The following is a 57,671-nucleotide window of genomic DNA, read 5'->3' as shown; positions in this document are numbered from 1 at the left end:
TGGCCAAGCTACCGTGCCTTTGCTCATAGCAAAGGGAACGAAAGCGGACGCTCTCGATGGCGTCCGTTTTCGCAGTTAACCGGGTAGGACACGGCCTAACCCGAGGAAAGAGCGCCCCATAGGGACGCTCATCAGTTTTAGCCACCAAAATGGGGAGGTTATCTATAATATATTCCGTCCAATTTCGCGGGAATACTCATATCCATCATCCCCCATAAACTCTTCAAACTCGATATTATCATTCGCTCCATCAACCAAATCCCCCTTGCTATATTCGCCATACCCACAGAACCCACACACTGATTCACTGAAATAGTGCATAACATCACAGTCAAATTGACGGCTCAACGCTCTTAGGCACTTTCCCATGACCTATGCCAAGTCACTCAAACTCAATTGCAATCATACCAATATCATTACACAATTAAAATCAATCTAAAATGATACTAATTTAATATTAAAACGATATTAATAAATTAATGATCAACCCGTGAGATAAAAGATAAGGTACGTGCACAGTAATGATTGACAATAGATAGTTAATCACTATCATCTTAATATTACTTTAATATTAAAAGGACTAACTATGATACTTACGGTTGGTAATACAAAAGGTGGGGTTGGAAAGTCCACTCTGGCAGTGAACATTGCAATAACCAGAGCTCTGCAAGGTAGGGATGTATGGCTTGTCGATGGTGATAAGCAAGGCTCATCCCAAACAGCTATTTATATACGGTCAGAGGCAGGCATTGAGCCAGGGATCGCTTGTTCGTTCTACCCAGATGGTCCCGTACTCCGGTCACAGGTACTTCAGCAAAGAGATAAATTCGATGACATCATTATTGAATGTGGAGGCCGTGATTCGACAGCTTTGCGGGCTGCGTTAACCTTAACGGATGTCCTTTTGGTTCCATTCATTCCTGGTAGCTTTGAAGTATGGGCAATGGAACATGTATCTGAGCTCATCAAAGAAGCACGTAGTGTGAGAGATAACTTGGTAACGTACTCCATCCTAAATAAAGCGGATACGAACCCTCGGACAAAAGACAATATTGAAGTAGTAGACGCGATTCGTGAATTTAGCGAAGTACAACTCATAGAAAATTATATCTACCAACGTAAAGCCTACGCCAATGCTGCAGGGTCTGGTCGCTGTGTAAAAGAGCTAAAACTTAGGAAAGCTGAAAAAGTAGCTATCGATGAATTAGATAAAATCATTTCAATCTTATTTAACGATTAATTTAATATTAAAAAACAATCAGGTTAATATCATATGGCTATTACAAAACCCCCTAAAAAGAAAACTGACATTGATAACATTGCAGCAGATGCATTCATCAGTGGAGCACCAGATGCCCAGGCAACAAAACCTAAAGGTGTGAAAAAAGGGAAAAAGCAGCAAATAACCCTGACGATATCCCCAGAACTATTAGAAAAAATTGATGAGAAAGCAGCCGAGATAGGGCAGTCACGAGCCGGTTACATCAATATGGCTTGCCATAATGCCGTTGATCACGGGATACAGATTAAAGGAAACAAAAGCGAGTTATAATCATTGTTAAACAACATTCATACACTATCATTTTAATATTAAAACAATATTAATTAACCATCAAAAACAGACTGTATTACATGGTTCGTCTGGACTTCCCAGACCAATCCCAAATGATTATTACAAATATAGTGATATCATATTTGTATATACTTATTTAGTGAAAATATGATGAAACTCTACAAACGCCGTACCCTTATTGAGCTGGATGAAGTATATATCCAGCAGCTCGATGACCTGAAAGGTATCCGTAATCTATCACGTAACCACCTGATAAAAATGGCCGTCGAAAATTTCTTACTGGATAACGGGCGTTTAAACCGTCGTGCCGCATTTGGTGCCTGGAAATCCTACCCAAACTTGCAACTTAAGGTGGGTGAATAATGGCCGTTATTGATACATGCGTACTGTTTGCCTATCTTCAGGGAGAGGGGAGGGCAAAGGTTTCTATTGAAGGAGCGTCTAACGCCAGCATCAGTGCAGCCAGCCGGTATATTATTTTCCGGGAAGCGCAGAAACTGCCCCCTCTAATCCGTCAAGAAACACAACGATTTATCAATAGCTTCAGTTGTATTGCTATCGATGACAGAGTCGCGGCTCTGGCCAGCGAACTACAATCTCGTTATAGCACGGTACTGAGTGATATCGGTGCGCTGGTCATCGCTTCTGCTCGTTCTCAACACGATGTACTCATTACACTCAATAACTCACTGGAGATACTGGGGAGTGATATTCTGGTATTGACGGATACCGCCCCGAAATAATCCGGTGGAATGGCCCAACTTGCCAATTCTATGGTTAGAATAGGCTATCAATTGCGACTTACGTAACCTAATGAATAATAATACAGAAGATACCACGACTGAACTTTCCCACCTGGCATTCTGTGCCCTCGTTGCGCTTCATCTGGCTTATAAAGAAGGAAAAGTCAGCGCACCAACTGCAGAGAACCTTTTTTTGGTTCGCTGGCTGTCCCTGGCACAGAAACAAAAGCGGTTTTCGAAACGCGTCGCACTGGATATCAAATGGTTACTGGATAAAGGTCGTCAGCAAGGTTTGACGAGTAAGCTGAAACAACACCTGGAATACTTGTGGCGCTCCTGCACCGGCGCTTTGGATAAGCAATCTGATTTGTTTCGACTGACATATGCCACGGAATGCCTGAAAGAAAAAGGGTGGGATAACGCCGTGATGAACAGCAGGGAATGGAAATCAGAAGAAATTGATGATCTTCCTCCAGGAACGTCTGGGTTTTATGTTGAAAAAGAGAAATTAAACGCGGGTTTCTCCGTGGGCGGGAAACAACTGCAGGCAGTACCGTTTCGGGTATCCGGTAACCTGAATGAATTTACTGAGGTATTGGGTCAGTATGCCCTGAGCATTAATGTTAAGACTTCGACCCCCACATATACACAAGTTGAACTCATCCCAACACCTGAGTTAGGAGACTGCGGGGAATAGAATTCGTTAAATTATCCCTCTTTTAGGTAGACCTTTTTCGTGTTGAGGATTAGATGGTTTCGGCAAATCGAGGTTGTTTCACTTCATTTTTAACCAACGAGGTCTCTGCAGTTTGCTGTTTACGAATTGCCTTCGTTTCATGGTAGTGCTGGGCACTTGCAGTTTCGATAAAGTGTTAAATATTGTGCAAAAGTAGACCAAGGGATCGGGGAATTATGGTGTAAAAGTGCACCACCCTGATTATTGATAAACTCTTCGTTTTTACGGAGATTTCCTTGGATGCTGTACATGGAAACCATACTTAAAGTCAGAAGGCGTTCTCTTAAACAGAGGCTCTCTCAGAGAGCCATACCGGTAAAATTCTGACAAGGTTGATGTAGAACGGTCTAGCGGGCGCACTTGCACAGCTACGCCCGAATCCTTACGTCTAGCCATTACTATAGCTCCAATGGCTCACACTAAATGATGACCTATCAACTATGGAATTATACGTTGTAATTGTCGGGAATGGAGTTGGTATAAATCAACATCTCACTGATTATCCGAAAGATTATGTATACGTTCCATTTACTTCCAACAACCGGCACAATCATCCCATCCTTGGCCAGTCTGATCGTTGGTCAGTAGGCAATCAATTACCATACAGTTACGAATATCCGCTATCATTTTAATTTCACTGAATAAATATTCTATCTGCTCTTTCAGTTGCTCATCATTTTCGGCAATCATCGGCAACCGGTATTCATTGCCACCTAAAGTTTGACCGTCAAATTCAGCTTCGATAAACCAGTCTATCAACTCCCGGGTTTTTTTCTTCCCACGGGTAAATTTACTGCCATTCTCTATCGACACAAACAGCGTCATGGAAAGTTGGGCAGGAGAGTCCACTATGTGCGGTAAAGTTCTTGCCTCGTTCTGGCTTACCGCATACTTGATGGCACTACTGATGGTACTCCGACTACAACCAATGGTTTTTTGAACCAGGCTCCAGGAACTGCCACTCAACAACAATCGATTGATGGCGTCGTAACGCGCCTTGTTAATCTGGCGACCCCGGTATTTCCCTGCCGCTTTAGCTTTGATGATCCCCTGTTGCTGGCGTTCCCGACGTTGTTCATAATCACGACGAGCAATCGCTGCCAGCATATCGAGTAGCATGTCATTGATGGCCGCAAACATCCGGTTATCAAATTCATTAGACTTGGGAGAAAGATGCTGCCAGGTGGTAGGGACATTGACAGCCACAACCCAGACACCACGTTGACGAATAATCGCTTTCAGTTTTTCCCACTCGTCCCCTTTGAGACGGGAAAGGCGATCAACATCCTCGATCAAAAGCACATCATCAGGCCGACTGTCGTTGAGCAGACGGAAAAGCTCAGGGCGTTCCAGACGAGCACCTGATTCATTCTCAGCATAATAGTTGCAGATGACAACATTATGCTCATGAGCAAAACGATCAAGCATATCGCGAGCGCGTTGCGCATCCTGTTCACTGGTGGAGGCACGCAGGTAGGCACGAATAAACATGGGCATGGTACTGTTTAGGTCCTTTAGTGATACCGGTCTGATTAGAGTTATTACTATAGGCTTATACAGTACCGGATTATACTAGTTCGGTATAGGGATACTTATACAGCACCAAAACCTCCCTTACCGCCGTCGCTCTATCGAAGTAATATCGACACAACAGAACTAGGCTGCTTTGTTCACGTACTAAGATTATTCCCCCGTACCGTTAGCTATCGCGGTTAATGCCTTGGGTATAGAGAATGGTCGGATCTCCTTGTTGGAGAAATGTACCCGGTAACACAGATACTGGGCATAGCTTCTATTTTCACGCAGTTCATAATCCACGCTGAACGCCGTGATGTTCCTGCCGTTCAGCGCCCAAGTCGGATACAACTCACAGTAACGCGTAAAGAGTTCGGTTAATTCATTAAACAACTCACCCTCAGTCAGCACTCCCATCCCCTTCACGTCCTGCCGTTGATCCTGAAAATATTTGGTCGCCTTGCCCAGTGTAGCGAAAGGGCGGCCGGCAATAGACAGCGGTTTTGCAGTACCCATCGATGTATATCCCTGTATCGGTTGTGCCTGTCGGGTATTTTACCGTAATGCAGCACCGTGCAGTCGGCAGAATTGGTCTTTTATTGAATATCGTCCATTTCGAGCCATGAATACGTGACAACGTCACCTTATTAGTTTGTTTATTTGTTAGTTTGTTATTTTCTTTTCGGGGTATATAATAAATGCACACTTCATCATCACGGCAGGGATATATATGCGACCAGCAACCTATGAACCACAACAGATCATCGAGGCAGGGCAGGTACTACAGGCTGAAGGGCGTAACATCACCGGGTTTGCGCTACGTAACAAGGTGGGCGGCGGCAATCCGGGACGCTTGAAGCAGATATGGGATGAGTACCTATCTTCGCAGACCGAAGTCACCGCCGAGCCGGTCGCTGAGTTGCCCGTCGAGGTTGCCGAGGAAGTGAAAGCCGTGTCGTCGGCACTGGCAGAACGTATCAGCCAGCTCGCCACCGAACTGAACGATAAAGCGGTTCGGGCAGCAGAACGCCGGGTGTCCGAGATCACCCGCGCTGCGGGTGAACAGACGGCGCAAGCCGAGCGAGAGCTGGCCGACGCTGCGCAGACCGTGGATGATTTGGAAGAACGGCTCGATGAACTGCGCGGAGAGTACACCACCACGCTGGCTGAACGGGACGAGGGTAGGGAGAAAGTGCAGGCGCAGGCCATAGAGCTGGCGCAGTTGCGCGAACGGCTAACCGCCGCCGAACAACAGCGCTCGGAGACGGAAAAAGCGGCGATGCTCGCCGCCGAACAACATAGCCAGCAGTTGGCAGACCTGCAAAAACGGCTGGCTAACGCCGAAAAGAAACTGACCGATAGTATCGCGCACCATGCGGCCGCGCTACACGAGGCCAAAACTCAGCACGCCGCCGAAACTAACGAACTGAAAACACAACATGCCCGGATCGAGGCAGAACTGCAAAAACGTCTCGATGTTGTCGACAAAGCTGCTTCACTGACCGAAGAACAACACCAGCGAGAAGTGCAAGGGTTGAAAGAGCGGTTAAATCTCGCGGAACAGTCGGCTACCGGTGCCGCCGAAAAAGCGGAAACCACCATTACGGCTATCACCGCCAAACATGGCATGGAACTGAAAACCCGGCAGGATGCACTGGATAAAGCACTCAGGGATGCGACAGAGGCGCGGGAAACCAAAGCGGCGCTGGCCGGGGAGATCAAGGCACTGAAAGAGCAGAACGGCCAGTTGGCTACCCTGCTGGCCGGAAACTCGGGATTGTAAGCCGGAAGCCGCCAAAATTTTGTGGCATCGATAATTAGCCTGAAGGGTCGCGGATAAGCACAGTCAGGCCAAACTAAGCCATCTACCAGAGCAAGCGGATCATCTACAGATGGTTCAACCGCAAGGGTGGGCACTGTCCCATGACATGGGAAAAGCTGGGTCTGATTCTGAAAATGCTGGGCTATCCATCGTTATGGAAAACCCGTTCAATGTTCCAGTCTGGCTGAATATGTGTGGGGACACTGATCTGTCGGGAGCCGGATGCGGTAGTTCCGCACGTCCGGTTCTGAGGAGGAGCCCCGACCGGGTAACCGGCGGGTCTACTCACCTCGGAACCCCAACTGATGTGCTTTCCTTTTGTTGAAAAACCTGAAAGGGTAATCGTGGGTTCTGATAAACTTCAACCATCTGACCAAGCTGATCTGGATTTAAATTAATCATCCAAAAGGAATGTAAGTAAATGGAAGACACCCAATCATCAAATGACGTATTAGCTAAGTACTTTGATGCTTTCTTACAAAAAACCAGCGGAACTTTACGAGAAAGTGTGAGAGATATTGAAACTGGCGCGATGAGATCTTTAGCGTTGATGTCACCATCTATCACACTTGGGTATACCAATCCACAATATGCGTCTCTCATGTCAGCATATAGTGATATGATTCGCGCAGAAGATCTGCGGATGATTTACTCCCTTAAGTCTATAATAGTAAAACCTACTGTAATTTATGAAATGACCTTGACTATAGTGACCTTCTTGTTTGCAACAATGCCTGAGCGAACTAAAAAAGATTTTACAGAAAGGCGCTCTGAGCTTGAAAAAAAAATTACCGATACAATTGCAAAGCAAGCTGTAAAGGCAGCAGCAAAGATTGCTCTAATTGAAGTTATTTCAAGATTGATAGCTTTAGAGGTGTCAGGCTCGCCAGATGTTATTTTAATGTCAAGAAAATTAGTGGCGAGAATGTTAACTATGTTTCAAATATATAGTTACTTTGATAAAGCTGCCGTGGCAGCCAGGCAGTTAAGGCGTGAGAATAAAATCATTTATAATATGTTGTATTCACAACAAGTCGAAATGCTTTACTTCATCATTGAAAAAAAGATAGACCCCTTAATAAAAGTAAGCCTCTCAAATGACCATACAAACGCTGATGCATTAATGTATGCTTTAGCAAACATATTCTATAAGAGGTGAGTCTTATGTTTAAATCTCTCGGCTCGGTTGCATTGGATATCTTAAGCTATATATTGGCGTTTATTTTCTCTGGTTTATCTATCCTAGTGGCTACACTCTTCCCTGAAAAGTTTGTCCTCTTCATTGCTGTTGTCGGGATTTTGTTTTCATTCTATATTAGCGATGTCTTGATAGACAAAGTAAGATGATTTTTATCGTTATTCAATTGCTTGCGTGAGTGCAAGCAATTGAATATGTAATATATATTCTAATAAACTCGATCATTCCAAATGCTATAACCAGATGTACCAGCTACTCTATGTTCCCATGTAATAGATTCATATTTCAAGGAAATTTGCTCATATGGCATTATCGCAGAACTATTAATTACATGTGGGTAAGTTGAACTCACATTCGCAATGGTTGCATTCGTTAGCTTAACCTCATAAAAAACTTCCATTACACCGGATTGATTAAGCCAGTAAACTTCAAAAATAGCGGTAAGCCTTTCATTATTGGATATTGCAACCCCGATTAATGGTGACGATTTATCTACAGGTTTTATGAATTCTATGGGATGGTGATTGCAATGTTGTTCACGTGACATACTATGGTTTAATGAAAGTACTTGGATTTCGTCCAAATGATTTTTCTGATACTTATTACCAATAGAATCGATACTGTTGCAACCAGCAGATATTACCCCTTGTTGCTCTCCGACTAAATTTAAAAAAATATTAAAACTCACAGTAATCTCCTTTTTGTGAATGCACTATCAATTCGATTACTATCCTATAGTGGTGTAATCTACATTGATGTCCCGTTATATCTGGCTATATCTCGGATATTGTTCCTGTTTTACAACTTCAGATACCGATTTTCTGCTAATGATTACATAAGTCTGTAGCTGACACACCGAATAAAAACAGGTCTACTGAGTATCAGGTCCCTTAGATGTACGCAGTGCATAGAAAGCGGCTCACTATTATCCCATATATTTCCAATACTCAACCGCTGAAGCCCGGCAACGCCGGTACGGATCATAAGAGATCCTGATAACCTTCAGCTCTGCTAAGCCATACAGATTTATTGGCGATACAAAAGTTTCACTTACCCTCCTGACACGGTGAACGGTCAGTGTGGCGTTTGCGACGCGCTGAGCGTGATTTCCGTGGCGTTAGTGGACGCGAATGCGGACGCTTACGAGGGTAAGGTCACGTTACTAGATTGCCTGGCTTTAGCCAGGAGCTACTCATATCCCTTTTCTGAGCGGCGCTGACGTTAGTCAGTTGCAAGAGAAGTCATTTATTTTTTAATCCACTGTAAAGCTGGACTGAATAAGTATCTTTTTTATGAAAAAAAACTTCTAACCGTAAGGTTAGGAATGTTTTGCGCCTTAATAAGGTTTCGTTTCCAGATAACTCAATCTGTTCGTTTGCGGATAAATGTGGGTAACTAACAGAGTATGGCCACTTTGTGATATTTGAGAGGAAAATGAGAAATAGACCAACTACCGACGGGTTATTCTTTATACATTTATGGCACAGGAGAAAACACGGAAACCGCCAGCGGCGGTAAGGGACTTATCTGTGGGGCCTAACGGTTAGTGGTAGGGGTCTGGCGGTTCGTGAGCCAGACCGATGTCTAATTGATGCAAACGTTGCCACACTAGCTTCTCAAAGCGTTCGGGCGTCATATGGTACAGTTCATCGTAAGACAATGTGCGTTGTAGGAAATGACTCATTTCATACACGCGATCATTAAGCTCTAACTTTCCAAGTCTGTTGGCGCGTTTTTGTCTGATAGCTTCACCTCTGCGACGAACCAGCGTTGCATGTCGCATACGGTCATACCAGCGCTTACGCGCTGTTTTCACAGAAATATCTTCTCCTGGTTGCAGGATGCCTTCAAGCTCGGCCTGTAAGCGTTCTTCCTGCTCCGCATAGAGTTTATCAAGGTTTACCCCTATCAACTTCCAGGCCTGCTCGGTCAAAATGATATGCTTTGGAAAAAATTTCTTATTGTAGGCATCCCACTGGACACCTTCTGGTAATGCGATAAGACCAAATTTATTGAGCTCTTGTAGTAACCGACAAATCCGGGTCACTGTCACAGCCGTTGTAGGTATGACGTTACCATTCTCATCTTTAGGGCTGAGTTCCGCAGCCAAACGGCTTTCGTTCATCGTGACGATATGTGTTGCTCTATCCGCACAGCTCACGAGTAATACAAACAGTGCATCAAGCAGTTGCTCCCGGACGACTCGGAAATCACGTTGGCGACCAACAGCTTTACGCGCCCAAACAAAATAGGGGTGTCGTGATATTCGAATCCGAAGAGATACTTTTCCGGTATGTTTATCTTTTTTTGTTAACCGGCGATAGGCATGGCCCAGTTCACCCGCCAACGGTTTGTAATGCTCTGGGCGGCTAAAGAATGGGTTAGGGCATTTACACGCAGTCGAATGTTCGCCTCTTCGGCGCTTAGTCGTTTTTGAAGGTGTTTCAGTTTTAGGTTCATCAATCCACTGCCAATAGGTGTCATCAGTCGCGGCACGCTCTAGCGCATCGAGATTGATATTTTCCCAGGAAGGATCAATTGATAGGTTTTCTGAATGTTTCTTAGTCACACCCGCCAGCACTTATGGCGGACAGGTATTGTGTTCTGAATTGCATGAGTTATAATCTCTACAGGCCAGCGCCTGCTTTGTGACCCCCTGATATCTGAACCTTCCGCCAAGTTGATACAGATTTCGGGGGGTTTTTGCATTCAAGGCCCACTGTTCTGGTACCTTTTCCCTTGAGCATTTAAGGATATGCCCATCCAACGCTACCATGCCGCCTAAAGCCACATAGCCTCTTATTCCTCTGCGCTCAGCCTCTTACAAGCCAATGACTTCAGCACAAATCTCTGCAAATATTACCTGTTTTTTCTCTGCTTGCAACCAATGGATCCCTGTCTAACGATCACCATCACACCTCAGACAAAAAATATTCTTATAAATCATAGAGGAGAACGATGACTCCGAAGGATCGCGCCTAAGTCCCTTCTGCTATTCTCAAAATACCCACTTTTTAAAAATATCCAAACAGGCATGCCAGCGTTGACATCTTTCGTTGCTACGGATAGCCTAGACTCACTACAGCAAAATCTGTAGTCGGGTGTGACAACTCGATACTCTAAGTGGCGTACATAGCACGCGACAGCGTGTTTTTTTGTGCGTAGACCTGATAGTCATCAATGGTGACTCAGGCGGGGCAGCCTTAGGGCTGGCCGGTACCCACTTAGGCCGGTTTGTCACCCTCGTCTGAGCCACCACCAAAGGGTGTGACAACTCCCGTGGGGCTAAAAACCTACTATGTGGAGTATTAACTATGCTCGTCAATATCTGCTTAAAAACCTCTCAATTCGATACATACACATTCCAGACATTCATCCTTCGCAAGATATATCGTCATCAACAATACCCCCCTACATTCTTTCATATAACAAGGGGTATATCATGTTGAATTTAGACGTATTCTGGAAACTTCGCCTTATGTTTCCTGAGCTGACCGAGTCACAATTTCAAGTGTTGATGTTCTATGCTTTTGGTTCAGATAATGAAAGTATTGCGGACATATTAGGTTGCTCAGTAGTAGCAATTAAAAAAACACTACAGAGAATCAAACAAGATCTATGTATTGATAAACTGGATACAGCTAGGATAATTTATCATTCAAGAATACAAACAGCGATGATGGCACCTGATGATTTCCCAAAAAAATATTACGAAGCCATGAATAAAAAACAATAATCACATTGGTTGTTTTTTAAACGAAAATGTAGGGTATTAGTCAAGTGGAGGATGTTAGTTGAATTTAACTTAAATTCTTTAAAACTAAAAAACGATATTTTTTAACAAAATGTCTCCTTCAGGTACCTATTTTTTCACCAAAAACCATGCGATGATCTCTTTCATCACTGTTATTTAAATAATTATTTCTTTTCTCCGCCAAGAGAAGAAATAAAGTAATAATATTAGATCTTCGTCATGACTGTGGTTTGCAATACTCGGGTATAAAACCAGTGCAGCGTTGATAACAGGTCGCAGTCCTGACGGAGATCTTTTTTCACCTTTGTATTGATTCCGGAAGCGGGATCATTTTTTGGAAGTGCGCCCATCATTCTGATGATTTTTCTGACTTATATCTATTTGACAAGGAAGACAAAAATCATGCTTAACTGGTATCTGGCTTGTCATCAACCGGGAAAGGAAACACTGTATAAAGCTCAACTGGAGCTGTCACGTTTGCATATTGATAGCTTCTGTCCGTTGATCCGCTTATCCCGACCACGACCCGACAGACCCAGCGGCAGATTGATTATTGAACCTCTTTTTTCTGGTTATATTTTTATTCAGTTTGATCCGGACATCACACATACAACCAAATTGACAGCATTATCGAGTGTCAGTCATTTCGTCAAATTTGGTTGTGATATAAGACCAATACCAAAGACAGTAATAGAATCCTTAATGCTACTCCCTCTCTGCCCGACAGAGAGGGATATAATAGCAGGTAGGTTTAAAGAAAAAATAGTGGCCATCACCAGGGTCAACAATAAACATGAGCGCACAGTAATGTTTCTCGCATTAATGGAAGCTCTTAACACACCATTACGTCAATCTGCTTAGTGTAGATATTATTTCTCTTAACTATCTATTTCATTTATATCAATAATCTTTCATTCCCCCTCTCTTCGCCGACAGCAATGTCGGTTTTCTCTATAAAAGGCCCCCTATGTCAGACATCACTGATTTATCGCGCACAACTATTAGTATCGCCGGCAGTCGCAGATTAATAATTGATAAACTAACTATCGACCTCAGCATTAAAACAGGTGTTCCACTGAGCAAAGCTGAAATTATTAATGCTGTTATTGACCGGATTAGTGACATACAGCATGAGAATCTTGTTGAGCGAATTATTCTGAATAGATTCCCTGCGGGTCGGGGGCCGCTAGCTTTTCGTAAACACAGTAAACCGTAACATACGGAGAATGACGATATGTCTATTACCATTACTGAAAAGGATTTACGTGAACTCTATATTCAACGCGCAGCCCGTGTTATTCAGTTTAAACGTGCGTGTCGGCTTCGAGCAAAAAATCCTGAGAAAATAACGCTTAACGACCTTTCAGCGTTACGTTACTTGATCATCGAAGCAGAGGACAATATCGTGACGTTTGAAAAGGAACACTTGCGTTAACCCTTTATCTCTCTGGAAATACCGTTTCTAAATACCTCACGTCCCGATTTTTTCCTCTACCTGATGAATCTTATGAAAATCATTCACACATCAATGCTGCTCCCCATTATATTGGGTGGCTGCAGCCTGCCGCATCGTCAGCCGGCCAGCAGCGACGCCCTACAATTTGTGGATGCACAGATACAAACAAACACTCAAATAATCATACTGGCTCAAGATTCATTGAAGCAAGCCAGTGCCATTACACAACGAGCACCAATCCCTGAATTATCCTCTAGCCTTAAGTCATCGGTCGTAGCATCCAATAGTGGCCAGATTAATCCATCCTCAATACGAGGGTTGAAAAACGCCAAATCTCTCGGTACGCCGGGGTTATTTACACTGATTAATCAGACCGCGCAAAATCAATCCCTTGATGTGGTTCTTCGCCAGATAGTTCCACAAGGATGGACAGTTGAATTCTCTGCGGATTTGAAGACAGTATCTCAGCAGCGGGTTAATCTTGAGGCCAATGACCAATGGCCGTTTGCACTGGACAGGCTCTTAATTCAACATCAATTAGTGGCGTTAATTAACTGGCCAACACAAAGAGTCTCTATTGCACGCTGGACAGCGTCATTTAATTCGGCCCCTGTGGCCACCGTATCCCCCGCGAAAACGGGTAATGCATCAGCATCGATAAAATCGCCGCCAGTAATATCGCCCGGACCACGGAATCCGTTCAGTGCATCAAGAACGGCAGGATCCACAGTCATTCAACCGGGTAAAACTGCGCCTTCATCCCTATCCCCCCCTCCCGTGCCGGCAAAAATTCCGGTGATTAAAACGGAGGTGAAGCCAGCCGCTGCGCCGAACGACTGGCGTGCTGAGAAAGGGTCAACTCTCAAAGATACCTTGTTCCTTTGGGCAGCCAATGCGAAATGCATCCAAGGTGAGAACGATACCTGGAGTGTGGTATGGATGACTGATGTCAACTACCGGATAGATGCCCCGCTGTCCTTTTCTGGTTCGTTCCGAGAAGCATTGAATGGCGTATTCCGCTTATATACCACGGCAACCGTTCCCCTTTATGCCGGTATCAGCACGACACAATGTTTGATTAAGGTGGACGATAAGGAGGTGCGCTAATGGGGCTTGGCTATTGGCTCTTGTCGATGTTTCTGGTTATCTTTCTGATGACGGCTGATATGGCGCACCGGAGAACGTATCAGACTCTGGAAATGTCTGAAAGTGAGAACAAACAGAGAGCCCGACAAACAGTGCTTTACATCAATGCCATCAATGACTATCTGTATGACCACCCACAAGACAATGGCGTGATAAACGACAATTTACTGGGTTTCAGTTCCCTCCCATCCCTGTCTCATATCATTCAAGATCGTCGTGTCTTTGTTTACCAACCCAACAACAGTGGCTTAATGAGCGCACTGAAAACGATGACCCGAGACTCTGCATTACTGGGCCGGGTACAAAATCGCCGCCTTATCGATAATCTCGGTACCGATATGCAAGTCTCTGTTCCTGAAGTTATTTCAGATACTTATCTCGTTTATATTAACTGACCTCTCGGACTCCTTATGCCTAAAACCCCAACAGCGCTGGCCTCGGCCATTGCGTTAAGCCTTCTGCTGTCTGGCTGTTCCAGTATGGACAGAATAAACCAGACAATGAAACAGACGGATACTGACTACGGTACTGCCACTGGCCATCTCAGCCAGATAGCGTCCGGTTCTCCAGTCCAGGACCTCACCACTCAATGGATCAATCCTGTCCCGCTCAACAGCCGAACACAAACACAGTCTCAACTCCCAGGTTGTACACCCACATTTAATCGTCCAGGTGAAGTCTCACTGGCTGAGGTAAGCGCCTTTATTACCCGGACGTGTAAAATACCGGTGGTGGTTACACCGGATGCACAAGCCGCGATGGCTCCAGGTCAGGGCAAAACAGAAAAAATTCAAGGGAGCATCCCCGCACCTGACAGCAATGGCATGGTCCCCTTGAATGCAATGGGGCGCGCGGCCCCCGTGGTTCGTGAGACCGGCGGCTCTGGCAATACGCTGCGGGGTGTTCACTGGGAGGGATCCCTTGCTGGCCTATTAGATAATGTGACAACGCGACTGGGATTATCCTGGCGTTATGAACAGGGCCGTATTTCCATTTTCTATGTCGATACACGCACCTTCCCCATCATGTTTATGGATTCGAAAACAGCGTTTAGCTCCAAAGTCATTAGTGGGACCACAACCTCATCAGGCACCTCCGGCAGCAGCAGTGGTGGCGGTCTCTCTGGTGATGTGAATACGTCACAGACAACAACGATGGAAATGAGTTCGGGCCTTTACAGTGACCTGGAAAACACGATCAAGGCAATGCTCACCCCGGGCGTTGGCCGGTTGTTCCTTGCTGCTGGAATGCTCACAGTAACTGATACGCCTCGCGTTCTTGATGCGGTCAACACCTACATTAATGACCGCAATACTGAACTCAACCGTCAGGTGGTCCTCAACGTTAAAGTCTATTCTGTTGAAAAACGGCGTCAGGACCAACTGGGGATTGATTGGAATGCGGTATTTACGTCTGGCAGTATCGGCGGCTCGTTAACCAGTGCATTTACAGATGCATCCACCAGTGCCATGACGGGAGGGTTATCGATACTTGATGGCAAATTTGCCAACTCAAAAGCCTTTGTCAATGCATTGGCTGAACAGGCAAATGTATCGTTAGTCACACAACAGGCCAGTACCACGACCAATATGTCAGCCGTACCGGTTCAGGTGGGTACACAACAAGATTATGCCAGTCAAGTCAATACTGATTCCACGGCCAATGTGGGTACCTCTACGTCGATAACAAAATCAACTATCACAACCGGCTTCAACATGACCATGTTGCCGTACATCATGCCGAAGTCATCCCAAATCCAGTTGCAGTTCAGTATCAACATGAGTGATGACCCAACATCACGCACATTCACCAGCGGTGAAAGCAGTATTGAGTTGATGAAAACCCGACTGAAAACATTCAATCAGCGCGTGATCTTAAGTTCTGGCCAAACATTGGTGCTCAGTGGATTTCAGCAAGTCAATAACACCGGAAGCAAGCAAGGCGTGGGGTCAGCCTCCTTCTTTGGGCTCGGTGGTGGGGCGAATGGTCAAAAGGACGACACCATGCTGGTTATTCTGATCACACCAACCCTTCTGAGGTGATCCATGACAGAAAATGATAACGATAACCCGCTGTATGTTATTCGCAGTGGCGGCTGGGTATTCATCGCAGGATTGCAGTGGGAATTAGTCGAAAGTCGATACCGCTATGCGGCTCGCGCCTTCGCACGACGTCATGATGCTGACAGTTTTGCCACAGTTCCCACCAACAAAAATCAATTATTGGCGGGAATTGGCAATCTACACGATGCCGGAGTGATACCCCGGGAGACCCGAAAATCGGCTTCTTTGGCGTTAACCTTGTTGCCAATGCTCGGCAACCACGGTTGGGGCGTGTTCGAACTCGATGATGGCCAGTTCTGGTTTGTCGCAGCCCTTAACGGGCAGTTGTCTGTTCTCTCTGATGTTATCGGCAACAAACAATCAATACGCGATGCGGTGAAAACGTTCCTGAGCTTTGATCTGATGCCGCAGGATGAGCGGACCATTATCTGCCCTCCTGACTTTCTGCCCGATGTAACGGCCGATAATGTGTTGTTAGACAATGCGCTGCCCTCGATCACCGTACCACGCCGCGCCCGGCTGCATCCTCTCTCTAACCGCAAGGCACTGATTGTCTGGTCGGCCATCTTGATCGGTGTATTTGGGGGCTACTACGCGATAACAGAATATCAGTCCCTACAGGAAGCAAAACGCATTGCTGACGTAAGAGCCGCATTTTTAAAGACGAAAGAACAGATTAAGACAGCAACGCCAGCGGCGTTACAGCCCTGGAAAGAACAGCCTGGTCTGGCCACGTTTCTCAGTACCTGCAGTGCGCAATGGAAATCCGCCCCCATCAGTATTGCGGGTTGGCGTTTTCGCACAGCAGATTGCACATCAGGATCCATGAGGCTGGCATGGAGTAAGCCTATTGGGGGAACAGTCGGTGACTTTTCTCGTCGGCTTGCCATCAGGTATCCGGGTAACAAACCCTTGTTCAATATCCCAGGTGGAGCCGATACCGGGGGCGTTACCCTTCCCCTAGCAATGTCCCTCCCGGCCACGCCGGAAATCGTCGGTGATGCGGATAGCCAAACCCAACGACTGACCAATTATGCGCAACAACTGCGGGCAATGCTGAATCTGACTGAAGACAGTGCCTCAACAGTCAAGGTCAATAATGAATTAATCCCGCTTCCCTGGCGCAGTTTCAGTTTCACATTTGCCACTGATATACCGCCCGACAAACTCTTTGCTCCGGCGTTGTTTGATGCCTCTGGCATCCGACTGACGCGGATAACGGTCACTCTGAATAACGCCAGACTGCACTATTCTCTGGAAGGAAAATTGTATGCTCAATAAATACAGCCGCCCGTTGTTGCTGTGCATTCTGTTCGGGCCAACCCCAGGCAGCTATGCTGCGCTGACCACGGCATTACCCGATGTCACCCACACCACTGAAATACAGAAAAGTTCGCCCACTGAGTCTGAGACTCCCTCCTCAGATACTCCGCCAACCCCAACTCGCCTTCATGAGAACTCGGGAAATACGTTAAATCTGGCTCGTCTTGAGCGTATTCAGGCGGATACCTTGCTGTTTGAAGCACAAGCCGCCCGGGCAAAGGCACTGCTCTCTCTGCAGCAAAACAATGGCTATGATGCCTCCCTGCCTGCTCCCTTATCCCAAAGTCTGGTTGCGCCGGTTACAGCCACGGGAGGGATCCCGGGAACAACGTTATCAACACTCCCCACACAAACGGCATTACCGCGCATAGTGGAAATTGCGGGCAGTGGTAAGCATTTACGAACACGCCTGGCATTATCCGATGGTGCTGCGGTTGAACTTAGCGCAGGGCAACGCATTCCCGGCACGAACAACACCGTAAAGACGATTACGGCGCAGGAAGTCCAGATAACGACTTCAACCGGAGAAACTCACACCCTGGCATTTACTGAGTGAGGCTTTTATGTCCGAACTGCTACTGAATGACCTTGCAAGCTGGGTTCACGAACACACCGAAGACGATGGCAGCGTCACATTGATGATTGCTGAACATCACCGCAGTGATGTCCGGGTTCAGTCCTATACCAACCGTGTGCGGCAAACAAAAAAGGTCAACGATATTCAATTCCTGCCCCTCGACCAGATAAAGGCTTATAAGGAACAACAACCGCAACAACAGACTGACAAAACCTTGTTCAGTGATACCCAGAAAAAAGTGATCGCGTATTTCAAAAAGGCGGTTGAACTTAAGGCCTCTGATATTCATCTGGAGATAGGAAAAGGCGGAACAACACGCATCGTGATGCGTATTCACGGTGATTTGGTCAAAGTGGATGCTATTTCAACCAAAGAAGGCGAATTATTAGCCTCTACCATCGTGTTATCGATGTGCGATGTCGCGGAAGCCCAGTTTAATGCCAACCGAAACCAGGATGGCCGGGTGAAAGCGGAGTTTTTGCGGGGGTTGGGCCTTTTTGGTGCACGTTATGCGCACATTCCGGCCGTATATGGATTGTACGTGGTCATGCGTATCTTACCCGACGACAGTGCTACGCCCCCCACGCTGGAGGCATTGGGATTTCTACCTGAACATCAACGCCTTTTGCGCCGAATGTTGCAACGACCGGAAGGTATTATCATCCTGTCAGGGCCAACGGGATCCGGCAAAAGTACCACTCTGCGAACATTCAGTGACTTGTATCTGGAAAGCACCCATCAGTTACGACGCCTGATGACCATTGAAGATCCACCGGAAGGCGAAATAGAGGGGGCAGTACAAACGGCTATCATCGCCGATAAAAATAACCCTGCGGCCGTCTCTCAAGCATGGGTTCGGGCTATTTCTGCTGCATTGCGGCTCGATCCTGATGCCCTGGTTGTCGGGGAAATGCGTGACGAAAACTCAGCAAAAACCAGTATTACGGCCGCAATGACCGGACACCTTCTGTTAACCACTCTGCATGCTAACGACCCCATCAATATACTGGAGCGACTGGCCACGCTGGGTATTAATCCGGCGTTACTGACGGACCCACAATTGATGATCGGACTTATCAGTCAACGGTTGGTGCAATTACTTTGTCCTCGTTGCAAAAAGCCCTGGTCGGTAGAGAAAGAACGGTTATCGCAAGATGATAAAGAGCTGCTTTCAAATATATGCCAGTTAGAGAACCTGTACTTTCGCCATAAAGACGGGTGCCAACATTGTCATATGGGTATTGTTGGCCGCACCGTCATTACCGAGGTCATAAGTCCTGATGCGAAGTTTATGCAAACGTACCGTGACCACGGCAAACTCGCAGCTCGAACTTACTGGCACCGCGAACTCAACGGAATAACCCGCAATACACACCTGTTACACCATATCAATGCCGGTCTGGTTGACCCACTGGCAGCAGATCGCGTGAGCCCGTTAGACGAAGACCAATGGCTTCTGCTCGATAAGGAGGATAAATGAAGAGGCTGAGCAACTTTTTCACCCCCATTATCCGGCCCGATTTACAGATTAAATATCTACAACCGGCAAGACGCTGGCTTTACCGCCACACATTCTCAACTCGTGACCGTTTGTCACTGTATGAAGACCTGGCTTTTCTGCTTGATAACAATCGCACGCTGGAAGTTGCAATCACAAACATGCGAGACAGTGCAACTGACTTTGGTAAACGCAGTTCTCCTTCTGCCATCTGGCTAAATGACTGTTTGAAAGCCCTCAGCAATGGTCAGTCCTTGGATGTAGCGTTGGGCGATTGGATCCCTCGCCAGGAAGCCGCCATTATCAGTGCTGGCGTATTGGATGGCCATATTGCTGATGCATTACGTCGTGCCATGACTGTCGTACAGGGTATCGATGAAATGAAGTCATCCATCTACAGTACCCTGGGATATCCCCTAGCACTGATCGCCACTGTCATTGGCATCATGAATATGGTCAGTGAACATTTCATTCCTCAGTTGGCTAAAATCATTCCTCGAACAACCTGGGAGGGCGGGATATGGTGGCTGGGCGCAACCTCGGATTTCGTTGTTAATCAAGGTGTCTTGCTGTCGTTGTCGGTGGCATTACTCACAGCCTGGATAACCTGGTCATTCAATAATATGACCGGAAAAACCCGTCGCTGGCTTGATTACTTCATTCCCTGGTCGATATATAAAGATTTTCAGGGTGTCGCCTTCCTGCTCAATATCGCCGCCCTGTTACGGGCTGATGTCAAAACGTTGGATGCACTGGATATCCTCTCCCGTAACGCTTCGCCATGGTTACTGGAACGACTTAACGCAGCGCGACGCCTGGTTCGTCAGGGACAACACCTCGGCCTAGCATTGCGTAATACGGGCTATCACTTCCCGTCCAAAGACTGTGTGAACAAACTGGTGTTGCTCACCGACGGTGACAACGCTGCCGGCATCATCGAGAACTATGCCAAACATTGGATGCTCACCACGATCAAACTCATCAAACGCCGGGCGACACGCCTTTCTATCGTGTTGTTCTTGGTGGTCAGTGGTTACATGTTTTTGTTGGTCCAGGTCATTCAACAACTCAATAGCATGGCGGCCCAAATGGGTCAGTAATCGCCTTTATCCCTTCGAATCTCTCTAGCCCTCTGGCTATTTACTGTAATTAAGGAAAACCCAATGAAGAATGTTGCTTCACGGACGCGCCGTGTCCATCGCGGTGTATTGAGCATTGAAATGGTCATAATTCTGGCCGTTATCGTCATTATGGTGATTTACATTTTCTCCAACAGTGGCGGTCTGTTCCGCAAAAATGACACCACAATGGAGCTCGGTAACGCACAAGAGATCATGACCCAAACCCGTACCTTGCTGAAAACGCAAGGTCTGTATGACTTCAGTAATGCGGCATCGATGACCGGTACGTTGGTTCTGTTCGGTGGCGTACCAAACTCCATGACACTCATCGGTGATAAAAGCTCAGGCACGGCGACGGTGATTAACACTTGGGGTGGCGCTGTAACCGTGCAAGCCGAAGCGTCATCTGGCGGCAGTAACACCGGCTTCTCACTGACGTATGAGAGTGTACCGCAGGAGTCTTGTGTGACCATCGCAACAAAAATGTCACAAACTACCGTGGTATCAGAGACCACGATCAACGGCTCTGCAACCGTAGGGGCCGTCTCTGCTGCAAATGCCGGTTCACAGTGTCAGGCTGATAACGGTTCAAACGGAACCAACACGCTGAGATTCAAAAGCATGACTTAACTCACAGCACATCTGTGCTCATCACTGACCGGGCAGGCTATACAGCTTGCCCTTTTTACGGGCTGAGATATGGAAAAATCACACAAGCGCATCGGGCTGGTTTTGGGTCTGATATCACTGCTGTTGAGCCTGTCGGGGAACGCCAGTGCATTCTGTTTTCAGGCGGCAGGAGAACGCTATCAGGTTGATCCTGTGTTGCTTGAAGCCATGGCAGTACAAGAAAGTGGCCTGAACCCCCGGGCAATCAACACAAACCGCGATAAAGCGGGGAAAGCAATAAGCACGGATTATGGCGTTATGCAGATTAACTCCCGCCATATTCCAAAACTGGTTTCAATGGGCGTTATTACGTCTAAAGAAGACTTGCTCAATAACGCGTGTCTCAACGTACAAATAGGCGCGTGGATCCTGGCGACACATCTACAGACCTGTGGTGTTAACTGGAGTTGTCTCGGCTCCTACAACGCCGGGTTCGCGGGCAATAATGAACAACGTCGAATGCTGTACGCCAAACGTATCTACGGTATCTATAACAAGTTATTAGTGCGGAGACCGTCATGACATTACTGACGTTATGTCTGTTAATACCCGTTATGTTCATTGGCTTTGTCGTCATAGGCAGAGACCTGCACCAACAAGCCGCCAATTTCATCCGAGACAATGAAGGTCGCTCTCCCGATAAATGGCCTTATTCCGGCGTAATGACCGTCTTATTCGCATTAATGGCCAGTCTGGTTTTTCTACGAGGCGAATATCAGGAATTACCCAGATTAACGGTATTTCGTGACCTAATTTTACTCGGATGGTGTGTTGTGTTAACACATTTGGATATCGCCAGACACTGGCTACCGCTCCCCTTTACGTTAAGCCTCACCATTAGCGGCATGTTGTTTACCCTGCTTTCTGATACGTTACTACCCTTCCGTCATGCATTGGTTGACTGGGGGGTCATGATGGCATTGCTCTACGGCTTTCGTGTCATGGCCAACAGATACGGGAAGGAACGTTTTGGCCTGGGGGATGTTTATCTTTTGGCCGGTCTGAGTATCTGGTTGACGTTACCTGTCACCGCTGTCATCACATTGATGGCTCTCGGGATCATCACGGTTCAATGGCTGGCCAGCCGCACCGGTTTACTCGTTAATCGGGAGTTTATCCCCTTTGCACCCTATATCTGCTTCTGCCTCGCAATGGTCATATTGGCAGGTATTCCTTCATTTACAGGCTATGTGCTATGAAAAAACAGAATTCTTTGCCCGTTAGCGTTCATCAGGGTGTGCTGGCAATTGAGTTAATGATTGTGCTGGTCATTATTATGCTCGCCGCTATTTACGCTTACCCCCGCTATACCCAGTACATGGAAGAAATGGAATGGGGGGTAGAAGCCAGCAATATGACGACCGTCGGCAGTGCAGCCAAAAGCTATATTCGTGACAATCGCGACACATTGGTCAGTCAGGTCACTGGCGGAACGCCAGTCACGGTGACCTCAGCCCAATTGCAGCAAGAGGGCTATCTGCCTATCGGATTTTCTCTGCAAAATATAGCCGCCCAAACATACATGGTCGCCATCGCCAGAGACCCGGCGTTTAATCGAAAACTGGTCGCCTTTGTGTTAACTGAAGGAGGTCAGACATTCTCTTATAAGGCGTTGCGTTATATCGCGCTAAAAATTGAAGGCTCCGGCGGGTATGTGTGGACAGATAACATTGCGGTGGGCGCGGTTGGGGGGTGGGAAAAGAATCTGACAACCTTCGGGCTGGCGGCTGAGTCTGGTCGACCGCTTACCTGGTTATCTTCTGATATTCTCGGTACTGATACGCAAGAAAGTGACCGTTTATATCGTTATGAAGTCGGTGGGCGTCCCGACTTAAATCGAATGCACACCAATATCGATTTGAATAAGAATAATCTCAACAACGTGAAAGATATTAACGCCGAAACCGGCACGTTCAGTGAAACAGTCACTGCGGAGGGTGATATCAAAAGCAATACCGGTTGGTTAATAACACAAAGTGGAAAAGGTTGGTTGAATGAGGAGCACGGCGGTGGATTCTATATGAATGATAACGATTGGATCCGTACCGTTAATAACAAAGGCATTTATACCGGGGGTCAATTGCGGGGCGGGTCTGTTCATGCAGAAGGCCGTCTAGGCACGGATGAATTTCTTCAACTCAATAAAGTGATGATAGCAGGTCAGGCGTGTGAAATAGGGACGTTAACCCGCGATACAGAAGGTGCCCCTCTTTTCTGCCAGGCAGGAATATGGACCAGTATCGGCGGCGGCGGAATGTCGCGTGCTGGCGTCAATAACTTAGATGTCGTATCAAACGGGTCATATAAGGTTTTACTCGTCACCGTGTCCAGCTTGTTTAATCCCGCCGATGGTTCTCATACCGGTTCAGCTGACTTTAATGTGTACGTAGACGGAGGCTTGGTTGGCGTAGTCAGTACCCGTATCCAGGTTAATAAAAGCGGGAGTAACGGCCATTACTGGGGTTACCAAAATTTCGGTGTCGCTCAAAAACAACTGGCCGTCAATGTAAAATCAAACAGTCGGATCACGGTAACACTGGCGAACAGTGCCTATCACAACACCAGCGATGTCCGTATAGATTTGACGTCCTGACCCCTCGTATCACCCTATCTCCGATATTCACGCTATTAGGAAACCTCAATAATGAAATTATCGTATTTGGCCTCTTTTGGCCTTTTTTTGCTGTCTGGTTGTCATGCCCGCCAGGCCGACCACCCTACGCCCCCGCCACAACTCGCATCAGCCAATACCGCTCAGCTTCAAGCTACACAACAGGATCTGTACCTGAAGGGCGCATTAAACCAGAAAGCACCTCATATTCCTGGCAGTATCACAGCAAACAGTCAGCGACTTTCAGTTGATTGGGAGGGGGATGCCGTTGAACTCCTGGCACAATTAGCCCGTCAACGTGGTCTCACATTTGCTTACAGTGGAGTCCGTTTACCCCTGCCAGTCAGTATTCATGTACGCGAAGTGACCTTTGAAAATATTTTACGTCAGCTAGAGACGCAAATTGGCTGGAGAGCAACGTTCAAACAGCAATCCCTTGAATTACATCTGCATTTCTCTTTACCCGATAAAGAGGGGCGTCTTGCATGAAAAAGACTTTATTCGCTGCCGTCATACTGTTCGCCCTTCCCGCACTGGCGGTAGAAGAACCGGCCCCGCCTCCAGGCATGGATGCTTATCTGAGTCCATCAGATAACAGTCGTAACGGAATGAGTGACACGGTCTATCAGATGTTGACAGAAGCTGGCCGCACCGTCGGTTTTCGCGGAGGGAAAGCGCAACGTGCATGGGAGCTACAAACAGCACTGATCAGTAAAGAGAGCACTCTAAACACCGTGTATGACTTTCGTCCCCTCATTACTCGCCAGGGTTGGTTACCGCCTGTCATCGCTGCCTCAAAAGATATTGCACACATCACCCCGGACCAGATACGCACGGCAACCAGCGTATATAAAATTGTGGTGCCGGAACGTTTTGTCAGTAACCCCCCGGGATGGAGACAGTATCTCCTGGCGGGGCTCAATACCGGGCGCACTGCATTGCCAGAATCCAGCGTTCATCCTAAAGACGGCCAACAAAGAACTGTATGGCGGCAAGCGATTGAAAAGGGATGGGCTGAGGGGCGAGAGAGTGCAGATAACACTCTGGAGGCTAACTTTAGCCGATTGACCCGCGATTATGCCGGCATGTTGCAATACTCGACATTGCTACAACAAGGAATGATAAAAGCACCACGGATCACCGAACAACAGCAGACAGTCACTGGTACCCGTGACCAATTGATGATCGGCGACAAAGTGAAACGATTGAAAGAGCGTGCTGGCTTCGACATTGATAAAACCCATTGGCAACCTGTTATCACACAGGAGAAATAGCGCCATGTCGGACAAAATGCTTGTTCCCTTTGATTTCTCTGGGGGACTTACCGCTGATAGCTTGCGCAATTTCTTTACCTGGTGTGCGAGAAATGATGTTTCGGATATTCATTTGCAGGGCGGTAATCACATCATTGTGAGTCGATTTGGTCGTTTACTGAAAGTCAGTGAGTTTCGCGTCGAAGATGCCCAGCTAACCAAATGGATTGATGAGGTATTTACACCAGAAGTAAAAGCGATGGTCAAATCAGGCAAAGGGGTTGACCGGCCTCTTCAGCTCGATGGGGATGCGAATCAACGTTATGGATTGAATCGAGGCGAGCGCCTGCGGTTTCGAGCCAATTTTATTCAAGCGACGATTGGCCGGCAAGAACTGACTACGGCCGTTACACTCCGAATCCTCCCCACTGTCATCCCTACTTTAGAAACGCTGGGTTTGGAAGATGAGTTAAAGCTCAATCTACTCCCACACAAAGGCCTTATTCTGGTGTGCGGTGAGACGGGGTCAGGTAAATCAACCCTTCTTGCGTCAATTTATCAGTATTGTGGACGGTTATACCCTGATAGAAAAATTGTCACGTTCGAAGATCCAATAGAATACATTCTCGCGACACCCGATAACGTGTTACCACCGACTCAATCCCAAATTCGTCGAGATGTTCCCAGCTTTGCGGAAGGATTACGTCTGGCGCTACGACAAGCACCGGATTTGATTGGTGTGGGGGAAATTCGTGATCTGGAAACCATTCTCGGCGCCATCGCCTGTGGTCAGTCAGGGCATTTATGTTTGTCTACCATGCACACTCATTCCCCGGGCGAAACGATCCCACGTGCCGTTCTGATGTTCCCCCCGGAAATGCGAGAAGCGGCGGCCCGAGATATTCTCGGTGTTATTCAGGTTATTGTGGTGCAACGGCTGTTACGTACTACTGACGGTAAACGTCAGGCCATCAGGGAATATCTGGTCTTTAATGAAGAAATTCGTCATGAACTGGCCGGTTTGAATTACACCCTCTGGGGTAACTGGATTGACAATCATCTCCAGTCAAAGCAAGCCACCATCATCGATGCTGCCTGGCGCTTATATCAGGAAGGTCGTATTGATCGCGTAGAAATGCTCACCGTTGTCAGCCCTAGCCAGCTATTGACGTTAGAAACCCTACCTGTCTGACCCCCATATTTACCTCATATAAGGAGAACCTATGAAAGTCTCGCTCTGGCGGGATGCATCACGGCCATTGACCATTTACGGTATTCCGGCGTTGTTATTAACGATTTACTTCGCCTGGTTCCGTTGGCCGTCATTAATGACGCTGTATATCTGCACCACGATCATCATCGTCTTCAAGATCCTCGCGTATTTCGGCTACACCCTGACGGTTCTAACCCAGCGAGTTATCCATTTGATGCGGGGCAATCCCATTACGGGTCGCCCATGGTGGTATCGCAAATTCTTTGAATAACAGAGGAACATGGCAATGCAGAAACGTACTTATCTCACCATTATGCCGGATAACAAAAAGGACGCGCTGCGTGCAGCGGGCCGGCTTCCGGATGGGGGCTATCCCCTTGAATACGACAGGTCACAAAAACTCTGGTTTGCGAAGGAGGAAGCGGACCTTGAGAAAGTTAAGGCCTGGTTGCCGGAAAACACCGTCACAGGACAGATACAAACCGTCGCGGAAAACCTGACACCCGTTGATGAGTTTGCACAGGAGCTAAGCGAGGCAGGGTTCGTTCTGCCCGATAATGGCCTGCCGGAGATGGATGGCAAACGGCACCGGGTTGCTACGGAAGGTGATAAAGCAGGCAGCAAATCCGGCGTGTATCAGGGTTACATGGATGGCCGTCCTGCTGGCTGGTACCAGAATCACCGCGCAAGCGAAGGAAAGGTGAACTGGACATCCACCGGGAGTTATGAGTATGACCCAGCTGGGTCGCTGAAACAGCGTGCACTGGCGGCCCAGAAGCGTTGGGATCGGGAGTTGAAAGACCGGACAGACTATACGCGGATAGCGAAAACGTTGACTCGCCAATGGTCGAAAATGCCTCCTGCACCGGATACTCACGCTTACCTTTCACGTAAAGGTGTGTCGGCTGCTAGCGGTGTCAGACTGGATATCTATGACAATCTGGTCATTCCACTGCGAAACAGCGATGGCGAGCTCCGCACGCTGCAGTACATCAAGCCAGACGGTACCAAAAACCTGAAGAAGGATGCCGAGAAGACCGGTAATTTCTTCGTCGTTGGCGGCGAACTACGTCCACAACTTCCCATTCTCTATGCCGAGGGATATGCCACTGCGGCAAGCCTGCATCAGGCCACCGGCATTCCGGTAGTGATGACGGTCGACGCGGGAAACATGGTGACAGTGTCACGAAATCTTAAAGCACTTTACCCCGTTACGGCCCACATCATCCTTGGCGAAGATGACTTCACGAAAACCGATAACAAAGGACTCAATAAAGCCCGGGAGGCCGCAGCGGCTATTGATGGCACTTATATCATCCCGCAATTTACTGAAAGCGAACGCGCACGGGCATTCGCCGGCACCGGTTCATTCAGCGATTTCAACGACATTCATTCATCACGGGGACTTGATGCCGTGCGCGACCAGCTGTCTCCAGTTCTTGACCCTTTACTCCCTGACTGGCGTCAGACCTTCACAGAGGAACATTCCATGCCAGACACCCACCTAAGACAGGACGATCCTGAAGAGCAACTACCGGAACCCGCTGATATTGCAGAATATGCGGCTTATATGCAGCAGGAGTCTTTTTCACCATCCCCGGAAAGTGAAAATCACGTTCTCGGGCAGAACAGCAGCGATGCGGCAGAAGCTGTATCAGCACCTGCTGAAGCAACACCTGCAGCATCTGATGCAGAAATAGCACCAATTTACGCTGAAAATGAACCAGGAATAGTGAGTTCACTGCCACCTGATGCAGACGCAACAGATACCACGCAACATGTCGAAAAAACAGGGGGCGTTCACACTGAAATCGTCAGCCAGCCAGAACAAACCGATGTTCCGGTAGGGTCAGCGGAGGTCATATCCGAAGCAGACATAACGCAGACGGAGATTTCGCCAGCCCCTGTGATACCACATGATGATAAATCTACGGCTAGTTTTGAAACGGCATTTGAAGAACTGGCATCAAATTTCAACGAGTTAATGAACAAAGCTGATACGTTGGATGTCGCCAGCCTGCAGAGAGAAATTGATCTACTCAGCAAAAAGAGTATTGGACTTCGTAACTACTGGATGAGTTCAGATAGTTACACTACAAGTGCAGGTTTTGAAGAGCCAAGCATTGCTCTCGAAGAGTCACTGCGTGAAATTCTCAGTCAGAAAATTGATATCAAACACGCCAAACCTTCTACGCCAGATGATACCCGCGCTGAGCCAGCCTCATTCGCCTCAATGCTTAATGTTAATGACACCCCGCCAGAAGACGAATCACATCCAGAAAAGATGACCAGCAGTGAGCAACCTCAAAATAAATCAGTTGATAACAGTATTCATATAGACCCAGTTGACAGTGCTGAAAATGACCAACCTCGACGAGCAATACCGGTTAACCTTGATGCTTTGCTTCAAAATGTCACCCATGAGTACGAAGGCAATACTGTTGTCTATTTTTATGAAGGGGTACGGGCTTTTGTCGATCATGGCAATCACATCACCATGGCGACCCCCGAAGCCAGCCAGAATGTCACGTTGGTCTTGGCCGCCCTCCTCGTCGCCAGACAACATTATCATGGCAAAATTGAACTCACCGGCAGCGACGAGTTTAAACAACGCGCCATAAATTTGATTGCCGAACACAATCTTGAACTGGTGCTGAAAAATCCAATACAACAATTGATGTTGGATGAAGCGCATAAATTACTGGCACAACAGCGTAATGATACATCCGTATCAACGCCATCTGTTGACGGTATTGTTTTGACACCAGCCAATCAGGCGGAACCTTCGACGTCAGCGGTACCTGGCGTAAATCCCCAAACTCAGGCACCGACAGTGCAAGCACCCGGCAATATGGGTTTCCCACCTCAATCTCAACCGCGACCTCAACAAGACGCGGCTCAACCTGAAACGGCAGGGTTAACCGGTAAATTGCTGGCGCATGGCGAGGCACCTTACAATTTTGATGATACCAACAGCATGAGTTACCACGTAAAAATGCGGACTGCTGACGGTGAAAAAGTCATTTGGGGCAAGGAACTTAACGGGGCATTAGCCGATAGCGGTATGAATATCGGCGATATCATTTCGTTACGTTGTCTTGGCCAACAGCCTGTTACCGTAAACTCCCCGGTGAAGGACACAGAGACGGGAAAAATACTTCGTTGGGAGAAAATTGACGCCATGCGCAATCAGTGGGAAGTGAAGTCTGCCATTGATAATCGCCTTCTGGTACCCGACCGTCAGCAGGCATTTCCTCCGGCGTCATTATTGGCCTATGACATGGCGTCATTCCAACAGGTTCAACAAACGGTTATCGCAGCCAGTGGAATAACATTACCCCTACTCACGAACCATTCAGCCCTGCTCTGGTTACAACCCGATGGCCGTGGTGCGGCCCAGCATGGCAATCCACAAACAGCAAAACTACCGGTAGCCAGCCAAGACAGCGGAACGCCTGTCATGACAGGGTATCTGCCTGATGGCCAGTTATCCTTACAGTTGGTAAAAGCGCACGGAGACTACCTGCAAGGCATTGTTTTGCATAAAGGGGAGTATCAGCATGTTCTTGGCCAGCTTTGTACACGAGAAAATGGCTCACGCTATTTGACTCTCAATATTGTCGAACCCGATGGCTTAAGGCCAATCGGTCATGGTAATGCAGTCAACCAGGTTCGCGGGGCAGTAGTCGCGTATAACACTTTTGTTTTTCGCCTAAGCGGTGACAACGAAAAAGTGGTCGCCAAGCTGGATAGTCCCGAAAAAATGGAGGCGGTCTTGCATAAAAAACTGGGTTTTACGAAACGGTTTACCCCAGTAACTCCAGTCTCTGACGCCATCGTAAAAGCAGAAAATAAACCGCTAGTCAGACCCGACAATTCCCCTCGCCCGGGAATGTAGAGGTATTCATGAAAAAATCGTGCAATTTACTGCTCTGTGCTCTGTTGCTGACAGCCACTATGTCCAGTCAGGCCGCAATTTGTCGCGCTTACAGCGCCGCTCAAGTGGGCAGTCAGTCGGGATATGACCGAGCAAAGAAAGCAGCTGATGCCTGGTCAGAACGAGAGAATCAGGCAACTGATGCACTCCAGCAATGTCTCGGGGATATCAGTACGTCAATAACCATGCCGACGTTCCCTAATTTGGCCGATATTTTGAATGGGATAAAAGACAAGATTTGTGCCGCTGCCCGCGACAAAATTTCTGACTATATACCCAGCAATATTGACCCTTGGGGAGATTTGAGTGTGTCAGACTACTCTATCCCTACAACCTCAGTTCAGGTTTCACGCAGCGCCGCCCCGACGACTAATAGCAGCTCGCCATTCAATCTCAACTAACTACGGCCGCACGTTCTTAGCCGGAAGTCTCCTGTCCGAGGTCATTGATAATGAAAAAACGTCCCGGCCCTGCCGGTGCGGGCAACAGTGTGCCCGCACCCTATCAAGCCGCATTCCTGTTACATCAACAAAATCAACTGGGTGCCAGTGTTGCCCGTAGCGCCCTGAAACTGAATATCATGTTAAGTGCTGCTCTCTTGATCTCACTGATCGTTATCCTCGGGTTGGGCTGGAAAGTGGCACATCCTCCGGTTAAATACTTCGCCACGGTAAATGGAAGGGTTGTGGAAATTTTCCCCACAGACCAACCCGCGTATAGCCAGGATGAAGTCACTGAATTTGGTGCGGCAACCATCCGTAAAGCATTCACACTCGATTTTGTCCATTACAAGCAACAAATGAACGCTGTCTCTGACCGATTCTCAAGAGAAGGATATATCAGCTACTACAACGCATTAACGGCGTCCAACGTACTGAGCTCAATAACCGGTAAGAAAATGAACCTGTCTCCCTCGGTTGAACCCGGCGTCGTAAGGACCAAAGGGCTACTCGATAATGGGGTCTATGCCTGGGAAATTCAGTACCCCGTGTCCCTAAAGCTGGAAGGGCAAACCAACTCACTTCCGGCACAGAGATTCATCTTCTCAGTATTTATCCAACGTGCTGACGTCACAGATAAACCTGACGGTTTAGAGGTCACTCAACTGGTGACGTTAGAACCTCAATAATGGGATATAAACCATGAAAACTCTCCACATTTGCTTACTTGCCTGCTTGTCTGCAGGTCAGTCCTTTGCCGCTGATAGCCCTGGAGGCTGGCAACCTGCCACCTCAGCACATAAGCCCGCTGCACCAACCGCCATCGCGCCCGCCATTACCGCACCATCGCCCATTCAAGAACCACAGGCAAAATCACCGTTGCCTACACCATCAGCGGCGCTCAGTTATGCACAAGATCAAGCGACACCTCTCACGGGGGAGGAAATAAAACAGCTCAACAGATCAGCCGATGATGCCAGTCGTGGCCGAGCTTATCAGCCCACAGTTGCGGTCCCGCGTATCAGTTCGCTAACCGTGAATCTGTCTCCCGGATCCAGTATTCCTATTCTGCGAACCGCCATGAATCAGAGCAGCAGTGTCACTTTCTCCGACAGTACCGGTGCCCCCTGGAAATTGGGTGCGCCACCTTACAACTCCAACAGTGCCGGTTTTCAAGTGGAGTACATCGCCGGGAGCGCCATCATGACTGTGCAGGCAATGCGCCGATATGACACCGGCAATGTCACTGTTTACTTGGAAGGTTTGTCGGTGCCGGTCGTGGTAAATCTGGCCAGTGGTGAACCCGACGACAAATCAACATCACAGATTATGGACAGTCGTCTGGACCTGCGCATTCCAATGCGGGGACCTGATGCTAAAGCCATGGCTCAACCTGAGACAAAAATTGGTATCTACAACACAGTATTACAGTCATTTTTAGACGGTATTCCCCCTAAAGACGCTAAACGACTAAAAACCACCGGCAATGTGGCAGCAACCACCGTCTGGCAATTGGGTGATGACCTTTATATCCGTTCTAGGAGTGAGATCCGTGATGAGTTTGAGGAGACCCAATCCTCTATTGATGGCACTTATCTCTGGAAACTCCCCTTAACACCCTATGTCAGCTTCTCTGTCATGGGCCGCACTGAGTCTTTGACCATCCATTTGGAGTAAACAATGATCATTGAAAAAGAGGCTGCCAGTGATACGCGTAAATCTGTTGCGATCATCGGTACCGGCGTTATCACCGCGTTATGTGTGATTTATCTGGGTTACAGCTGGTTAAACTCCCCTCCCGTAGCCCGGTCTGTTTATGACATAAATAAAGTGGCAACCAATGCGGGGCGAACAACAACAGAAAGCCCGGAATATCGGGAATTATTGGAGAAATACAACACAGAAAAAGCAGCAAAAGCTCGTCAGGAGGGGAAGAGTTTTGTTGCTCAAATCCGTCAAGGCTCTGAAGGGGCTGGGGCCAAAACACTGACCACCCCGCAATCGGTCATACTGAATCAAACGCCACCGGCAACGACGGCTGGCGCGGCACAAGTACAGCAACAAGTTCCCGCCTTCAGTGAGAACCGCAAGAAAGCCATCGACTCACTGCTAAAAGAGTTGAACTCACACTGGTCCCCTGTAGGGTTTCAACTGGCATCAGCGGCAGGAGGCAATGAGGGAGCTGCTGGTGAGGGGCAATCGGGGGCATTTTCACAGTGGACCTCAAGCCTCTCATCACCCACAGCTCCCTCCCGGCAATCCTTCGATGACAGCAATATGCCTGATATCCAGCTGATACCGCCTTATACCCGAACGCCGGGGGTGATTGAAACAGCTGTCGACTCCGATAACCCGGGATCACAAGTTATCGCCCGCATCCCAGCTGGGCCGTATGCGGGCGCAATGTTGCATGCCAGTAGCGTTCAGTTGGCGGGAGACGGCGTGAATATTCACTTCACCCGGATGGCCTGGGGTGGCGAAACCTACACGGTCGACGCCTATGCGTTGAGCGATGAAACGCTTCAATCCTCGGTCGCCAGTAACGTCAATAATCGCTATTTTTCACGCATTATTTTACCCGCGCTGGCGATGGGGATCGGCCGCACGGGTCAGCTTTATGAGCAGGCTAATTCACAAAACATCATTACCCCTCAAGGGGGGATTATTCAAACCAGTACCGGTACTCCCAATGGTTCAGCGGTTGCCGGTACGATTGTAGGCGGGATCGGAAGTCAGGCAGGCCAGGTAATGGCCAGTGATGCTGCCCGTTTACCGGTAAAACAAGCCACTGTTGAGCCCAATCAGGTTATTGCTATCCAGTTTATTGGCGGAGTTTATCAGAGTGATAATATTCGCAGCAAAAGTGGCCAACAAAAAATTCAGCAACAAACCCAGGCACAACCACGCCAACTCACATCCCAGTCGCCCCCGGTAACAGCGCAGCCAACAACCTTGAATAGAACACCGAGCCCGTACACCCCGCGCTATGACAATCGTTAATCAGAAGGACCACACAATGAAGCAGGAAAAACCGGATATCTTTGGTCTCAACGCCCCCGAGATACATCCCGATAATGGGGAAAACGATGACACGCTTTACAATGATGCCCCCGATTCAGACGACGAGGCAGCTTCCGTGGTGTTGGAGGAAACTCCCCCTAAGCGCTGGTTTGGTCTGGGAAAAGTAGAATGCATCGGATTGGCCATTTTCATTCTATTAGGGGGAATTTACATTGTCTGGCCTCAAAGTCAGGACACTGGAGCCGCGCCTCAGTTTGTCGAAAGAAAATCGTCACCGGAGCCGGTGAACCAAACGGAGTGGTCATCAGCCTACCAGGGCAATACCTCACCCGACATGCCTGTTCGCAGCAGTTCTGTATTTTCTGACCCATTGACCAGCTTTAAAAAAGACATGGCAGCGGTTCTTGAATCCCGTCGCGTTTATGCTGAAGAGAACCGCGAGGCCATACAGGCAATATCCGACCGACTGGATGCGTCAGATAAGCAGGTTAAAGTCTTGGCGCAACAACTCGGCGATATGGCTATTCGACTGGAAAGTGTTCGTTCCCAGCCTGCCACACAGGCAAAAGCCAGCGTAACATCCACACCCACAGTAACCAAAAGTGTGGCACGGAGCACACCTCGGGTCAGCACATCGGGCTACAGCATCAATACTTTATGGCAAGGGATGGCGTGGGTTTCCCATCAAGGCAGCACCTATGCCGTTCGTGAGGGCGATACTCTGGGTAACGTGCTGATCAAAAGGATTGATTCGGATAAGCGCCAGATTGAGACCTCTGCCGGCATTATCCGCTGAGAGGGGCAGTATGAATAATGACCTGATACAGATGTTGGTCAATCTGGCCAATAATCTCACGCAATCCGGCATCAAGTTCATCATGGCGTTAGCCCTGATCATGGGGATAGTCAGCGCTATCTTGTATCTGGTACGTGTTACTCGCCCCAAAAACCACATGACCGGCTCGGATACCAGTCTGGGCAAGATTGTGGCATTCCTTATTTTGTGCGGTGGGCTCATTGCACTCAAACAGATGATGAACGCGACCGCACACCAACTGGGATTCGGTGATGTCACTTTTGATGCGATTACCTATGCATCCACCGCAAAATACGGGGCAGCAGCTGAGGCGATCAACGCCGTATTAACGCTGTTACAAGTCGTGGGGGCAATTTACTTCTATCAAGGGGTACAGCGGATCAAACGTTCGCTGATAGATGGCCATACAGGGCTAAGTGCAGGTGAAGATGTTTCTACTGGCGTCGTCAAAGCATTGATAGGGATCTTACTTCTCTGTAATCCCTACTTCCTTTCTGCACTTCAGAATACCGTTAAAATCGCCTGGTAATACGGGGTTAACACAACTCGCCTCTTAACACGCAGTTCATTCTGACCACTTTCCCCGTGCGTAACATCAGGATTTAACAAAAATCCTACGCATCGCCGTTGTTGTTTTTCATGTTTATTTTTCTTAAATCAGGAGTTTTTATGCACGTTCTTAACCACATTTCATTGTTTATCTGTACTCGCCTCTGTCTGGCCGCTGAGCGCACAGGCCGCAAAATGGTTCAGGGTTTGGTGTTTATTGTGACGTTATGTACCGCCCAGGCAGCGACCGCTGATGATGATATTGCGGGCATGATCAATAGCATGACTGACGGTATCTATAGCGTTAAGCCCGGACTGATGAAGGCGGCTCAGGTGGCCGGTATAGGGTGTGTACTCGTCGGGATTGCTTTATGGGCCCGTAAAAAGAATGACCCGCATGTCAAAGGCTCTCACATTGCTATTTCAATTGGCATTGGTTGCATCCTTATCGCTCTGGACCAGTTCATTAAGCGTGGCCAAAGCCAGGCCGGTCTCCAGCCGGTCAGTGTCGGCTGATGATAAATGCCCCGTACAAATCAGTGCGGGGTTTGAGATGATTAATCTGGAGTCCTAACCATGCGTTTTTTAGCGATAGCCTGGCTTTCTATAACCCAGGCTTTTGTTTGTTTAGTCATCATCCCTGCTGGGATTGTGGCCACCTTTCTTATCATGGGAATTTTGCATTCTGGCGGTCAGAGCCGTCATCTGTTTATCCAATAAACCTATCAGCACTGACACCCCGCCTCAATAAGCTCACCGCTCATTGTTACAACGTCACCTAAACCAACAATTGTCTGGGAGACTTATGCTCGTTTTTTCTATTTTGCAGCAAACCTGGGGACAGGAGCCGATTAAAAAAATCTCGTCCTCACTGCGCCGACAGGCACAAGAAAACAGTCACCACCACTGTGAATTCTGCGGTTATACCTCAAAAAATAACCGTTTGTTCTTTGTCGATAACAATCCACTCAATCACAGCACCAACAATCTGAGTGTTGTCGACCCCCTTTGTGAAGCCTGGCAGAACATCGGGGGTCTGGATGCAGATGCCGGGCATATCGTTTATTTACCTGAGTTGCGGCCAGAAGATGTAAACCATCTTCAGCGAGCCGCTGTTCATGCACTGCAATCGGGTGACGCTGTCTATCAGGAAGAGGCAAAAGCCGTCATCAACTGGCTGGGAACCCATAAAAAAGAAGTCGAACGTTTTTGGGGAACATCCCATCCCGGTGAGTTTGGAGAAGCTTTGTTGCAAGTAGATAAAGAGCAACGTTCTGAATTACAAGCTCGTTGGCGTCATCTGGCCCTTATCCTTAATCCCAAAAAACTCACAGGAAAGGGCATCTTTGCTGGCAATAAACCTGAATCAGACACCGCCAGTTGGACCGTTTTGTACCAAAAGCATCTGGCAAAGGACAAATAATATGATCGTTGAAAAAATCCTGAGTGCGGTTGAATCGGCCATTGCCAACACGTCTCGCTACACGCTAGGCCGTGACTTTACGGCCTATTGCGACCTGCGGACCACCCTCGGTTTAACCGATGAAGATCGGGCTCTACGACCCGAACTGCAAGCCCCATATATTTTTGTCACTCACCCCGGTGATTACGCCAGCGTGTATGAAATTCAGGGCGCATTTTGTGAGTTTGACGAACAGAATGCCCTCACGGAAACAGAGAAAAAAGAGAACACCTATTCTTTCAATCACTACATATCACGCCTTCATACCTCGCTTGCCAGTGAGTTCAAAACATTGGGCCATAAACTCAGTTTTGTCTTTGAGCGAGATCCAGGTAAAGCACGCGAAGAGTTAAACCGCCTGTTTGCACCACAATTCCGGGCTATACGTCGGTTGGGTATCGATATTGACGACATCATCCAAGAGAAAATCGACAAACTGACGCCCTACGCCGCTCGCGAACGGGCCTTCCTGGTTGTCTATACCGGATTGATTTCTCTCCCGGGAGCCGAATTAAAGAGCGACCAAAAGCGACTGAACAAACAGCTTGAAGGGGCTCCCGTTGCACGTTATGGCCAGAATCCAGAGTTGTATCGACTCGAAGGCCTGAAAATGAGACACGATGCCCTGGTCAGTAAGATACAAAGTGACTTTTCTACTGATGGTCAGGGCGTGTTGTTACGCCTGATGGACGCACATGAAGTCGGGTTCAGTATCCGGGAAGAAGTTGACCGTAATGGCACGGCATCTGACTGGCGTCCATTTTTACCCGGTGATGTGCTGTTCCCCCATGGGAGCCCAAAAGGGGACGACTTCTCCGGCCTGCTAGCTCCCCACCTGAATTATCAATTGTTTTCTCAGGAAACGAACACTCAGGGCAATCTGGTTGAAATCGATGGCATGTGGCACACCAGTTTAGCGGTCACTCTTGGCCCACAAAAGCCGGAGACGTTTACCCAACTGTTTAATAAAGTGAACCGTAAAGTCCCCTTCAGAGTACGTTTTGACCTGATGCCTGGCGGGCAAGAGATCTTGGGGAAAAAACGGACCGCGCTCGGTTTTTTGGCCGTTATTTCCTCTCTTCGCCCTATCTATGAGTCCGTAGAATGGCTGGCCAAAAACAATGAGAATGACCCGACCTGTGTGATGACCATTTCCGCCAGTACCTGGGCAGAAACCGAATCCGATGTGAAGCGCAACATCACCATGTTGCAGAAAGCCTTTCAGTCATGGGGAGTGTGTGAGGTCACACGGACGTTTGGTGATCCTTTACGGGCATGGGTAAATTCAATTGTAGGTGCGGCTACTGCAGGAGGGGCCAACTTGCTGTTCCCTCCGTTGTCCGCTGCACTGGCAATGCTACCGCTGCAACGTCCTGCTACACCCTGGACTAACGATGCCAATGTCGTTTGGTTGACATTAGACGGTAAATTATTTCCCGTCCGATTGGGGAGTTCATTGCAAGAGAAACACACTGAAATCGCAGCCGGTGAACCGGGTTCCGGTAAGTCTGTATTAATCAACGTACTAAACGAAGTAGTCATCACTAACGGTCAAACACACCTGCCATTCCTCAGTGTGATAGATAAAGGTTACGGCGCACAAGGGCTGATACGGATGATCCGTGAATGCCTTTCACCAGAACGCCAGGATGAAGCAGTCGGTATCGTATTGCAAAATGATGCCCATTATTGCCGTAATCCGTTCGATATCCAACTGGGTGCTCGTTATCCTTTGATACCTGAGCGTGCCTGGTTAATAAACATTCTCTATGCGCTGTGTATTGACCCCAGCAAGGGAAATCCACCCAATCCCAAGGATACTCGTCAGATCCTCGGGCGGGTTATCGATGAAGCCTACCGGAATAATGCCGAAAAGAGCCCTATTCGATATGCCCCATCTTGGGTACCAAGCGTAGATACTGCACTCGTCAGCAGCGGATTACGCTCACTACACTCAAACCATGAATGGGAAGAATTTTCCTGGTATGAAGTACGCGACATGCTGTTTGAAAAGGGGTTTATTGCAGAAGCGATGAAAGCACAATACCAGGCCGTTCCCGAACTCTCAGACCTGCAAATTTGGCTCAATCATGACGATGTGCGCAGTGCTTTCGGGAAGGTTAATCGCGATGGTTCACAAGAACCGTTGCTGGAGTACATATCCCGCTGCTTAACCCAAGCGGGGACAGAGTACCGCATGCTATCAGGCCGCACTCAGTTTGCTTTAAACCCGAATACCCGGGTCGTGGCCATTGACCTCAACAACGTGATGGGGGATGACTCCGATGAGGGCCATCTGCGAACCGGTATTATGTACTTGTTTGCCGGTCAGGTGGCATCGGGAGATTACATTCTGCCGCAATACGCTGATGAACTGATCAGTAAAATTAACCCGCACTACAAAGATTTCCATTTGGCGAGGATTGAGCAACTGGACCAGGAGCTCAAAACCAAAGGTTATGACGAACTGCACAATGCTCAGAAAGTACCTTTCATTTTCAGTGCACTGGAAACACAGGACCGTGAACAACGTAAGTTTGCAATTCGTACCGTTTTGTCATCGCAATACTTGTCTGATTTCCCCGAAAACTTATTGAAATCCGCAAACTCACTTTACCTAATGCGTATTCGCCCGGAAGACGCAAAGATCCTAACAGAGCATTTTCAGGTCCCTCCAGCCACCATCCGGCGTTTTATGAACAGCAGTAAAGGCGCTGCAGCGGATGGCAGTGGTACCAGCTTTCTGGCGGTATTTAAAACCAAAGTGGGCCGTATTGCCCAAATCCTCAAAAACACCGTCGGTCCCCGCGAACTCTGGGCGCTTAACTCAACGCCTAAAGACAGCGCACTTCGTAACCTGATGTATGAACAGCTCGATGGCCGTACTGCTCGCGAAATCCTGGCAGAAAACTTTCCTACCGGCAGTGCTGAAAAACTCATTGAGCTGAGGCAAAAGCAGGCTGGGGAAAACGACCACGCCAATATCATTCGCCGACTGGCTGACGAACTTATTGCCTCACGCGGCTTTCGTTTGTAAGGAACCCCATGAAAAAAACACTGATCGCCACAGCATTCTCGCTGTGTAGCACCGGTGCGGCTTATGCCATGCCAGTCGAAATTACCAGCAGCATCCCCGTAGAAACAGTCATTGGACCACAACTGATGGCCATCAATACCACCCTGGCGGATATCGCGGCCACTCAGTTTCAAATCGGGACCGCCATCAATACTAACAGTGACAAACTGGCGGCAATGATTGAGGAAACCGCAAAAACCCAGCGTGATTATGAGACGTTTGCCCGTAAAACCGAGCGACTGGAGACCGCTCGGCGTAGCTATTCCGTTCCTGACAGTATTTGCAGTGATTCAGCCTCGGGGATGGCAACTCAAGTGACCGCCGGTTCCCGCTCGATGGAAGGGCAATTAGCCGGGGGAAGTGGAATAGCAAACAAGGCTATTCAAACCGCGGTCAGCGCTCCGGCCGTTCCGCTTGAACAAGAGCAGTTCCGGTCTGCATCTATCCACGCCAACTACTGTAGCGCCTCAGATTTTGCGGCTTACGGGGGGACAGCATTGTGCCAGCAGGTCTCTGATTTACCTGGGGGGGATACTGATATCCGGTCAATTCTCTACGGTGCAGGTAAACCCGATAAGGCACCCGACATGACATTCACTCAAGAACAAACGGATGCCGCCATGATGTACATGAAAAATACCTCACAGCGTTCTGCAGGCCAACAGCTTAGCAAAGGTGAGGTTAAGACCGCCTCTGGCCAACAATATATCGGCATCATGAACCAACATAAGGGGATCCAGTCCGCTGCCGCGCAACCGCAGTTGGCCATGATTGCGGCCAGCCAGCCCAATCCTCAGACCAAAGAAGTATTGAAAGAAGCCTTGTTGACACCGTCAGCCGCTGCCTATTTCGACCAGAACGCCTCTCCTGAAGCCCGGAGGACCCACTCCATGTCTGAGCGGGAGTTTGAGTCCTTTGAAGTTGGACGTCGGTACGCCAATACCGACTATCTGACGGACCTGCAAGACATGGAGGACGATAACCTAATGCGTGAATCAATCAAGGTTCAGAACCTGCAAAACTGGTTATTACTGGGGATTAAACAGCAGCTTCAGGAAGGCAATATCCTTTCTGGCCAACAATTGGGTATCGCTGGCGCACAGGAATTCCGACCGCTATTACAACAGAAACTACAGCAGGTTAGCGCAGGGGTAAGCCGTAATGGATAAAGAAACACCTGTCACACCAAAACAACGCGCAATGAAACGTACCTATCAGGCCGCCAATCTTCTTCTCCCGCTCGATGAAAGCAAAAAGTTAGCCCAAAAGACCGGTTGGCTGACTGGCGCACTGAATATAGCTATCCCGATAGCCGAAACGCTAAAGATCGCTCAGATTACCGCTCGCCCCTGGATATCGATGGCTGACCGAATACGGCATATTCATCAGGGAAAGAAGGATCAGGAAGTAGCGCTACCGTTACTGAACTGGGAAGAAGCCGTCAAGGCTAGTGGCCAAACGCCAGCTCAATTGGACAAACGATTTTTAACGCAAAAAAGGATATGGCGTTTTGTCTGGTTTGTTCCGGCGATGTTGATGCTGGCACTGATGGCCCTATTGCTGATTAACGCTCCCCAACTCCCCCTCATTGTTTGGATCAAAGCCAGTGTTTTTTCTATGGCGTTGCTGTCTGTCTCTGCATGGGGTTTTACACAAGCGTTGATATGCGAGTACAGGCGCTGGCAACTGCGAGAACAACGCGTGTCACACGCTGAAGGCGGTGAGTTTCGCTGTTTTCTGGCTGAGACAGCCTGGGTAAAAGCGACACTGAAAGGAAAGTGATATATGAAAGGTATGATTAGGCTCTTCAGCTTCGTTGCCCTGGGACTCTATTCTCTCTCGGGGATGGCTGCTGATGGTGTGGATTTTGATTCCATTTCCAGTGCAGCAAAGCGCAGTGGTGACTTATCCCGTCAGGCACTGGTGATGATTTTTGGCGATGTGGTCAATAACCCTCTCAGCCCCACCAATACCAGCATGATTGGTGAACTCTTTTTTGTGCTCAACAGCATTATCGCCACAATCGCCATGTTCTGGTTCCTATCTGTCACTCTTCGCCAAACAGTTCGCGCGGGCAATCAGGGACAGGTATTTTCCTCCGGGCGCACCATGATGTTCCCGGTCACCACACTGGCCGGTTTTATTACGCTGGTACCGACGCCTTCGGGTTGGTCTATTTCACAATTGGTCGTGTTATGGGCAGCATCGATAATGGGCGTGGGGTCCGCCAATATGCTGACAGACAGGGCGGCGGATATGCTACAAGGCGGGAAGTCACTGGTTATGCAGCCGATTGCCCCTCAGACGCTTAGCGCCTCGCGAGCAATATTTGAAATGAATCTGTGCATGTATGGCATCAATGATGAACTTAATACCATGTACAGCGAAAGTGGCGATGCCGGCACAAAACTGATGAGTATAAGTTCGCTGAATGATGGGTACGAAATTGGTAACGGTAGTGCGCAATGTGGTTCAGCTCGCCTGCCTGTGACACAAAAAAGTAGCAGTTGGATCCCCCTTTTTGATGTGCCGGTGAACGTAGAACCTCTTATCGCCGCACAGAAAAATGCATTAAATCAGATGCAAAATCGGCTCTCACAATCCGCCTACAATTTTGTCAGTGAGTTTAGGCAGAAGCAACGAAGTGGTGAAGGAAATATTGCTGATGTAGAAAGCGAAGTCCAGGAAGCCGCTCGCCAATACGAGGAAACCGTTAGCCAGGCAGCGCAGGCGATGGACAATGAATCATCACTACAGGACCTGGTAGCGCAGCAACTAAAGCAATACGGTTGGTTAGCGCTGGGAAGTTGGTATCAGACCTTTGCCACCGCAAACAGTAAAACCAATGCTGTGGTAACAATGAGCCCTACAGTCTCCGGCATATCCGGGTTGGGTGAAATAGGTGCGGGTTCACTCTATAACCAGTTGGCTATGGCCTACAGAGCCCAATTACAAAATAATACCTACTCAGCGCCATTGGGTACCCAAAAGAGTAAAGATACTCAACTTGTCAGTAATGCGACGGACTCATCAGCGGTACTAGTTAGTATGACTAACTCCTGGGGGCAAGACCTTATCAATAAAATTGCCAATATAAATTTCGGTTCAAATAATGATTCAAGTGATCAAGTTAATCCATTATTGAAAATGAAAGCTATAGGTGATTACACATTAGTAGGTGCTCAAACAGTATTCACCGTATACACCGGTGCAAAAGCATTACTCTATTGGTCTAAGGGTAATAATGTTGGCGCAATTGGGGCTAAAGTTGTTAATGGTCTTTCAGGTGCTGGTGATGTTGCTGAAGGTATTTTAGATGCAATAAGTCCTGTAGTTTATTTTCTGTTATTCATTCTTTTCAGTATTGGTTTTAGCCTCTCTATTTATCTGCCCTTCATCCCCTTTATCTATTGGATAAGTGCCGCAACCAACTGGGTTGTTGGGGTCATTGTGGGTGCAATGTCGGGTTCTTTATGGTCTGCAACCCATCTGGGTAGTGAGGAAGATAAAGGCAGTCGCTCCGCATATGGCTATATATTTCTGATTGATGTAATGCTACGACCGATGTTAATGGTATTCGGGTTCTTCTTCGCTAGCCTGGTTATTGTCGCCATCGGTACCTTGCTTAATTTGCTATTGGCATCAGCCATTGCAAACGTTCAAGCCGACTCGATAACCGGTTTGGTCAGTATTGTCGGCATTCTAATGATTTATGCCCGTATTTGTACAACTCTGGTATCCAGAGCCTTTAGTTTGCAAGTCACCATGCCCGATTACGTTATATCCTGGCTGGGTGGTCGTGAAGGGGCCAGCATGTTGAATGGTATGGCAGACTCCGTCAAAAATATGTTTGCCGGGTTTGGCAGTGGTTCAGGCAGAACACCTAATGCTAAGAAAATAGTCTCTTCAGCAGGTGAGGGAAATAACGATAATGGCGTTAAATAACCAGTTTAATTGTTTAATTTACCTACAAACACCCGCGACTTTCAGCTATAATAGAGAGATCAACTTGGAGGGTTAATTATGGCAAGGCACGTTACAAAAAAAGAAACAATATTGGGCGTTAGTATTATGTTTTATATAATTGCTGGCATACCAATATTTCTTTTTATCGCTTCCTTTTCCACTTGGATGGCTAGTGATATATATTCACCTAATAGAAACAGAGATTTATTATATGCAGCCTTATCTTGGTCAGCATTAATTATCCCTATTGGCTGGTATATCATTCGATACATCAACAAACGCCGCCGACTGACCTCTATCCTCTCAACCATTAAAAGTGATGAGAGCTATGACCCAACGCCAGAGAGTGAAATCCGTGAGATTCATTCCAGTGCTTATTTCGGCATCGATACTAAACGTGGAACAATGCTTTACGTTCGGTTATTGAATAATAAAGAAGTCGACATTCTGGGGTTTAATATCAGCAACTGGCGACAGTGTGAGTTACGGGCCAATAATCAGTTACGACTTTATATTAACTCGACAGAAATGCCTTTCATTGATATTCAGAATAGTAAAGCCTGGTTACTGTACGAGAAAATCTGTGTCATGAGAAACCAGCAATACAACTATCCTTATAATTTTCCAGGCTATGTGAAACACAACACCGAGCGACTGGCGAATGAAATGGGATTTAAAATGTTAGCCTGCTGATTTTCTTCTGGCGTGATCTTGCTGTAATCCTTCCAATGTAACTCCCCCTAACCCGGCGTCTTCCAGACCCCGGGTTTTTCATTATTCATTTCTGACAGAGGTTCTGCGTGGATAAACGCCATAATGTCACGCCTGAAAATGACTGGTTTTTATTATTAAGTGCCTTTATTGGCGTAGCAGTCGTTTTCTGGATTTTCCTTGAAAATATCGTTTACTGGAGTTGTACCCTTTTATATTACCTGTGGATGTTTTGTGACTACCCCCGTATTCACACTTTTGTTGCCGAACGTATTAACCTGCTGGCTGCAACTGCAAACAGCGCAGATAACATCACATTAATGCAGTGGTTCGATGTGATGAACAGGACTGCGGGGGTACTGTTGCTGTTCCTGGTACCGCTGGCCATTATGGGTATTTATGCCACCGTGACTCACCCGATAAACAAAACTCGCCGGGAAATAAATATTCATACGCTCCCCTGGATAATGGCCCGGTTTTCCCCCGCAATTATTCCGGCATTGTGCTATGGCGATAAAAAATCACAGTTGCTCAATGTTGACCCAGCGGAACATCGTAGTGCACTGGACCCCTCAGAGTTTGCTCAGCGTCATAAATTAGTTATCGACCGGCGTCTTGACCATGACTTGGCCACCAAGGTATTCACTCGTCAGTTAGGTACCCGAATATCGAATCTGAAAATGGAGGATTTGAACTCTTATGAACGAGCGTTATTTGCCGTTTTTGGTCTGCAATTCTTTCTTAACGACCGTAAAACAGCGGAAAAACTACTCGATACACTGAACCGTTCTTGCCTCATCAAAAGTCGGCGAGACAAAGGTAAAATTGGTTACCCCGTATTGTCTGCCGCCAGCACCGCATTCAAAAAAATATCGTCCAATCAAGCCGCCCAAACATGGCTCAAACAACATTGCTATGCCCGGACGGCTATCGCGGCCCTCCATGCTAATGATCTGCACCTTCCTAACGCCCGATTTCGGTGGTTAAAAGGCCTCGACCGTAGCCTGTGGTATGCCTTGTGCTCCTCCGACCGACCTAAACCGTTTGTTGAAGGTGCCGGCATCGTCACGATGGCGCAATGGGAACGTGAGGCTGCAGTGCATAACGAACGTATACCCAAGCCGGTTGTGACCTATGCCGTGGAAGGACTGGAGCTCGACCTGATGACTGTCGGCGCAATAATTGATGACCGGGTACCCATTGAAGAAGAAGATTTCACCTTTGACGATGACCCTGATGATGAAGGAGATAGCGAAGAGATTGAATGGATGCCACCCCCCCCCAGTCCCAAAGGTGAAGTGCCTAAATCTCTCCCCAATAACGCCCCCCCAGAACCCACCCGCACACCTTTTTCACTTAAACGACCTAAATCCAAATTTTGATAGAGATCCCTATAATGAAAATCAAACAATACTTTGCCCGTATTACCGGTTCACTTCTGATTGTCCAGTCTGACCATGAGAATGGCCCTGCCCTTTTCACTCTTGATATTCGCGTAAGAAGTCAGTTTTACATCAAAGATGACAGTCTTTTTGTTCGCCAATCGTTCACTAATGACACCCTTATCTTCAAGAGTACGGGGGAGGAGTTAGAGGTTCATTACCTTCTGAATACATTGAATAACACGTTGGAAAAACACGATAGAAAACGTAAAACCATCAAGACGCTTATTTCTCTTGCCGCTGTCGCCGCACTGGCCATTACTGTCACATATGGATCTCCGCACTTCTTTGGCTCACCAATTGCACCAAAAACCGCTGAAACACAGCCTATTAAGGTAGAAGCAACACCAACGGTACAGAATGCACCGGCTAAAAGTGAAGTCAGTAAATCACGGCCCCCAGTGGCATCTCTGGTCCAACAGAAAACGACACAAGACGCATTAGATACCCTAGCTAATAATTTACGTAATGCGACAGAACGGCAGATATTTACCGTTTCTCTGACGTCTGGCCATCCCCGCACTCTGTATGTTTTTTCCGATCCATTATGTCCACACTGCAGGGAAATTGAACCGGCTCTCGAAGCGATTGGTCAACGCTACAACATTGTCATTTTCCCTGTGACCCTGTTAGGCAAACAAAAAACGGCGGCCCAGGTGATCCCTGTGCTATGTGCGGCCCCAGAGTCTCGCAGCAAGCATTGGAAAAATCTATTTGATGATGCTGCCGGGATGCTGGAAATAACGGGTAAAGAGCCCGTATTAACCCGATGTGACATTGGCGAAAAAGCATTGGTGGTCAACGATAATGCTTTCAGCAGTTATGGGTTCCGGGGAACACCCCAGCTTGTTGCCGATGATGGTCGTCCTGTGCCCTTTAGCGCTTTGCAAAATGATGACACGCTGGACTCCTTCATGAATGCTGGAAAATAAGCGAGATAACTCATGGATAAACGTCAATCTTCAGTTGATGCACGCCGAGTTAATCGCCCAGTCCTCGATGCCAACTTTGCTGACTCAATTCTCTCCCCTATCGGTATACAAATCACATTATTGATGGCGTTGATTGCGGCTTGTTTTTGGCAAGCAACACTGTTGGTCACATTACCGGGTACGGCGATATTGCTTATCATATTCGGTGACCGGCCTTTTCGGATGCCGCTGCGCATGCCAACGGATGTGGGTGGTATTGATATCACAACCGAACGGGAGGGATTTAAAGGCTATAAAGGGATTGGGGGGGTATTTCGGTTTGTTACCCGAACTCGCCATTATGGGAAGGCAGAGGGGATCCTTTGTCTGGGTTATGCCAGGGGCAAGCAATTAGCCCATGAACTTTGGTTAAACCTGGATGATGCCCTTCGTCATATTCAACTGATGGCCACGACCGGGAGTGGTAAAACAGAGGGTATTTTAGCAATCTGCCTCAACGCATTATGCTGGGGAAGAGGCTTTTGTCTCTCTGATGGTAAAGCAGAAAACAATCTGGCCTTTGCTATCTGGTCTCTTGCCCGACGTTTTGGTCGGGAAGACGATGTGTTGATCCTCAACTTTTTAACCGGGGGGGAAAGTAAACTTAAGCGCCTGGTTAAAGGCGATAAATCACGCCCCCAGACCAACTCAATCAATTTGTTCGGTCAAGCGACTGAAACGTTCATTATCCAGTTGATGGAGTCTCTTTTGCCAGTCTCTTCTACAGGTGAAGACGGCTGGCAAGACAAAGCAAAAGCGATGATCGGGGCTCTCATCTATGCCTTATGTTACAAACGCGAACGCGATGGGCTTCAGCTCTCGCAGAATGTTATCCAGGCGCATTTGCCTCTGCGAAAAATTGCGGCACTTTACCAAGAGGCAATAAAGAATAACTGGCATGAAGAGGGCTACAAGCCACTGGAAAGCTACCTGAATGCATTGGCGGGCTTTGACATGAATCTCATCAATAAACCCTCCGAATGGTCACAAGGGGTATTTGACCAGCACGGTTTCCTTATCCAGCAATTCACCCGAATGCTCAGCATGTTCAATGATATCTACGGACATGTGTTTCCCAAAGGAGCCGGTGATATTTCCTTTCGGGATACGTTGCATAATGACCGCATTCTCGCCGTCCTTATCCCGGCATTAGAGCTGTCTAATAGTGAAGCGTCCACATTGGGCAAACTCTATATATCTGGGCTGCGTATGACTATCAGCCAGGATTTGGGGCATCATCTGGAGGGTAAGCGTAAAGATGTGCTGATTGCCAAGCGTTATGCTGGAAAATTCCCTTATGCCATCATTTTTGATGAACTGGGGGCCTATTTTGCTTCAGGTATGGATAAGCTGGCATCCCAGATGCGGTCTTTACTCTACATGCTCATGACGTCTGGACAAGATGCACAGGCGATGAAACGTAAAGCCAACGGAGAGTTCGACTCGGTTAACGCCAACCAACGCACTAAATGGTTTATGGCATTAGAAGACCCACTGGATACCTTCGATATTATCCGGACGGCCGCAGGAAAGGGGTATTACTCCGAGCTCAGCAGTGTAGAACGCCGTTCAGGCGCGGTTTCATCGACTTATGATGATGCTGATTCAATGCAAATCCGTGAACGTGACAATATTGAATTCACTGAGCTGAAAGCATTGAAAAAGGGGGAAGGTGTCATCGTTCTAGAAGATGCGGTAGTCCGCAGTGCGGCGCTATACATTCCAGATGATGAAAAGCTGTCCAGTGAGTTGCCTATGCGCATCAATCGCTTTATTGAAATAAAGAAACCCACCTTTGAAGCGCTATGCGGATTCTTACCGTCACTGGCACGTAAACGTCCCGTATCCCAAACAAACGTAGACAGTATTCTCCGACGATTTAACGCTACAGCACTCAATAGCGAAGAAGGCATGCTGAAAGCGCGGCTTTATGACAAAACACTGCATCAGCTCTGTCAGCTGACCTGCGATCTCGATAACCGCGATGATGTCTCTTATACCCCGGCTGAACGGGGGATATTGCTGTTTGAAGCGGCCCGACGCGCTATCAAGAAAACCAATGCGACCTACCATACCCGCGCAGAGCCCAAAGAAGTCACGCTCAGCCGTAAAGCGCTTAACGCTGTCAATGAGGAGGCATCCCATGCTAATCCGTAAACCTATCGCGATGTTACTGGCCACAATGTTGCTCATGCCGTCAGTGTCGACGTTCGCCACATTGAACGCCCCCCAGGCAGAGATCACCATTGGTTTTTCACCATCAGGAGCCGCGCTATACAACATATTGCATGTTATCGACAGCGCTCAGCAGGAAATAAACGTTGCAGCCTATTCCTTTACCAGCAAAGAAATTGCTCTCGCGTTGCGCGCAGCTCAACAACGCGGCGTTAGAGTCCAGGTGCTGGCAGACAAAAAGGCCAACAGTGATAAATACACGGCAGTGACGTTCTTGGCCAACAACGGTATTGCGGTCAGATTGAGTGACAAATACGCCATCATGCACAACAAATTTATCGTGACCGATGGTCAGACAGTTGAGACCGGCTCATATAATTTTTCGGCCAGTGCAGACAAACGCAATGCCGAAAATACGCTCGTATTGTGGAATATGCCCGCAGTGGCAGCCCAGTACCAACAAGAGTTTGATAGATTGTGGCAAGAGGGTCAGCCACTTATAACATCGTGGAAGAGCATATGACTAAGATTTCACTAAAATCCATGGTCACTCCAGCTAAAAAAACAATCACGACGCATGAGATATACAGCAAAGTGGGTATAAGGACAGAAAGGATCCTGACCCATATTTCTACTGGAGCTCACGGTTATGAAGCACTTTGTATTGATGGTACAAGTGAGGGGTTAGGTAAAGAATGCCATATCATCAAAGAGGATTCGTTACCAATAACCTGCCCTATCTGTATGGCGATTTGGTTTGATTCATTTATTTTTAATGAGACAGATTTCGATTTAGCTGAAAAGGATGGCTGGGTCAGTTCCAAAATGCCAAGACAGAAACCTAAGTGCTTAGATGGATGAAATCAGTAAAGGAAAGCCGTCCCAAAGGACGGCTACCTGGCTTACTTGCCTGATGTATTGATTGTTACCGTGATCGAGTTGTTAGATATGCTCCAACCCCCGTTCCCGGATGACAACAGTGCACCAGAGACAACGAGCACAATACAGAAGTACCGTTTCATTGTGCGGTCCTTGCTCAGACCGCGCTTCACGATGCCACCACCGGAGATAAAACCGTGAATACAAGCACTGGATCGCGCTTGCGTTACGTTGGTAACCAAAGCCCTGCTGGAAAGGCCGCTAACCTGACCAGCACAAAAAAACCGCCTTTATGGCGGTTTCAGACTGCTGACAACCCCCGATGACTCGATCTTGAACGGTGAGGATAGGCAGAGGAGTAAAGCGTCCGCGCCAAGGATGGCGCGGCTCGAGCCTACATGGATGTATTTACGGCGTCTTTACGATCTGCCTGTTCTCTCCGTCGCGGGCACTTTGTCAATAACCTCAAACCGCCTTTATGGCGGTTTTTTTGTTTCTGTTAGCAGTTGGCTTATTGATTGCGCCAGAAAAATTTATTAAAAGAGAACTTATCCTGCATCAAGATCACTCGTCGATAAACCGACGCTCAAGGTGAACGGTCCCTTTTCGCGTTTTACTCACAATAGTAAATTGGGTCGATTGAAGTAACGAAACCATTCCTTTTGACGCCCGAAAACAACGCGCAAATAATATTGTATTAGGCAAGACATTTAGGTAGACATCATTCAGCATCAGTCTTCCATATCCTTTTCGACGAAAATCTTTTTTAACCCCTACAATATACAATTCAACATCTGGCGAACCTGAAAATTCCTGAGCCAAAAGTATAAAGCCAACAGGGATACCGTCTTCATTGTCATAAATAAATAGCTCTGCAGAAACAAGTTCTACTTGCCTGCCGGCCTTCTGAATCCTCATTTCTGATTGGTTTATAACTTTCTGCATTGAGATACATAGACGCTGGAGATGTTCGGGGAATTTGTAAGCCTCAGAGAAATGCCCATCAAGTACGCCATTTGAAATCTCTTCCATGATAAATGCCAGATCATCAACGGTGGCTTTACGGAGCCCCACTACATTTTTTTTCTGAGGTTCTTTTCTGAAAAAAAAAAATTATAGATTCGATTTAACAATGTTTATCCCTCGAATTAGCAGTGATGGATCTGTGGTACAACAATCACTAAGGTTAAATTAGTTAACTACCTTGGCTTTGGCATATTTGGTAACGACCTCTGAATTCGGTTGGCCAGTTCAGGTTTATCCTCCGTAGAATATTTAGCTGATACATAGCCAGCCTGTTGACGCTGCTCTGGCTGAGTCAGTGGCAATGCATTATCGCTCATCGCGTTAAAGTGGGGAACGGCAGCGCACGCCTGACTGACATAATCCGGTTTACCCACAAAGGCCAGAGTCTCACCACTCTTATCTTCAGCCAGGCTCAAGGCCGTTATGATATTTGCACCTTGTGACTCAAACGGCCTGGTCACTTCAATCTGCGCACCCCGATCGACAATCTGCGTAATCCCATCCGTCTGATACAAAATGGCCCCATCCCGGTTGATTCGAGTCGCATATCCCTCAATACGGAACGGCTGAATATCATCAGCCACCGCACATTGAATAACATTATCAGAGAGAATAGCAGTACGTGCATCACGCTTGATTTTGTATGCCCATCCCCGCAATTGACTCACGGCCGCCCTGTCACCTTTCATCGCTTGCTGCTCAACCCAGACCTTATAAGTCTGACGCCGGTACTCAGGTGAAGCACGAAGTGCATCACGTTCAGCTCGGATATCTATTCGCAATGCCGCCATCGCTTTAGCGCGTTCAAACTCAATGATGTTATACGTCAGTTTTCGAAGCAGAGGGTCACGGACAGAAATTCGGACGTGCGCTTTACGTACCCGAAACTCTGCGGCCAACGTTCTGAACCGGTCTTTTGCATTAATACTGGGGCGCTGCCAGGCATTCTTATAGGCACGATATCGTGCTTTCAAATCTTCTCTATCTTCAGCGCGAGCAACTCGGCGTTCGAAGCGGGCAGACTGATCACGGGCATGAAAACGTTCGTCATATTCTTTCTCAATCACGTACCCAAAGACCAATCTATTCTCGTCATGAACATCAACTTCCGGCGAGGGTTCGAAGGGACCGGCAAGAGGTTCGAGTACAGACAACGTCAGGTCTGGATGTAAGCTACTGGCCTTCAATGGCGTTTGTTCTGCATTAGATCGGCTGTAAATAGCCAACCCTTTATCTTTCTGTTTTAATTCCAACCCCGCCCGAATAAGAACCGAGTGGATCTGTTCCCAGTTAACAGAATCGGATGTCAACGTATCAGCAATATCCTGTTGGCATTCTCTTATTGCATACGTATACAGACTTTCCTGGTCAGCGTAATACTCCAGACCTTTAGCACCGTGTGGCATAGATTTTTGGTCTGGATGAGCACGAACAATCTCTCTATTTTCATTAAGAACGTAGCAACCTTTGGTTGGCATCCAACCGTATTTACGTTCCATTTCACGGCTGGCTTTATGCAAACGGGGAATATCGAAAGCATCATCGGCGGCTTTATATGTAATGGGGTTAATACGATTAACGGCAACATGACAATGCAGATGATTGGTGTCACGATGAATAGAAGTGACGTACTGATGGTCCGACATATCCAGCGCTCGAAGACTGTGACGGGCACTTTCAAATATCTGTTGCTCAGTAGGTGAATCTGTCTCAGGCCAGGAAAGAATAAAGTGATAGACAGGGTCTTTACACCGGGTATTTTGTAAAGCAACGGCTTGCATTTCTACTGCAGCAGTTGCCACACTGAAGGTATTCGTTTCGCACAACACACTATCGAAAATCACCTGGTGCCGACCATCAGGAAACGTTTCGGTAATATGCAGTTTTTCTTCATCGCCATCACGATGGATATAATCAATGAGTCTGCCAAAGATAGCCTCTTTTGACTTCGAAGGACGCCACGCCGGATGTGATGGATCAATCGCTTCATCAGGCTTTTCATCATCCCGAAGCGTGACATAGGCCACCAGTTTCAGGAAGCTGGATTTACCATCCCGGCGTTTCTTTGGTTTGACAACAATCACTGTTCCTCCCGCCCTATCGTTAAGATGGCTTTTTGTATGGCGACTAACACTTGCGAGTATTCTTTGCTAAATTTATCGCTGACATTTCCCCGACCCTCATTGAACAAATGTTTCTGAAGCCCCCCCAGTCGACTCAGCTCCATAATCAATTTTGTATCACATTTGGCTTGTATCTTCCGGCCTAAAGCACAACGACGCAGGAACTCACCCACGCTAAGCCCTGCGGCATCTGCCTTTGCTTTTATCAGCTCTTTCTCTTCCGGGTAACAACGGATCCCCAGCAGAACATCAGACCGTTGGCGTTTCTCACTTTTACTCATGTTTTCCAGTTCAATAATCCAGTCGTGCCGACGGGCACCAATCAGGGGTGTCGGGGCGAAGCCCTGACCCGGAGTTTTGTTGGGGCCGACTGCGTGCAGGCGGTTCAACAAAACATATCTGGTCCCGTGTTTTACACTGAGATACTGATTATGTCCTGTTTTTTCTTTAATGTCATTACGCCAGAAGGGCATGGGGGTTGGCCTTTGATTAAATTCTGGGATAAAGGTTATAATCGGTCACATTTTTAAAATTCAAAGTGAGAATCCGGATTATGGCTATAAACAGTTATTACACACAGGAGCAACTCGAACTTGCCAAAATGCAACTTGCTGACTTGCCAGATTTGAATGCATCAAGAATGACAGGAAAAGACGTATTAGCTAACCTTCGTGAACAACTTATTGATTTGTCTGTGAAGAAAGGTTATTCAGTAACAGAAATAAAGTCCGCACTGGATGTGGCAGGCATTACGGTCAGTGCAAAAGCGATTAAAGAAACGATAGATAGCAATATCACAATGAAAAAGAAGAAAGCATCGGCAGCAAAAATTAATACATTGAATTCATCAACTCAGCCATAACAAGCACGAAATAAAATAGCATCGCTTATGTTGAAGTGTCTGGATATGATTTCATCCTGTAGGGGTCAATCCCCTGCATAATGAAATGGCACTAAATTTTACGATTGAATATGAAATAATTTTCGGTTTTATGGAATTTTTCTTTCAACCTCTCGATGAGGTTGAAAGAAAATATCGGTTCACCATTCGAAATTATTTCCGCCCGAGATCAAGTCACCATTCCTGTCGCACTCTATCGTATCACATAAACATCGCTATCCATTTCAGTGTAATCATAAATGTAGGTAGTACCGGTGATATAAAACACGGGTGAATTCTGATCGTGTCTCATACAGTTCCCTCTTTTTCCTGCGCGACATAAAATTATTCAACACGCACCATAATCTGATTGTGTGTCAAATAGCGGTTATCACGCATTACAAAATAGTCACAACGAAAACGCACATAGATTTCAGTGATATCACCACAATATATTTCAATCATTTTGAACGATTTACTATGATCACCATGACGCCAATCTAACGGTGGGAGCACACACAGCTTTTCGTTGTATGTCTCTTTATCAATCTGACTGATGGGCAATTTTGTGGCGTTACAATAAGCCAAATACGTATCAATATCTTTATCTGTCATGAAGCAAGCGGTTCTGCACAATCAGCAAAAGCAAAGGGAGACGCCGGAAATAAATCGGCAAAGCCGAATCTTAACGGCCACGACAGTGGCCAGTGAAAGCGGCGCGGTCATCAGACCGCTGCAAGCGCGCCCTGGACTGGATGACATCCGCTCAAGACGGCTGGCATCCAGCAGGCAAAACACCGCCCCGGAAGACGGTAAGACATCAGATATAGGCTCGTTTATGCTCCAGTGTTCGCAACAACTGCCCCCACTCTGCCCCATTCAAGGCCGGTACACGGACCGGTTCCTGCTTGCTTTGGCAGTGAACAATATGTCGCCCTAATGCTTTCAGTCGGGGACTGATCGCAAATTCGTCAAGGGTGGCATGATGCATCCGCTTTTTTTGCGGCGTTCCGTTGGTGCGCTGGTTTACAAAATACGTCTGGCATGCAAGGATAAAGCGATCGTTAGTCATGGATTTGTCTCCGTTAACGATGGAGTTAACCGGCCTGTTCGTGCAGGCTGGAGATGAGAAGGCAGGGCGTAAGCTCTGCCTTTTTATTGAACGTCATAATTCAATAAATAGTGATATATATTATTGATATCATTATTTATGCATATTTAATCGATAGCGCGATAAATGAAACCACGCTCGCTGTGCTCGCTGGCGTAATTTTTCAACCAGTCATAGTTATTGGTCAGACGTTGCAGCAGCACCTCGTTATCATTTTCGCTCGCTTCCCACATCAGCACATTGAGTGCGTACAGGGTGACGATGATCCCCGCCGCATCACCCGAAATATCAGCATCAAAGCCGTTACTGGCAACCCCTATATGCGCCCTATCCATCTCAGGCCGCAGATAAAACCCTCCGTTAGATAAACGAAAAATGGCCCAATGACCGCCATTATAGGCGGTGCAAAATTTACGCATATGCCCGTAGATCAGAGCCTCGCCTTTGATGTGCCTGGCACCGAACAACAAAGGAAATATGTCCATGCGTTGATAATTAGGCACTTTTATCGCGGTTACGGTAGAAGCGGTCTGAATATTATTTGCAAGGTTGGTCATGCTCGTCTCTCCTGATAATGGCCTTTTTCTGGCGTCGCCCTTTTGGGTTTCACGCAGCGTGGGGAGTCTTACTCCGTGAAAAAAAGACCGGAACGGGGTATCAGCAGACATGACAAGGGCGACGACGAGGCCGCATGCGCAAGGGAGTGAGGAACGAGCGAGTGCGAACGGGGGAGACGACGGCGAAGCGCACCCTTTTCAGGGTTGCGCCCCGTGCCAGTGTCTTTCACGGAGAAAGAAAACCCGCCGCGAAATACCGGATAAAGGCAGACCCCAGAAAAAACCGGCTTGCCGGGCCTTGCGGCCCTACGGGCCAGTGAAAGCGGCGCGGACGTAAGACCGCTGCAAGCGTGCCCTGCATTGTTGGCTAACCGCTCGACGCGGTTAGCCAACAACCGCACGTTATGCGCGGATTTCCTGCAATAAATCAGGATGCTTATCAAGAACACGCAACAGCTTCACCGTTGACAGATGCGGCTTAGCTCGTCCCGTTTCATAACGTGAAAAGGCATTCGCGCCCCCGCCAAATATTTCACCAGCCTCTCGTTGTGAGAGCGCCAACTTATTTCTGACCTCAGCAATAAATAAGGGGGAGACTATGGCGGCGTTGACCTCTTTATTAAAGGCCAACATAGCAGCACTGACACGCGCTGCATCATGTTTACTGATAATAACCTCATTGCAGGCAGGACAATAATCGCCTTCAACATTCGCTATTATTGTAGACTCACCCTTGTAGGTATAGGACAACTCACGGATATCGTGGAACAATTCAGCTCCACCGCATACTGGACATTTCATGATCATAACCTCTTGAACGAAACAACTAATACGCCATCAGAAACCGTCAGTTTTAGATAAACGTCACCGCAATTTAACTCGGGGCGGTAAACGTCTTGCCATACCGTATGATCGGCGTAAGTCGTCATACTTTTGTAAAAGTCTTTAGCCGATAACGACAAAACAGCATCACACATGTCCTGAAAACTCAGCCCGAGTTCCGCAGCCCCCATTAATGCACTGTTCGTCGCGGTTATCTCGCCTTGTTGAACTAACTCCCTGATGCGGGATAGCTTGCAATGAGGCGTGCGCTTTTCCATTTTGAGCCTTTTAGTAATCCGTTTCCTGACTGTCAATCATTATACCCTAAAAGGGTAATTGGCACACGCCAAATTTACCCTTTTAGGCTAATTAAGGTCACTCAGATACGGGGTGGGAGTGCAGCGGGATAGTGTTTGGTAAGAATGTCATTCAGTTTATCAATAAGCTCCGGTCGCTTAAAGGTCAGATGACCTGAACGCTTCTTGAAATATCGGATACTAAAATATTCATCAACAAATACAGCCGCATCGGAGGGATTAGCACGAATGTGATCAGAAAGTCGGCCTGAAATACTGTCGCGGTGATCGGTTGCCGGTTTGCCATCAAGGAGACTCAAAATGCGCTCTAAATCATTCAGTTTATTATTGGCTGAGTAGCAGCTGCTGAAGCCCCAGCTTGCACTGTATTCAACAAAATAGTTCATGATTATTTTGGCACCAAAACGACAGGGATTATTAGTTTTGTAATCCCAGGACAATGACTTAAACAGGTTGATCACCCCCCGCTCGAAAACAGCTTCTTTTTCATGATTAAGCTGCTCAAAGGAGGCCAAAATATTGTCATGCGTGATTTCAGGATATTCACCACGTTCAAGGTGAGTATCCCATTCAGTACGGGCTTGATCGTCCATCAAACTTAACATGCCCGATTTTTTTATCAAATCAGTCCATATATGGCGATCGTTCACTTTCTTTACGCGGACAAGAACATCGTCTTTCTGTGCGGCAAACAGAGAGGTATAAATACCATTTTTAGTGTCCCAGTCTTTCACAATACCGCCGCCTATCTCGGTTGAGTACTTTTCGGCTTCTTTAAGCAATTCAACCGCTGCGGACACTTTCGCCAAAACGTGCTGACGGCAGGAAATGATTTTTTCAATCGATACGGATGCCATTAGCTCCCCGCGTTCGGTCTGATAATTCACGTCTACACTAGGCATCGCGGTGGTATCGGTAAAATGTTGGGTCATGATGGTGTTCCTCGTCTGTTAGCTTCTTTCTGGCGTCACCCTTTGGGGTTTCACGCAGCGCGGGGAGTCTTGCTCCGTGAAAAAAAGACCGGAACGGGGTATAAGCAGACATGACAAGGGCGGCGGTGAGGCCGCATGCGCAAGGGAGTGAGGAACGAGCGAGTGCGAACGGGGGAAACGACGGCG

Annotated in this window: 58 protein-coding genes and 2 pseudogenes; 46 read left to right on the top strand and 14 right to left on the bottom strand. The window is 47.6% G+C overall.

The features are described from left to right. Positions 1-162 precede the first annotated feature (162 nt). Positions 163-369: a DUF1281 family ferredoxin-like fold protein gene (locus AC971_RS25800; protein WP_025384508.1), complete on the bottom strand. Its 207-nt coding sequence runs from the start codon at positions 367-369 to the stop codon at positions 163-165. A 217-nt stretch (positions 370-586) separates the two neighbouring features. On the opposite strand from AC971_RS25800, the gene AC971_RS16770 reads away from it, so the two are divergent. From AC971_RS16770 to AC971_RS16750, 5 genes are all read left to right on the top strand, one after another. Next, positions 587-1,240 carry an AAA family ATPase gene (locus tag AC971_RS16770; protein ID WP_025384507.1) on the top strand — a complete coding sequence of 218 codons (654 nt, stop codon included), beginning with the start codon at positions 587-589 and terminating at the stop codon, positions 1,238-1,240. A 33-nt stretch (positions 1,241-1,273) separates the two neighbouring features. Beyond that, positions 1,274-1,552: a CopG family transcriptional regulator gene (locus tag AC971_RS16765; RefSeq protein ID WP_025384506.1), complete on the top strand. Its 279-nt coding sequence runs from the start codon at positions 1,274-1,276 to the stop codon at positions 1,550-1,552. Positions 1,553-1,723: 171 nt separating this feature from the next. After that, positions 1,724-1,936 (top strand): hypothetical protein, encoded by a 213-nt coding sequence (locus AC971_RS16760; protein ID WP_040118652.1) that lies wholly within the window; start codon positions 1,724-1,726, stop codon positions 1,934-1,936. Further along, a complete protein-coding gene (locus tag AC971_RS16755; protein ID WP_025384504.1) occupies positions 1,936-2,316 on the top strand; it encodes a PIN domain-containing protein in 381 nt (126 codons plus the stop codon). The genes AC971_RS16760 and AC971_RS16755 overlap by 1 nt, the downstream gene beginning before the upstream one ends. A gap of 70 nt (positions 2,317-2,386) precedes the next feature. After that, on the top strand, positions 2,387-3,013 hold the full coding sequence (locus AC971_RS16750; protein ID WP_025384503.1) for a DUF2913 family protein: 627 nt from the start codon (positions 2,387-2,389) through the stop codon (positions 3,011-3,013). Positions 3,014-3,943: 930 nt separating this feature from the next. Here AC971_RS16750 and AC971_RS25650 read toward each other — a convergent pair. Beyond that, a pseudogene (locus tag AC971_RS25650) lies at positions 3,944-4,549 on the bottom strand (recombinase family protein); the annotation flags it as partial. Positions 4,550-4,735: 186 nt separating this feature from the next. Beyond that, entirely contained in the window at positions 4,736-5,083 is a 348-nt protein-coding gene (locus tag AC971_RS16740) for a hypothetical protein (RefSeq protein ID WP_025384501.1), read from the bottom strand. A gap of 214 nt (positions 5,084-5,297) precedes the next feature. Between AC971_RS16740 and AC971_RS16735 the strand changes: the two genes are divergently transcribed. The 3 genes and pseudogenes from AC971_RS16735 to AC971_RS16730 all read left to right on the top strand — a co-directional run bounded on the left by AC971_RS16735 (position 5,298) and on the right by AC971_RS16730 (position 7,548). Next, the gene (locus AC971_RS16735) at positions 5,298-6,350 is read left to right on the top strand and encodes a DNA-binding protein (protein ID WP_025384500.1); all 1,053 of its coding nucleotides are present in this window, start codon (positions 5,298-5,300) and stop codon (positions 6,348-6,350) included. Between the two features lie 80 nt (positions 6,351-6,430). Further along, positions 6,431-6,577: pseudogene (locus tag AC971_RS24400) on the top strand (group II intron reverse transcriptase/maturase); the annotation flags it as partial. A gap of 233 nt (positions 6,578-6,810) precedes the next feature. Further along, positions 6,811-7,548 (top strand): hypothetical protein, encoded by a 738-nt coding sequence (locus AC971_RS16730; RefSeq protein WP_025384499.1) that lies wholly within the window; start codon positions 6,811-6,813, stop codon positions 7,546-7,548. A gap of 247 nt (positions 7,549-7,795) precedes the next feature. Here the strand turns inward: AC971_RS16730 and AC971_RS16720 are convergent, their stop codons facing one another. Continuing rightward, positions 7,796-8,275, bottom strand: coding sequence for an Hcp family type VI secretion system effector (locus tag AC971_RS16720; RefSeq protein ID WP_025384497.1), 480 nt, complete (start codon positions 8,273-8,275; stop codon positions 7,796-7,798). 855 nt (positions 8,276-9,130) lie between these two features. Further along, positions 9,131-10,156 carry a plasmid replication initiator RepA gene (repA, locus tag AC971_RS16715; protein ID WP_025384496.1) on the bottom strand — a complete coding sequence of 342 codons (1,026 nt, stop codon included), beginning with the start codon at positions 10,154-10,156 and terminating at the stop codon, positions 9,131-9,133. An 873-nt stretch (positions 10,157-11,029) separates the two neighbouring features. Here repA and AC971_RS16710 point away from each other — a divergent pair. From AC971_RS16710 to AC971_RS16525, 37 genes are all read left to right on the top strand, one after another. Further along, positions 11,030-11,323 carry a sigma factor-like helix-turn-helix DNA-binding protein gene (locus AC971_RS16710; RefSeq protein WP_025384495.1) on the top strand — a complete coding sequence of 98 codons (294 nt, stop codon included), beginning with the start codon at positions 11,030-11,032 and terminating at the stop codon, positions 11,321-11,323. Between the two features lie 420 nt (positions 11,324-11,743). Next, positions 11,744-12,202, top strand: coding sequence for a transcription termination/antitermination NusG family protein (locus AC971_RS16705; RefSeq protein WP_025384494.1), 459 nt, complete (start codon positions 11,744-11,746; stop codon positions 12,200-12,202). Positions 12,203-12,575: 373 nt separating this feature from the next. Beyond that, positions 12,576-12,776, top strand: a complete 201-nt coding sequence (locus AC971_RS16695) for a hypothetical protein (RefSeq protein ID WP_025384492.1) — start codon at positions 12,576-12,578, stop codon at positions 12,774-12,776. 72 nt (positions 12,777-12,848) lie between these two features. Further along, positions 12,849-13,904 carry a toxin co-regulated pilus biosynthesis Q family protein gene (locus AC971_RS22200; protein ID WP_025384491.1) on the top strand — a complete coding sequence of 352 codons (1,056 nt, stop codon included), beginning with the start codon at positions 12,849-12,851 and terminating at the stop codon, positions 13,902-13,904. Further along, positions 13,904-14,338 carry a type IV pilus biogenesis protein PilM gene (pilM, locus tag AC971_RS16685; RefSeq protein ID WP_048677755.1) on the top strand — a complete coding sequence of 145 codons (435 nt, stop codon included), beginning with the start codon at positions 13,904-13,906 and terminating at the stop codon, positions 14,336-14,338. The genes AC971_RS22200 and pilM overlap by 1 nt, the downstream gene beginning before the upstream one ends. A 15-nt stretch (positions 14,339-14,353) precedes the next feature. Further along, positions 14,354-15,985 (top strand): PilN family type IVB pilus formation outer membrane protein, encoded by a 1,632-nt coding sequence (pilN, locus tag AC971_RS16680; RefSeq protein ID WP_048677754.1) that lies wholly within the window; start codon positions 14,354-14,356, stop codon positions 15,983-15,985. Between the two features lie 3 nt (positions 15,986-15,988). Next, the gene (gene pilO2, locus AC971_RS16675; RefSeq protein ID WP_025384555.1) at positions 15,989-17,287 is read left to right on the top strand and encodes a type 4b pilus protein PilO2; all 1,299 of its coding nucleotides are present in this window, start codon (positions 15,989-15,991) and stop codon (positions 17,285-17,287) included. Continuing rightward, positions 17,277-17,885 (top strand): type IV pilus biogenesis protein PilP, encoded by a 609-nt coding sequence (gene pilP, locus AC971_RS16670; protein WP_025384554.1) that lies wholly within the window; start codon positions 17,277-17,279, stop codon positions 17,883-17,885. The genes pilO2 and pilP overlap by 11 nt, the downstream gene beginning before the upstream one ends. Before the next feature lie 7 nt (positions 17,886-17,892). Continuing rightward, positions 17,893-19,386 carry a GspE/PulE family protein gene (locus AC971_RS16665; RefSeq protein WP_025384553.1) on the top strand — a complete coding sequence of 498 codons (1,494 nt, stop codon included), beginning with the start codon at positions 17,893-17,895 and terminating at the stop codon, positions 19,384-19,386. After that, positions 19,383-20,504, top strand: a complete 1,122-nt coding sequence (locus AC971_RS16660) for a type II secretion system F family protein (protein WP_025384552.1) — start codon at positions 19,383-19,385, stop codon at positions 20,502-20,504. The genes AC971_RS16665 and AC971_RS16660 overlap by 4 nt, the downstream gene beginning before the upstream one ends. Before the next feature lie 63 nt (positions 20,505-20,567). Then, a complete protein-coding gene (locus AC971_RS16655; RefSeq protein WP_025384551.1) occupies positions 20,568-21,155 on the top strand; it encodes a type 4 pilus major pilin in 588 nt (195 codons plus the stop codon). A gap of 69 nt (positions 21,156-21,224) precedes the next feature. After that, positions 21,225-21,716, top strand: a complete 492-nt coding sequence (locus AC971_RS16650; RefSeq protein ID WP_025384550.1) for a lytic transglycosylase domain-containing protein — start codon at positions 21,225-21,227, stop codon at positions 21,714-21,716. Then, positions 21,713-22,393, top strand: a complete 681-nt coding sequence (locus tag AC971_RS16645; protein WP_025384549.1) for a prepilin peptidase — start codon at positions 21,713-21,715, stop codon at positions 22,391-22,393. Before AC971_RS16650 ends, AC971_RS16645 begins: the two co-directional genes overlap by 4 nt. Further along, positions 22,390-23,787 carry a shufflon system plasmid conjugative transfer pilus tip adhesin PilV gene (gene pilV / locus AC971_RS16640; RefSeq protein WP_025384548.1) on the top strand — a complete coding sequence of 466 codons (1,398 nt, stop codon included), beginning with the start codon at positions 22,390-22,392 and terminating at the stop codon, positions 23,785-23,787. The genes AC971_RS16645 and pilV overlap by 4 nt, the downstream gene beginning before the upstream one ends. Positions 23,788-23,838: 51 nt before the next feature. Continuing rightward, positions 23,839-24,294 (top strand): DotD/TraH family lipoprotein, encoded by a 456-nt coding sequence (locus AC971_RS16635; protein ID WP_025384547.1) that lies wholly within the window; start codon positions 23,839-23,841, stop codon positions 24,292-24,294. Further along, complete coding sequence (locus AC971_RS16630; protein WP_025384546.1) at positions 24,291-25,079, top strand: type IV secretion system DotC family protein; 789 nt, start codon at positions 24,291-24,293, stop codon at positions 25,077-25,079. Before AC971_RS16635 ends, AC971_RS16630 begins: the two co-directional genes overlap by 4 nt. A gap of 4 nt (positions 25,080-25,083) precedes the next feature. Continuing rightward, positions 25,084-26,250 (top strand): plasmid transfer ATPase TraJ, encoded by a 1,167-nt coding sequence (traJ, locus tag AC971_RS16625; RefSeq protein WP_025384545.1) that lies wholly within the window; start codon positions 25,084-25,086, stop codon positions 26,248-26,250. A 31-nt stretch (positions 26,251-26,281) separates the two neighbouring features. Next, positions 26,282-26,542, top strand: coding sequence for an IcmT/TraK family protein (gene icmT, locus AC971_RS16620; protein ID WP_025384544.1), 261 nt, complete (start codon positions 26,282-26,284; stop codon positions 26,540-26,542). A 15-nt stretch (positions 26,543-26,557) separates the two neighbouring features. Beyond that, the gene (locus AC971_RS16615; protein ID WP_025384543.1) at positions 26,558-30,169 is read left to right on the top strand and encodes an LPD7 domain-containing protein; all 3,612 of its coding nucleotides are present in this window, start codon (positions 26,558-26,560) and stop codon (positions 30,167-30,169) included. 8 nt (positions 30,170-30,177) lie between these two features. Next, complete coding sequence (locus AC971_RS16610) at positions 30,178-30,609, top strand: hypothetical protein (RefSeq protein ID WP_025384542.1); 432 nt, start codon at positions 30,178-30,180, stop codon at positions 30,607-30,609. Positions 30,610-30,659: 50 nt separating this feature from the next. Then, positions 30,660-31,337, top strand: coding sequence for a DotI/IcmL/TraM family protein (locus AC971_RS16605; RefSeq protein WP_025384541.1), 678 nt, complete (start codon positions 30,660-30,662; stop codon positions 31,335-31,337). 13 nt (positions 31,338-31,350) lie between these two features. Next, the gene (locus AC971_RS16600; protein ID WP_025384540.1) at positions 31,351-32,325 is read left to right on the top strand and encodes a DotH/IcmK family type IV secretion protein; all 975 of its coding nucleotides are present in this window, start codon (positions 31,351-31,353) and stop codon (positions 32,323-32,325) included. 3 nt (positions 32,326-32,328) lie between these two features. Then, a complete protein-coding gene (gene traO, locus AC971_RS16595; RefSeq protein ID WP_025384539.1) occupies positions 32,329-33,648 on the top strand; it encodes a conjugal transfer protein TraO in 1,320 nt (439 codons plus the stop codon). Between the two features lie 16 nt (positions 33,649-33,664). Further along, positions 33,665-34,465, top strand: a complete 801-nt coding sequence (traP, locus tag AC971_RS16590; RefSeq protein WP_025384538.1) for a conjugal transfer protein TraP — start codon at positions 33,665-33,667, stop codon at positions 34,463-34,465. Positions 34,466-34,475: 10 nt separating this feature from the next. Beyond that, complete coding sequence (traQ, locus tag AC971_RS16585) at positions 34,476-35,015, top strand: conjugal transfer protein TraQ (RefSeq protein ID WP_025384537.1); 540 nt, start codon at positions 34,476-34,478, stop codon at positions 35,013-35,015. A gap of 140 nt (positions 35,016-35,155) precedes the next feature. Continuing rightward, positions 35,156-35,551, top strand: a complete 396-nt coding sequence (locus AC971_RS16580) for a DUF6750 family protein (RefSeq protein WP_025384536.1) — start codon at positions 35,156-35,158, stop codon at positions 35,549-35,551. Between the two features lie 289 nt (positions 35,552-35,840). Beyond that, positions 35,841-36,458, top strand: a complete 618-nt coding sequence (locus AC971_RS16575; protein ID WP_025384535.1) for a hypothetical protein — start codon at positions 35,841-35,843, stop codon at positions 36,456-36,458. Position 36,459: 1 nt separating this feature from the next. Next, positions 36,460-39,534, top strand: coding sequence for a conjugal transfer protein (locus AC971_RS16570; protein ID WP_040118655.1), 3,075 nt, complete (start codon positions 36,460-36,462; stop codon positions 39,532-39,534). An 8-nt stretch (positions 39,535-39,542) separates the two neighbouring features. After that, the gene (gene traW / locus AC971_RS16565) at positions 39,543-40,742 is read left to right on the top strand and encodes a conjugal transfer protein TraW (protein ID WP_025384533.1); all 1,200 of its coding nucleotides are present in this window, start codon (positions 39,543-39,545) and stop codon (positions 40,740-40,742) included. Continuing rightward, the gene (traX, locus tag AC971_RS16560; protein ID WP_025384532.1) at positions 40,735-41,355 is read left to right on the top strand and encodes a conjugal transfer protein TraX; all 621 of its coding nucleotides are present in this window, start codon (positions 40,735-40,737) and stop codon (positions 41,353-41,355) included. The genes traW and traX overlap by 8 nt, the downstream gene beginning before the upstream one ends. Before the next feature lie 3 nt (positions 41,356-41,358). Next, complete coding sequence (locus AC971_RS16555; RefSeq protein ID WP_025384531.1) at positions 41,359-43,518, top strand: DotA/TraY family protein; 2,160 nt, start codon at positions 41,359-41,361, stop codon at positions 43,516-43,518. A gap of 78 nt (positions 43,519-43,596) precedes the next feature. After that, complete coding sequence (gene excA, locus AC971_RS16550; protein ID WP_025384530.1) at positions 43,597-44,232, top strand: plasmid IncI1-type surface exclusion protein ExcA; 636 nt, start codon at positions 43,597-43,599, stop codon at positions 44,230-44,232. A gap of 107 nt (positions 44,233-44,339) precedes the next feature. Continuing rightward, positions 44,340-45,632 carry a secretion/conjugation apparatus DotM-related subunit gene (locus AC971_RS16545; RefSeq protein ID WP_025384529.1) on the top strand — a complete coding sequence of 431 codons (1,293 nt, stop codon included), beginning with the start codon at positions 44,340-44,342 and terminating at the stop codon, positions 45,630-45,632. A gap of 14 nt (positions 45,633-45,646) precedes the next feature. Further along, a complete protein-coding gene (locus AC971_RS16540) occupies positions 45,647-46,624 on the top strand; it encodes a thioredoxin domain-containing protein (protein WP_025384528.1) in 978 nt (325 codons plus the stop codon). Between the two features lie 12 nt (positions 46,625-46,636). Continuing rightward, positions 46,637-48,820, top strand: coding sequence for an F-type conjugative transfer protein TrbC (gene trbC, locus AC971_RS16535; protein WP_025384527.1), 2,184 nt, complete (start codon positions 46,637-46,639; stop codon positions 48,818-48,820). Further along, a complete protein-coding gene (locus AC971_RS16530; protein WP_025384526.1) occupies positions 48,813-49,361 on the top strand; it encodes a phospholipase D family nuclease in 549 nt (182 codons plus the stop codon). The genes trbC and AC971_RS16530 overlap by 8 nt, the downstream gene beginning before the upstream one ends. Then, on the top strand, positions 49,358-49,699 hold the full coding sequence (locus tag AC971_RS16525) for a hypothetical protein (protein ID WP_025384525.1): 342 nt from the start codon (positions 49,358-49,360) through the stop codon (positions 49,697-49,699). The genes AC971_RS16530 and AC971_RS16525 overlap by 4 nt, the downstream gene beginning before the upstream one ends. Positions 49,700-50,281: 582 nt before the next feature. Here the strand turns inward: AC971_RS16525 and AC971_RS16520 are convergent. From AC971_RS16520 to mobA, 3 genes are all read right to left on the bottom strand, one after another. After that, positions 50,282-50,749 (bottom strand): GNAT family N-acetyltransferase, encoded by a 468-nt coding sequence (locus tag AC971_RS16520; protein ID WP_040118654.1) that lies wholly within the window; start codon positions 50,747-50,749, stop codon positions 50,282-50,284. 167 nt (positions 50,750-50,916) lie between these two features. Beyond that, complete coding sequence (gene traI / locus AC971_RS16515; protein ID WP_025384523.1) at positions 50,917-52,827, bottom strand: TraI/MobA(P) family conjugative relaxase; 1,911 nt, start codon at positions 52,825-52,827, stop codon at positions 50,917-50,919. Then, positions 52,824-53,147, bottom strand: coding sequence for a plasmid mobilization protein MobA (gene mobA, locus AC971_RS16510; RefSeq protein WP_025384522.1), 324 nt, complete (start codon positions 53,145-53,147; stop codon positions 52,824-52,826). The genes traI and mobA overlap by 4 nt, the downstream gene beginning before the upstream one ends. Before the next feature lie 272 nt (positions 53,148-53,419). Here mobA and AC971_RS16505 point away from each other — a divergent pair, with 272 nt between their 5' ends. After that, positions 53,420-53,728: a hypothetical protein gene (locus AC971_RS16505; RefSeq protein ID WP_025384521.1), complete on the top strand. Its 309-nt coding sequence runs from the start codon at positions 53,420-53,422 to the stop codon at positions 53,726-53,728. A gap of 363 nt (positions 53,729-54,091) precedes the next feature. Here the strand turns inward: AC971_RS16505 and AC971_RS16500 are convergent, their stop codons facing one another. From AC971_RS16500 to AC971_RS16475, 6 genes are all read right to left on the bottom strand, one after another. Further along, positions 54,092-54,361, bottom strand: coding sequence for a hypothetical protein (locus AC971_RS16500; RefSeq protein WP_025384520.1), 270 nt, complete (start codon positions 54,359-54,361; stop codon positions 54,092-54,094). A gap of 205 nt (positions 54,362-54,566) precedes the next feature. Continuing rightward, entirely contained in the window at positions 54,567-54,818 is a 252-nt protein-coding gene (locus AC971_RS16495; RefSeq protein WP_012606366.1) for a hypothetical protein, read from the bottom strand. Positions 54,819-54,964: 146 nt separating this feature from the next. Next, the gene (locus tag AC971_RS16490) at positions 54,965-55,414 is read right to left on the bottom strand and encodes an antirestriction protein (RefSeq protein WP_048677753.1); all 450 of its coding nucleotides are present in this window, start codon (positions 55,412-55,414) and stop codon (positions 54,965-54,967) included. 402 nt (positions 55,415-55,816) lie between these two features. Further along, complete coding sequence (locus AC971_RS16485; protein ID WP_025384518.1) at positions 55,817-56,215, bottom strand: type II toxin-antitoxin system MqsA family antitoxin; 399 nt, start codon at positions 56,213-56,215, stop codon at positions 55,817-55,819. A 2-nt stretch (positions 56,216-56,217) separates the two neighbouring features. Continuing rightward, positions 56,218-56,514 (bottom strand): type II toxin-antitoxin system MqsR family toxin, encoded by a 297-nt coding sequence (locus AC971_RS16480; protein ID WP_025384517.1) that lies wholly within the window; start codon positions 56,512-56,514, stop codon positions 56,218-56,220. Between the two features lie 101 nt (positions 56,515-56,615). Beyond that, entirely contained in the window at positions 56,616-57,485 is an 870-nt protein-coding gene (locus AC971_RS16475; RefSeq protein WP_025384516.1) for a DUF4942 domain-containing protein, read from the bottom strand. Positions 57,486-57,671 lie beyond the last annotated feature (186 nt).

The sequence above is a fragment of the Yersinia similis genome, assembly GCF_001053095.1.
Lineage (GTDB): Bacteria > Pseudomonadota > Gammaproteobacteria > Enterobacterales > Enterobacteriaceae > Yersinia > Yersinia similis.
This window is presented reverse-complemented; position numbering and strand designations above follow the sequence as displayed.

Bases quoted from the DNA above. Each gene is read 5' to 3' on its own strand.
- AC971_RS25800 (WP_025384508.1), bottom strand. From the start codon at position 369: ATGGGAAAGTGCCTAAGAGCGTTGAGCCGTCAATTTGACTGTGATGTT.
- AC971_RS16770 (WP_025384507.1), top strand. From the start codon at position 587: ATGATACTTACGGTTGGTAATACAAAAGGTGGGGTTGGAAAGTCCACT.
- AC971_RS16765 (WP_025384506.1), top strand. From the start codon at position 1,274: ATGGCTATTACAAAACCCCCTAAAAAGAAAACTGACATTGATAACATT.
- AC971_RS16760 (WP_040118652.1), top strand. From the start codon at position 1,724: ATGAAACTCTACAAACGCCGTACCCTTATTGAGCTGGATGAAGTATAT.
- AC971_RS16755 (WP_025384504.1), top strand. From the start codon at position 1,936: ATGGCCGTTATTGATACATGCGTACTGTTTGCCTATCTTCAGGGAGAG.
- AC971_RS16750 (WP_025384503.1), top strand. From the start codon at position 2,387: ATGAATAATAATACAGAAGATACCACGACTGAACTTTCCCACCTGGCA.
- AC971_RS16740 (WP_025384501.1), bottom strand. From the start codon at position 5,083: ATGGGTACTGCAAAACCGCTGTCTATTGCCGGCCGCCCTTTCGCTACA.
- AC971_RS16735 (WP_025384500.1), top strand. From the start codon at position 5,298: ATGCGACCAGCAACCTATGAACCACAACAGATCATCGAGGCAGGGCAG.
- AC971_RS16730 (WP_025384499.1), top strand. From the start codon at position 6,811: ATGGAAGACACCCAATCATCAAATGACGTATTAGCTAAGTACTTTGAT.
- AC971_RS16710 (WP_025384495.1), top strand. From the start codon at position 11,030: ATGTTGAATTTAGACGTATTCTGGAAACTTCGCCTTATGTTTCCTGAG.
- AC971_RS16705 (WP_025384494.1), top strand. From the start codon at position 11,744: ATGCTTAACTGGTATCTGGCTTGTCATCAACCGGGAAAGGAAACACTG.
- AC971_RS16695 (WP_025384492.1), top strand. From the start codon at position 12,576: ATGTCTATTACCATTACTGAAAAGGATTTACGTGAACTCTATATTCAA.
- AC971_RS22200 (WP_025384491.1), top strand. From the start codon at position 12,849: ATGAAAATCATTCACACATCAATGCTGCTCCCCATTATATTGGGTGGC.
- pilM (WP_048677755.1), top strand. From the start codon at position 13,904: ATGGGGCTTGGCTATTGGCTCTTGTCGATGTTTCTGGTTATCTTTCTG.
- pilN (WP_048677754.1), top strand. From the start codon at position 14,354: ATGCCTAAAACCCCAACAGCGCTGGCCTCGGCCATTGCGTTAAGCCTT.
- pilO2 (WP_025384555.1), top strand. From the start codon at position 15,989: ATGACAGAAAATGATAACGATAACCCGCTGTATGTTATTCGCAGTGGC.
- pilP (WP_025384554.1), top strand. From the start codon at position 17,277: ATGCTCAATAAATACAGCCGCCCGTTGTTGCTGTGCATTCTGTTCGGG.
- AC971_RS16665 (WP_025384553.1), top strand. From the start codon at position 17,893: ATGTCCGAACTGCTACTGAATGACCTTGCAAGCTGGGTTCACGAACAC.
- AC971_RS16660 (WP_025384552.1), top strand. From the start codon at position 19,383: ATGAAGAGGCTGAGCAACTTTTTCACCCCCATTATCCGGCCCGATTTA.
- AC971_RS16655 (WP_025384551.1), top strand. From the start codon at position 20,568: ATGAAGAATGTTGCTTCACGGACGCGCCGTGTCCATCGCGGTGTATTG.
- AC971_RS16650 (WP_025384550.1), top strand. From the start codon at position 21,225: ATGGAAAAATCACACAAGCGCATCGGGCTGGTTTTGGGTCTGATATCA.
- AC971_RS16645 (WP_025384549.1), top strand. From the start codon at position 21,713: ATGACATTACTGACGTTATGTCTGTTAATACCCGTTATGTTCATTGGC.
- pilV (WP_025384548.1), top strand. From the start codon at position 22,390: ATGAAAAAACAGAATTCTTTGCCCGTTAGCGTTCATCAGGGTGTGCTG.
- AC971_RS16635 (WP_025384547.1), top strand. From the start codon at position 23,839: ATGAAATTATCGTATTTGGCCTCTTTTGGCCTTTTTTTGCTGTCTGGT.
- AC971_RS16630 (WP_025384546.1), top strand. From the start codon at position 24,291: ATGAAAAAGACTTTATTCGCTGCCGTCATACTGTTCGCCCTTCCCGCA.
- traJ (WP_025384545.1), top strand. From the start codon at position 25,084: ATGTCGGACAAAATGCTTGTTCCCTTTGATTTCTCTGGGGGACTTACC.
- icmT (WP_025384544.1), top strand. From the start codon at position 26,282: ATGAAAGTCTCGCTCTGGCGGGATGCATCACGGCCATTGACCATTTAC.
- AC971_RS16615 (WP_025384543.1), top strand. From the start codon at position 26,558: ATGCAGAAACGTACTTATCTCACCATTATGCCGGATAACAAAAAGGAC.
- AC971_RS16610 (WP_025384542.1), top strand. From the start codon at position 30,178: ATGAAAAAATCGTGCAATTTACTGCTCTGTGCTCTGTTGCTGACAGCC.
- AC971_RS16605 (WP_025384541.1), top strand. From the start codon at position 30,660: ATGAAAAAACGTCCCGGCCCTGCCGGTGCGGGCAACAGTGTGCCCGCA.
- AC971_RS16600 (WP_025384540.1), top strand. From the start codon at position 31,351: ATGAAAACTCTCCACATTTGCTTACTTGCCTGCTTGTCTGCAGGTCAG.
- traO (WP_025384539.1), top strand. From the start codon at position 32,329: ATGATCATTGAAAAAGAGGCTGCCAGTGATACGCGTAAATCTGTTGCG.
- traP (WP_025384538.1), top strand. From the start codon at position 33,665: ATGAAGCAGGAAAAACCGGATATCTTTGGTCTCAACGCCCCCGAGATA.
- traQ (WP_025384537.1), top strand. From the start codon at position 34,476: ATGAATAATGACCTGATACAGATGTTGGTCAATCTGGCCAATAATCTC.
- AC971_RS16580 (WP_025384536.1), top strand. From the start codon at position 35,156: ATGCACGTTCTTAACCACATTTCATTGTTTATCTGTACTCGCCTCTGT.
- AC971_RS16575 (WP_025384535.1), top strand. From the start codon at position 35,841: ATGCTCGTTTTTTCTATTTTGCAGCAAACCTGGGGACAGGAGCCGATT.
- AC971_RS16570 (WP_040118655.1), top strand. From the start codon at position 36,460: ATGATCGTTGAAAAAATCCTGAGTGCGGTTGAATCGGCCATTGCCAAC.
- traW (WP_025384533.1), top strand. From the start codon at position 39,543: ATGAAAAAAACACTGATCGCCACAGCATTCTCGCTGTGTAGCACCGGT.
- traX (WP_025384532.1), top strand. From the start codon at position 40,735: ATGGATAAAGAAACACCTGTCACACCAAAACAACGCGCAATGAAACGT.
- AC971_RS16555 (WP_025384531.1), top strand. From the start codon at position 41,359: ATGAAAGGTATGATTAGGCTCTTCAGCTTCGTTGCCCTGGGACTCTAT.
- excA (WP_025384530.1), top strand. From the start codon at position 43,597: ATGGCAAGGCACGTTACAAAAAAAGAAACAATATTGGGCGTTAGTATT.
- AC971_RS16540 (WP_025384528.1), top strand. From the start codon at position 45,647: ATGAAAATCAAACAATACTTTGCCCGTATTACCGGTTCACTTCTGATT.
- trbC (WP_025384527.1), top strand. From the start codon at position 46,637: ATGGATAAACGTCAATCTTCAGTTGATGCACGCCGAGTTAATCGCCCA.
- AC971_RS16525 (WP_025384525.1), top strand. From the start codon at position 49,358: ATGACTAAGATTTCACTAAAATCCATGGTCACTCCAGCTAAAAAAACA.
- AC971_RS16520 (WP_040118654.1), bottom strand. From the start codon at position 50,749: ATGGAAGAGATTTCAAATGGCGTACTTGATGGGCATTTCTCTGAGGCT.
- mobA (WP_025384522.1), bottom strand. From the start codon at position 53,147: ATGAGTAAAAGTGAGAAACGCCAACGGTCTGATGTTCTGCTGGGGATC.
- AC971_RS16505 (WP_025384521.1), top strand. From the start codon at position 53,420: ATGGCTATAAACAGTTATTACACACAGGAGCAACTCGAACTTGCCAAA.
- AC971_RS16500 (WP_025384520.1), bottom strand. From the start codon at position 54,361: ATGACAGATAAAGATATTGATACGTATTTGGCTTATTGTAACGCCACA.
- AC971_RS16495 (WP_012606366.1), bottom strand. From the start codon at position 54,818: ATGACTAACGATCGCTTTATCCTTGCATGCCAGACGTATTTTGTAAAC.
- AC971_RS16490 (WP_048677753.1), bottom strand. From the start codon at position 55,414: ATGACCAACCTTGCAAATAATATTCAGACCGCTTCTACCGTAACCGCG.
- AC971_RS16485 (WP_025384518.1), bottom strand. From the start codon at position 56,215: ATGAAATGTCCAGTATGCGGTGGAGCTGAATTGTTCCACGATATCCGT.
- AC971_RS16480 (WP_025384517.1), bottom strand. From the start codon at position 56,514: ATGGAAAAGCGCACGCCTCATTGCAAGCTATCCCGCATCAGGGAGTTA.
- AC971_RS16475 (WP_025384516.1), bottom strand. From the start codon at position 57,485: ATGACCCAACATTTTACCGATACCACCGCGATGCCTAGTGTAGACGTG.